Source organism: Novosphingobium sp. (genome assembly GCF_027489515.1).
Lineage (GTDB): Bacteria > Pseudomonadota > Alphaproteobacteria > Sphingomonadales > Sphingomonadaceae > Novosphingobium.
Map to the genome: position 1 here is coordinate 1 of NZ_JAIXZS010000041.1, position 57671 is coordinate 57671.

The 57671-nt window shown below is 66.3% G+C and carries 43 protein-coding genes (1 of these 43 running past the window's edge); 17 read left to right on the forward strand and 26 right to left on the reverse strand.

The window, feature by feature from the left end; all coding sequences use genetic code 11:
* Positions 1-12 precede the first annotated feature (12 nt).
* The 4 genes from Q0082_RS07090 (at position 13) to Q0082_RS07105 (ending at position 4794) form a co-directional block, all read left to right on the forward strand.
* Positions 13-1146, forward strand: a complete 1134-nt coding sequence (locus Q0082_RS07090) for a fumarylacetoacetate hydrolase family protein (protein ID WP_298191282.1) — start codon at positions 13-15, stop codon at positions 1144-1146.
* A gap of 95 nt (positions 1147-1241) precedes the next feature.
* Entirely contained in the window at positions 1242-2000 is a 759-nt protein-coding gene (locus tag Q0082_RS07095; RefSeq protein ID WP_298191283.1) for an SDR family oxidoreductase, read from the forward strand.
* Positions 2001-2008: 8 nt separating this feature from the next.
* On the forward strand, positions 2009-2887 hold the full coding sequence (locus Q0082_RS07100; protein ID WP_298191201.1) for an SMP-30/gluconolactonase/LRE family protein: 879 nt from the start codon (positions 2009-2011) through the stop codon (positions 2885-2887).
* Complete coding sequence (locus Q0082_RS07105; RefSeq protein WP_298191202.1) at positions 2884-4794, forward strand: sialate O-acetylesterase; 1911 nt, start codon at positions 2884-2886, stop codon at positions 4792-4794. The genes Q0082_RS07100 and Q0082_RS07105 overlap by 4 nt, the downstream gene beginning before the upstream one ends.
* A gap of 1 nt (position 4795) precedes the next feature.
* Here the strand turns inward: Q0082_RS07105 and Q0082_RS07110 are convergent, their stop codons facing one another.
* Positions 4796-5848, reverse strand: coding sequence for a LacI family DNA-binding transcriptional regulator (locus tag Q0082_RS07110; RefSeq protein WP_298191203.1), 1053 nt, complete (start codon positions 5846-5848; stop codon positions 4796-4798).
* Positions 5849-6077: 229 nt separating this feature from the next.
* Between Q0082_RS07110 and Q0082_RS07115 the strand changes: the two genes are divergently transcribed.
* Positions 6078-7493 (forward strand): sugar porter family MFS transporter, encoded by a 1416-nt coding sequence (locus Q0082_RS07115; RefSeq protein WP_298191204.1) that lies wholly within the window; start codon positions 6078-6080, stop codon positions 7491-7493.
* Between the two features lie 23 nt (positions 7494-7516).
* Positions 7517-9091 (forward strand): alpha-L-arabinofuranosidase C-terminal domain-containing protein, encoded by a 1575-nt coding sequence (locus tag Q0082_RS07120; RefSeq protein ID WP_298191205.1) that lies wholly within the window; start codon positions 7517-7519, stop codon positions 9089-9091.
* 107 nt (positions 9092-9198) lie between these two features.
* On the opposite strand, the gene Q0082_RS07125 is transcribed toward Q0082_RS07120, so the two are convergent.
* From Q0082_RS07125 to Q0082_RS07140, 4 genes are all read right to left on the reverse strand, one after another.
* Positions 9199-11091: an NPCBM/NEW2 domain-containing protein gene (locus Q0082_RS07125; RefSeq protein WP_298191206.1), complete on the reverse strand. Its 1893-nt coding sequence runs from the start codon at positions 11089-11091 to the stop codon at positions 9199-9201.
* Positions 11088-12167, reverse strand: coding sequence for an alpha/beta fold hydrolase (locus Q0082_RS07130; protein ID WP_298191207.1), 1080 nt, complete (start codon positions 12165-12167; stop codon positions 11088-11090). Before Q0082_RS07130 ends, Q0082_RS07125 begins: the two co-directional genes overlap by 4 nt.
* Before the next feature lie 164 nt (positions 12168-12331).
* Positions 12332-13342, reverse strand: coding sequence for a cupin-like domain-containing protein (locus Q0082_RS07135; RefSeq protein WP_298191208.1), 1011 nt, complete (start codon positions 13340-13342; stop codon positions 12332-12334).
* A 3-nt stretch (positions 13343-13345) separates the two neighbouring features.
* Entirely contained in the window at positions 13346-14050 is a 705-nt protein-coding gene (locus Q0082_RS07140; RefSeq protein ID WP_298191209.1) for a SapC family protein, read from the reverse strand.
* A gap of 352 nt (positions 14051-14402) precedes the next feature.
* On the opposite strand from Q0082_RS07140, the gene Q0082_RS07145 reads away from it, so the two are divergent.
* The 3 genes from Q0082_RS07145 to Q0082_RS07155 all read left to right on the forward strand — a co-directional run bounded on the left by Q0082_RS07145 (position 14403) and on the right by Q0082_RS07155 (position 21619).
* Complete coding sequence (locus tag Q0082_RS07145) at positions 14403-17303, forward strand: TonB-dependent receptor (RefSeq protein WP_298191210.1); 2901 nt, start codon at positions 14403-14405, stop codon at positions 17301-17303.
* Between the two features lie 63 nt (positions 17304-17366).
* Positions 17367-18929, forward strand: coding sequence for a tryptophan halogenase family protein (locus tag Q0082_RS07150; RefSeq protein WP_298191211.1), 1563 nt, complete (start codon positions 17367-17369; stop codon positions 18927-18929).
* Between the two features lie 20 nt (positions 18930-18949).
* Positions 18950-21619 carry a glycoside hydrolase family 3 C-terminal domain-containing protein gene (locus Q0082_RS07155; RefSeq protein ID WP_298191212.1) on the forward strand — a complete coding sequence of 890 codons (2670 nt, stop codon included), beginning with the start codon at positions 18950-18952 and terminating at the stop codon, positions 21617-21619.
* Between the two features lie 3 nt (positions 21620-21622).
* Here the strand turns inward: Q0082_RS07155 and Q0082_RS07160 are convergent, their stop codons facing one another.
* From Q0082_RS07160 to Q0082_RS07210, 11 genes are all read right to left on the reverse strand, one after another.
* A complete protein-coding gene (locus Q0082_RS07160) occupies positions 21623-23950 on the reverse strand; it encodes a glycoside hydrolase family 95 protein (RefSeq protein WP_298191213.1) in 2328 nt (775 codons plus the stop codon).
* A gap of 84 nt (positions 23951-24034) precedes the next feature.
* A complete protein-coding gene (locus Q0082_RS07165; RefSeq protein WP_298191214.1) occupies positions 24035-24775 on the reverse strand; it encodes a FadR/GntR family transcriptional regulator in 741 nt (246 codons plus the stop codon).
* Between the two features lie 63 nt (positions 24776-24838).
* Positions 24839-26287, reverse strand: coding sequence for a family 43 glycosylhydrolase (locus tag Q0082_RS07170; protein ID WP_298191215.1), 1449 nt, complete (start codon positions 26285-26287; stop codon positions 24839-24841).
* Between the two features lie 11 nt (positions 26288-26298).
* Positions 26299-26970, reverse strand: a complete 672-nt coding sequence (locus Q0082_RS07175; RefSeq protein WP_298191216.1) for an acetylxylan esterase — start codon at positions 26968-26970, stop codon at positions 26299-26301.
* Between the two features lie 93 nt (positions 26971-27063).
* Positions 27064-28371: a xylose isomerase gene (gene xylA / locus Q0082_RS07180; protein WP_298191217.1), complete on the reverse strand. Its 1308-nt coding sequence runs from the start codon at positions 28369-28371 to the stop codon at positions 27064-27066.
* Between the two features lie 7 nt (positions 28372-28378).
* The gene (gene xylB / locus Q0082_RS07185; protein WP_298191218.1) at positions 28379-29827 is read right to left on the reverse strand and encodes a xylulokinase; all 1449 of its coding nucleotides are present in this window, start codon (positions 29825-29827) and stop codon (positions 28379-28381) included.
* A gap of 9 nt (positions 29828-29836) precedes the next feature.
* Entirely contained in the window at positions 29837-30940 is a 1104-nt protein-coding gene (locus tag Q0082_RS07190; protein WP_298191219.1) for a glycoside hydrolase family 43 protein, read from the reverse strand.
* 112 nt (positions 30941-31052) lie between these two features.
* The gene (locus Q0082_RS07195) at positions 31053-31973 is read right to left on the reverse strand and encodes a Gfo/Idh/MocA family oxidoreductase (RefSeq protein WP_298191220.1); all 921 of its coding nucleotides are present in this window, start codon (positions 31971-31973) and stop codon (positions 31053-31055) included.
* A gap of 4 nt (positions 31974-31977) precedes the next feature.
* Positions 31978-32979, reverse strand: coding sequence for an AraD1 family protein (gene araD1 / locus Q0082_RS07200; protein WP_298191221.1), 1002 nt, complete (start codon positions 32977-32979; stop codon positions 31978-31980).
* A 13-nt stretch (positions 32980-32992) separates the two neighbouring features.
* Positions 32993-34519, reverse strand: a complete 1527-nt coding sequence (locus Q0082_RS07205) for an aldehyde dehydrogenase (NADP(+)) (RefSeq protein ID WP_298191222.1) — start codon at positions 34517-34519, stop codon at positions 32993-32995.
* Positions 34520-34548: 29 nt separating this feature from the next.
* Positions 34549-35838, reverse strand: coding sequence for a sugar MFS transporter (locus Q0082_RS07210; protein ID WP_298191223.1), 1290 nt, complete (start codon positions 35836-35838; stop codon positions 34549-34551).
* A 235-nt stretch (positions 35839-36073) separates the two neighbouring features.
* Between Q0082_RS07210 and Q0082_RS07215 the strand changes: the two genes are divergently transcribed.
* On the forward strand, positions 36074-37159 hold the full coding sequence (locus Q0082_RS07215; protein WP_298191284.1) for an aldose epimerase family protein: 1086 nt from the start codon (positions 36074-36076) through the stop codon (positions 37157-37159).
* A 33-nt stretch (positions 37160-37192) separates the two neighbouring features.
* On the forward strand, positions 37193-39001 hold the full coding sequence (locus Q0082_RS07220) for an IlvD/Edd family dehydratase (RefSeq protein ID WP_298191224.1): 1809 nt from the start codon (positions 37193-37195) through the stop codon (positions 38999-39001).
* Here Q0082_RS07220 and Q0082_RS07225 read toward each other — a convergent pair.
* From Q0082_RS07225 to Q0082_RS07240, 4 genes are read right to left on the reverse strand one after another with little or no spacing between them, the layout of a single operon-like run.
* A complete protein-coding gene (locus Q0082_RS07225; protein ID WP_298191225.1) occupies positions 38995-40518 on the reverse strand; it encodes a tryptophan halogenase family protein in 1524 nt (507 codons plus the stop codon). The two genes, Q0082_RS07220 and Q0082_RS07225, sit on opposite strands and share 7 nt — an antisense overlap.
* Complete coding sequence (locus tag Q0082_RS07230; protein WP_366522526.1) at positions 40515-42026, reverse strand: tryptophan halogenase family protein; 1512 nt, start codon at positions 42024-42026, stop codon at positions 40515-40517. The genes Q0082_RS07225 and Q0082_RS07230 overlap by 4 nt, the downstream gene beginning before the upstream one ends.
* Positions 42023-43459: a tryptophan 7-halogenase gene (locus Q0082_RS07235; RefSeq protein WP_298191226.1), complete on the reverse strand. Its 1437-nt coding sequence runs from the start codon at positions 43457-43459 to the stop codon at positions 42023-42025. Before Q0082_RS07235 ends, Q0082_RS07230 begins: the two co-directional genes overlap by 4 nt.
* Positions 43449-44957 carry a tryptophan halogenase family protein gene (locus Q0082_RS07240; RefSeq protein ID WP_298191227.1) on the reverse strand — a complete coding sequence of 503 codons (1509 nt, stop codon included), beginning with the start codon at positions 44955-44957 and terminating at the stop codon, positions 43449-43451. The genes Q0082_RS07235 and Q0082_RS07240 overlap by 11 nt, the downstream gene beginning before the upstream one ends.
* A gap of 219 nt (positions 44958-45176) precedes the next feature.
* On the opposite strand from Q0082_RS07240, the gene Q0082_RS07245 reads away from it, so the two are divergent.
* Positions 45177-48416, forward strand: a complete 3240-nt coding sequence (locus Q0082_RS07245; RefSeq protein WP_298191228.1) for a TonB-dependent receptor — start codon at positions 45177-45179, stop codon at positions 48414-48416.
* A 139-nt stretch (positions 48417-48555) separates the two neighbouring features.
* On the opposite strand, the gene Q0082_RS07250 is transcribed toward Q0082_RS07245, so the two are convergent.
* Genes Q0082_RS07250 through Q0082_RS07260 form a run of 3 tightly spaced genes read right to left on the reverse strand, consistent with a single transcriptional unit; the run spans position 48556 to position 51816 of the window.
* Positions 48556-49677, reverse strand: a complete 1122-nt coding sequence (locus Q0082_RS07250) for an endo-1,4-beta-xylanase (RefSeq protein ID WP_298191229.1) — start codon at positions 49675-49677, stop codon at positions 48556-48558.
* Between the two features lie 43 nt (positions 49678-49720).
* A complete protein-coding gene (locus Q0082_RS07255; RefSeq protein WP_298191230.1) occupies positions 49721-50815 on the reverse strand; it encodes a hypothetical protein in 1095 nt (364 codons plus the stop codon).
* On the reverse strand, positions 50815-51816 hold the full coding sequence (locus tag Q0082_RS07260) for a glycoside hydrolase family 5 protein (protein WP_298191231.1): 1002 nt from the start codon (positions 51814-51816) through the stop codon (positions 50815-50817). The genes Q0082_RS07255 and Q0082_RS07260 overlap by 1 nt, the downstream gene beginning before the upstream one ends.
* Before the next feature lie 248 nt (positions 51817-52064).
* Here Q0082_RS07260 and Q0082_RS07265 point away from each other — a divergent pair, with 248 nt between their 5' ends.
* Both Q0082_RS07265 and Q0082_RS07270 read left to right on the forward strand, forming a co-directional pair.
* On the forward strand, positions 52065-52970 hold the full coding sequence (locus tag Q0082_RS07265; protein WP_298191232.1) for a TIM barrel protein: 906 nt from the start codon (positions 52065-52067) through the stop codon (positions 52968-52970).
* Positions 52971-53010: 40 nt separating this feature from the next.
* On the forward strand, positions 53011-53415 hold the full coding sequence (locus Q0082_RS07270; protein ID WP_298191233.1) for a DUF6379 domain-containing protein: 405 nt from the start codon (positions 53011-53013) through the stop codon (positions 53413-53415).
* Here the strand turns inward: Q0082_RS07270 and Q0082_RS07275 are convergent.
* The 3 genes from Q0082_RS07275 to Q0082_RS07285 are packed head-to-tail and all read right to left on the reverse strand — an operon-like array spanning position 53412 to position 56099.
* Positions 53412-54272, reverse strand: a complete 861-nt coding sequence (locus tag Q0082_RS07275) for an aldose 1-epimerase (protein ID WP_298191234.1) — start codon at positions 54270-54272, stop codon at positions 53412-53414. The genes Q0082_RS07270 and Q0082_RS07275 overlap by 4 nt on opposite strands.
* A 10-nt stretch (positions 54273-54282) precedes the next feature.
* Positions 54283-55110 (reverse strand): phytanoyl-CoA dioxygenase family protein, encoded by an 828-nt coding sequence (locus tag Q0082_RS07280; protein ID WP_298191235.1) that lies wholly within the window; start codon positions 55108-55110, stop codon positions 54283-54285.
* Positions 55107-56099 carry a DUF1080 domain-containing protein gene (locus Q0082_RS07285; RefSeq protein WP_298191236.1) on the reverse strand — a complete coding sequence of 331 codons (993 nt, stop codon included), beginning with the start codon at positions 56097-56099 and terminating at the stop codon, positions 55107-55109. Before Q0082_RS07285 ends, Q0082_RS07280 begins: the two co-directional genes overlap by 4 nt.
* Positions 56100-56225: 126 nt before the next feature.
* Between Q0082_RS07285 and Q0082_RS07290 the strand changes: the two genes are divergently transcribed.
* The 3 genes from Q0082_RS07290 to Q0082_RS07300 form a co-directional block, all read left to right on the forward strand.
* Positions 56226-56828, forward strand: coding sequence for a TetR/AcrR family transcriptional regulator (locus Q0082_RS07290; protein ID WP_298191237.1), 603 nt, complete (start codon positions 56226-56228; stop codon positions 56826-56828).
* Between the two features lie 10 nt (positions 56829-56838).
* Positions 56839-57306 carry an Lrp/AsnC family transcriptional regulator gene (locus tag Q0082_RS07295; RefSeq protein WP_298191238.1) on the forward strand — a complete coding sequence of 156 codons (468 nt, stop codon included), beginning with the start codon at positions 56839-56841 and terminating at the stop codon, positions 57304-57306.
* Positions 57307-57375: 69 nt separating this feature from the next.
* On the forward strand, positions 57376-57671 hold the start of the coding sequence (locus Q0082_RS07300) for an NADH:flavin oxidoreductase/NADH oxidase family protein (protein WP_298191239.1). The gene runs 991 nt beyond the window's last position; only the first 296 of its 1287 coding nucleotides appear in the window; its start codon is at positions 57376-57378; its stop codon lies beyond the right edge, outside the window.

A 57671-nucleotide genomic window follows, 5' to 3' on the forward strand; every position in this document is an offset into this window, starting at 1 on the left:
AGAGAGCCGGGGATGCTTGGAATGGAATTGGGTCTCGCGGCTTGCCTGCCGCACGACTATGCGGACGGCGTGTTCATCGGGCGCGCCGAAGCCGCCGATGGGCCGCATGTGATCGTGCTTGGCGAAGGTCGCATCCGCGATATCACGCGTATTGCGAGCACAGTGTCCGGCGCGATTGCGCGACGCGGCTTCTCTGGCGGCATCAATCTCGGCCCGATCGAAGATGGTTTGCCAAAAGGCTGGCAGCTCCTGTCTCCGATCGATTTGCAATGCGTGAAGGCGAGCGGCGTGACGTTTGCAGTCAGCGCGATCGAGCGCGTGATCGAGGAGCGCGCGCGCGGCGATGCCGCAGCGGCCGCCGCGATCCGCAGCGAGCTCGAGGCGACCATTGGCGCCGGCATCCGCGCCGTCGTCCCGGGCAGCGCGGAAGCGATGGCGCTCAAGGCCGCGTTGATCGAAGCCGGCATGTGGTCGCAGTACCTGGAAGTGGCGATCGGGCCGGACGCGGAGATCTTTTCCAAATCGCCGGTGCTCTCGACCGTTGGTCACGGCGCGCTGATCGGGGTGCGCTCGGATTCGAGCTGGAACAACCCCGAGCCTGAAGTCGTTCTCGTGGTCGATCCGGCGGGAGAGGTGGTCGGCGCTGCGCTCGGCAACGACGTGAACCTGCGTGACTTCGAGGGGCGCTCGGCGCTGCTCCTCTCCAAGGCCAAGGATAACACCGCTTCCTGCGCGATCGGGCCGTTCATCCGTTTGTTCGACGCGGGCTTCGGGATTGAAGACGTGCGCAGCGCCGAAGTCGAGCTTGTCGTCGAAGGGCAGGACAACTTCCGCATGGAAGGGACCAACCGCATGACCGAGATCAGCCGCGATCCGCTCGAGCTTGTTGCCCAGACCCTCAGCGAACACAGCTACCCCGATGGCTTCGTCCTGTTCTGCGGTACGCTCTTCGCGCCGACACAGGACCGCGATGAGCCGGGCGGTGGCTTTACCCACAAGGTGGGCGACCGCGTCACGATCCGCAGCACGCGGCTTGGGAGCCTCACGAACACAGTGACGACTTCGCGCGATGCGCCCAAATGGTCCATTGGTCTGGGTGCCTTCATGCGCAATCTGGCCGCCCGCGGTCTGGTGGAGATGGCCTGAGCATGACCCCGCCCCATACGCTTCATCACGTTCCGGAACCGGTGCCGGCGGATCAGCTGCACGATGCGCCCACCCGCGAGTCCAGCGAGGCTCCCGTGATGTCTGCCCGCTATCCCAGCCTGCGCGACAAGCGCGTGATCGTCACCGGCGGCGCCACCGGGATCGGTGAGGCGATTGTCGAGGGCTTTGCGCTGCAGGGCGCTCAGGTCGGCTTTGTCGATATCCTCGGCGGCCCCGCACAAGACCTCATCCGCCGTCTCGCAGAAGCGCACCATGTGCCGGTGTTTCTTGAGCAGGACGTGGCCGATGCCGCCGCGCTCGGCGACACCCTGGCCGGGCTGGTCGAGGCGCTCGGCGGCTGCGATGTCCTCATCAACAATGCGGCGAGCGACGATCGCCATGCGCTCGACGTGGTGACACCCGCCTATTGGGATCAGCGCCTCGCGGTGAACCTCAAGCACGCCTTCTTCGCCTCGCAGGGGGTATGGCCGGAGATGAAAGCAAACGGCGGCGGCGTGATCCTCAATCTCGGATCGATCTCGTGGCACCTCGGGCTCGATGATCTCGCGCTCTATCAGATCGCCAAGGCTGGGATCGAGGGGCTGACCCGAAGCCTTGCCCGCGAACTCGGCCCCTTCAACATCCGCGTGAACACGATCATTCCGGGCAATGTCCAGACCGAGCGCCAGATGCGCTGGTATACGCCCGAAGGCGAGGCCGAGATCATCGCCGCGCAGTGTCTCAAGGGCCGGTTGCAGCCTACCGATGTCGCGGCCATGGCGCTCTTCCTCGCCTCGGACGACGCCCGCTTCTGCACCGCGCACGAATACTGGGTCGACGGGGGCTGGCGTTGAGCGCGGCGATGGCGGCTGAACCTGTGCTTGCGGCGGGCTGCACGCTGGGCGAGGGGCCGGTCTGGGATGCCGCGCGCGAATGCCTGTGGTTCACCGATATCAAGCAGCACCGCATCCATAATTTCGACCCCGCCACGGGCAAGCACGAGAGCTTTGCAGTGCCCGCACAGGTCGGCTGGGTCCTTCCCGCCAAGGGCGGCGATCTCCTCGCGGGTCTGCAGGACGGGCTCCATTTCTTCAATGCCGTCACCGGCCGCTGCCGCTACATCACGCCGGTCCCTGGCGAACCTCTGGGTAACCGGCTCAACGATGCCTGCGTCGATAGCCGCGGGCGGGTCTATTTCGGCTCGATGGACGATGGCGAGACGGCTGACAGCGGCCAGTTCTTTCGCGCCTATCAGGGTGAGATCGCGCAGGCCGGTCCTGCCGCCATCTGCATCACCAATGGCCCGGCGATCGCACCCGGCGATACCCGCATCTACTTCACCGACACGCTGGCAAAGACCATCCATGTCGCCAGCCTCGAGCCGGACGGCACCATTGGCGAGGCGCAGCTCTTCGCCGATATTGCGCGCGATTTCCCTGATGCCTATCCCGATGGACCAATCTGCGATGCCGAGGGCTGCGTGTGGACCGGCCTCTGGAACGGCTGGGGTGTCGCCCGCTACTCGCCCGATGGAGCGCTTATCGGCAAGGTGGAGCTGCCTGTCGCCAATGTCACCAAGCTTGCGTTCGGCGGGCCGGATCTGACGCGCGCTTTCGTGACGACGGCGCGCAAGGGCCTCGACGCCTCAGCACTCGCCGCGCAGCCGATGGCGGGCGATCTGTTCGCCTTCGATGTCGACGTGCCAGGCGTTGCCCCCGCGCTGGCCGAGGTGTGGGGATGAACGCCCGGCGTACCGCTTTGCTCGTCGCCGCCGCGGCGTTTTCCAGCCCTGCCTTCGCCGCGGCCGCCACGCTCCAGCTTGGTGCGGTATGGAGCGACCATGCCGTGATCCAGCGCGGCCAGCCTGTCGTGGTTGAAGGCACTGCCAGCCCCGCAGCGCGCGTGGCCGGAACGCTTGGCACCGAGCAGGCCGCAGCTGTCGCAGATGCACAAGGCCGCTTTGCCCTGCGCTTTGCCCCGCGTGGTGCCTCTGCCGTGCCGGCCACTCTCGTGGTGTCCGCTGGAGAGGAAACCGTGCGCGTGGCCGATCTGCTGGTCGGCGATGTCTGGCTTTGCTCGGGCCAGTCGAACATGGAGTTCCCGCTCTCCCGCGCGCTGAATGGCGAAATGGAGGCGGGGCTCGCAAGCGATCCGCAACTGCGCCTGCTGCAGGTGCCCAAGTCGATTGCCTACGTGCCCGGTCGCGCCTTCGGCGAAGACACCCGCTGGGCGCTCTCTGCGCCTGACACGGCCGCACCATTCTCCGCCGCCTGCTATTTCATGGCGCGCGAACTGCGCCGTGCGCGGGGTGTGCCAGTCGGGGCGGTCCATGCCAGTTGGGGCGGCTCGAAAGTCACGCCCTGGCTCGATCCCGAAGCAGGCGCTGCACTTGCAGGCGCGTCCGACATGGCGCTTCTTGCGCTATTCGCGAAGGACCGGCTCGCCGCCGTTACGCAGTTCGCCCCGCGCTGGCAGGCCTGGTATTCCGGCGCCGCCGCCGGTTCGCAGCCCTGGGCCAAGCCAGATACGCTCATTTGGCAAAGCGTGCCCGCAGTGACCGGTTGGCTCGGCTGGAAGGATACGCCGCTTGCGCTGAAGTCTATCGGCACCGTCTGGCTGCGCCGGCAAGTCACGCTCACGGCGGCCGAGGCCAAGTCCGGCGCCACGCTGGCGCTGGGCGTTATGGATGACATGGACACGACCTTCGTCAACGGCCACGCGGTGGGCAACACCTTCGGCTGGGACGAGGAGCGCGCGTACCGCGTGCCTGGCGCCTTCCTGCGCGCAGGGGTGAACGAGATCCTCGTCGCGGTGACCAACACCTACGGGAACGGCGGCTTTGGCAGCCCGGCGGACCGGTTGGCGCTCAACCTGCAAGGGGGGAAGACGATCCCGCTTGCCGACGGCTGGCGCTTTGCCATTGCGCCCACCACCGCCGAGCCACCGCGCGCACCGTGGGATGCCAACGCCGGTGTTGGGCTGATGCACAACCGGATGATCGCGCCATTGGGTCATTTCGCGATGGAAGGCGCGGCCTGGTATCAGGGCGAAAGCGATATCGGCACGGCAGACTATGCCGCGCGCATGAAAGCGCTGATCGCCGGCTGGCGCGCGCGGTTCGGTTCGGCTCTCAAGATCGCACTTGTCCAGCTTGCCAATTATGGTTCGCCCGCGAGCGCGCCGGTCGAATCCGGCTGGGGCCATATGCGCGATGTGCAGCGGCGCATCGTGGCAGAAGACCCCGCTGCCTGGCTCGCCACCGCGATCGATCTTGGCGAGCGAACCGATATTCACCCCGCCAACAAATTGCTGCTCGGCCAACGCCTCGCCATGGGCGCGCTGGGGCAGGCGCTCCCGATGCCGGTGGCGGCAAGGCAGGTCGCTGGCGGGGTGCGGGTGACGTTCAGCGGCATTGAAGGTGGTCTGCACAGCTGGAGCAGCGCCGGTGCCATCGGCTTCGAACTGTGCGATGCAGGTGGCACGTGCCGGTTCAGCCCCGCGACGGTGGACGGCGATGCCGTGGTGATCCGCAGCGAGGGCGCAAGCCCTGTCCGTATCCGCTACGCCTGGGCGGATAGCCCGGTGGTCAATCTGTTCGACGGGCGCTCGCTGCCGGTTCCGGGCTTCGAGCTGCCTGTCGAGCCCTGAATCAACCTCGCGGCGGCGCGTCGGAATCGCGGCGCACGAGCTGGTAATCAAGCGTCGCGAGGCGCGGCTTGGCCGCATCGGCGGCGCGGTCGCTGCGGATTTCCTGCGCGAGCAGATCGAGCGCGGTTTCGGCCATCTGGCGGATCGGCTGGCGGATCGTGGTGAGTTCGGGCCAGATCGTCGATGCGAGCGCGGTATCGTCGAACCCGCAGATGGTGAGATCGCGCGGCACGTCGAGCCCGCGCCGGTGCGCGGCAGCGATGCAGCCTGCGGCCATGTCGTCGTTCGACGCGAAGATTGCGCTTGGCGGCACCGGCAGCGCCAGCATGTCCATCGCGGCATCGAGGCCGGAGCGATACGTGAACTGCCCCTGCCGCACGAGCGCCTCGTCCACCTCGGCCCCCGCTTCCGCCATCGCATCGCGGAACCCGGCAAGGCGCAGCGCGCTGGCGGATTGATGCGGGTTGCCGATGATGAAGCCGATGCGGCGGTGCCCGAGCCCGAGAATATGCCGCGTCATGTCATGCGCAGCCTGATAGTCGTCGATCATCACCACACCGTGATGCGCTTCGGCTTGCCCCGGGCCGATCAGCACCGCGTGGGTGCCGGCACGGCGCAGGCGCGTCAGCAGCGCGGTGTCGTCGCAAAGCGGCGGTGGCAGCAGGAAGCCGTCGACCGCGCTTTCGATCAGGCGCTGAATCATGCGCGATTGGTCGCGCTCGGGATCGCAGCGCTCGACCACCAAGTTTGCATCGAGCCGGGTCGCTGCGTCCATGCAGCCGATCAGCAGTTCGCTGAGATAAGCGGCGGACGGGTTCGAATAGAGCAGCACGATGCGCAGCTGCGAAGCACCCGCAAGGCTGCGCGCGGCGCGGTTGGGCGCGTAGCCCAGTTCCTTGATCGCAGCTTCCACGGCGAGGCGCGTCTCTTCGCGCACGCCCGCGCCGCCGTTGACGACGCGGCTCACCGTCATCTGCGAACACTTGGCGAGGCGCGCCACGTCGCTGACGGTGGGGCGGCCAGACTGGCGGCGGCGCGATCGAGGTTCGTTCATCTTGCAGGGGCTCCAGGTTGCAATTTCCTGACCGGGCGACCGCGCCTTGGCAAGCGCGATTGTGCAGGAGCGAGACTGATGCTTCTGGAACTTTGCGTAATTCACCCTTGCGCAGCACGGAACATGGGTTACAAAGGTAGCGCTATCATTAATGGCATGGTTGCGACCATCGACGGCCTGCACGGCTTGCAGGTATGTCGAGGCGACACAAAACGGGTGGGAGAAGGACATGGCTTCAAGGCCGCAGGAACAGGTCAACATGGCGCTTGTCAGCGCGATCGTGGCCGTGGCGACAATCGGCGGCTTGCTGTTCGGATACGACAGCGGTGCGGTCAACGGCACGCAGACGGGCCTCAAGGCGGCCTTTGCGCTCGATGACAATGGTCTCGGCTTCACCGTCGGCTCGCTCCTGATGGGCTGCGCGGCGGGGGCATTCCTTGCCGGGCGCCTCGCGGACCGCTTCGGTCGCAAACGCATCATGGTGCTCGCGGCGATCCTCTTCCTCACTGGTGCGCTGGTGCAGGGTCTCACCGCCGATCACACGCTCTTCGTCATCGCGCGCTTCTTCGGCGGCATGGCCGTGGGCGCGGCGAGCGTGCTTTCACCGGCCTATATCTCCGAAGTCGCGCCGGCTGCGGTGCGCGGTCGGCTGACCAGCGTGCAGCAGGTGATGATCATCACCGGCCTCACGCTCGCTTTCGTGGTCAACTATTTCCTCGCGCAGGCTGCCGGGGATTCGCTGGGCATGCTGGCAGGTTATCCCGCCTGGCGCTGGATGTACCTCGCGCAGGCCGTGCCTGCGGTCGTGTTCCTCGCCGCGCTGCAGTTCATTCCCGAAAGCCCGCGCTACCTCGTCAACAGCGGGCGCGAGGAAGAAGCCCGCGCCGTGCTCACCCGCCTGTTCGGCGCGGCGGAAGCTGGCCGCAAGGTGGACGAGATCCGCGGCTCCTTCGCGGCCGACCACCGCCCGAGCCTGAGCGACGTGCTCGCGCCGGGCACCGTGCTGCGCCCGATCGTCTGGGCTGGTCTCATCATCGCGGTGTTCCAGCAGTTCGTCGGCATCAACGTGATCTTCTACTACGGCGAGACGTTGTGGAGGCTTGCCGGCGTTTCCGAGAAGGCCGCGCTCGAGCGCAACATCGTTTCCGGCCTCGTTTCGATCGGCGCGATCTTCGTCACCATGGCGCTGGTCGACAAGATCGGCCGCAAGCCGCTGCTGCTGATCGGCTCGGCGGGGATGGCCGCCTCGCTCGGCGCGATGAGCTGGGCCTTCTCGCAAGGCACGCTCGATGCGGCGGGGGCGCTGCAGATGGACCAGCAGCTCGGCCTCGTCGCGGTGATCGCGGCCAATATTTACGTGGTGTTCTTCAACGCCAGCTGGGGCCCGATCATGTGGATCATGCTCGGCGAGATGTTCCCCAACCAGCTGCGCGGCTCGGCGCTTGCGGTGTGCGGTCTTGCGCAGTGGGGCGCCAACTACGCGGTGGTGCAGAGCTTCCCCGCCATGGCGAGCGGCCTCGGCCTTGCCGAGACGTATGCCCTCTACACGATCAGTGCCTTTGTCAGCTTCTGGCTGGTCAAGGCCTTCCTGCCTGAAACCGCGGGCAAGGAACTGGAGCAGATGGAAGGCTGGGGCGGGCATTGAGCGCGCACCGCGGAGACGTGACGATGAAGACTTTCAAGAACGCCCTGCTTGCCGCTGCCGCGACTTGCGCTGTCCTTGCCAGCCCTGTTCTGGCAAAGCAGGCGGCGACCACCGTGGCCATCGATGCCGCGCAGCCCGGCCCGGTGATCGACCGCAACGTGTTCGGCCAGTTCGCCGAACATCTCGGCACGGGCATCTACGGCGGCGTGTGGGTGGGCAAGGATTCGCCCATTCCCAACGTGCGCGGCATCCGGAGCGATGTTGTCGCCGCGCTGAAGGCGATCAAGGTTCCCAATGTGCGCTGGCCCGGCGGCTGCTTTGCCGATGAATACCACTGGCGCGACGGCATTGGCCCCGCCGAGAAGCGCCGCGTCCAGATCAACAGCAACTGGGGCGGCGTGCCCGAAAGCAACGCCTTCGGCACGCACGAATTCATGGACTTTGCCGAGCAGATCGGCGCGGACCCTTACGTCTCGGTCAACATCGGCTCGGGCACCGCGGCAGAGGCCGCGCAGTGGATCGAGTACATGACCGCCGAGAAGGATACGACCCTTGCGCAGGAGCGCGCCGCCAACGGCCATCCCGCGCCGTGGAAAGTGCCGCTCCTCGGCCTCGGCAACGAGAACTGGGGTTGTGGCGGCGCCATGTCGGCTGGCCACTATGTCGAGGAAATGAAGCGCTTCGCCAACTTCACGCGCAACTACAACCCCGCCCAGCGCGATGGCGAGGCGCGGATGAAGCGCCTCGCGGTAGGCTGGGACAGCGACAAGCTCGATTACACCGAGGAGGTCGCCAAGGCGTGGAAGGACCACGTCTACTCGTGGGATATCGATGGCATCTCGCTCCACAAGTACACCACCGGCGGCTGGCCGCCGCACCTTCCCGGTTCCGGCTTCGGCACCGAAGACTATGCCGCCTCGATCGCCGATACGCTGACGATGGACACGCTCATTACCAAGCAGAGCGCGGTGATGGACAAGTATGATCCGGCGAAGAAGCTGATGATCGCGGTCGATGAATGGGGCGCATGGCTGGCGCCCACGCCGGGCAGCAACCCCGGCTTCCTCCAGCAGCAAAACTCCTTGCGCGATGGCATTCTGGCGGCGCTCAACATCAACATCTTCGCGCGCCATGCCGACCGCGTGAAGGTGGCCAATATCGCGCAGATGATCAACGTGCTGCAGGCGATGATCCTGACCGACGGCGGCAAGATGGTGCTGACGCCCACTTACCACGTCTTCCGGATGTATGTGCCGTTCCAGGACGCGACGTTCCTGCCGGTGCGCTTCACAGCGGGCGAACTGATGCTGGCGGGCAAGACGCTGCCGCAAGTCGATGCCATGGCGGCGCGCGACAAGGCGGGGCAAGTCTGGGTCGCGCTCGTCAATGTCGATCCCGATGCAGGAACCAGCGTGACGCTGCCGGGTTATCGCAGCGCTGCTGGCGAAGTGCTCACCGCACCGCGTGTCGACAGCATCAACACGTTCGCGGCGCCCGATGCGGTGAAGCCCGCGCCCATTGCCGGCAAGGCGGGCGGGGCCGGCGTGACCATTGCGCTGCCACCTCGCGCAGTCGCCGTCGTCAAGGTTTCGAACTGATCCGAGGTGCCTGCAGCGGCCGCTCTCCTTCCTCCTGAGACCGCTGCAAAACTTCAAGGCCCGGCCCGCACTCTGCGTGCCGGGCCCTTTTTTTGTGTGCCGCGATCTCAGCGGTCGAGCGCGGCCTTGCCCCAGGTCACCGGCACGTCCTGCATTTCCGCACGGTTTCCTTCCGCGACCAGTTCGATGATCCGTGCGCCCTTCACCGGCACCGCGATCATCGCGGGCGCATCGCCGCGCTTCATCCAGTCGGTTTGCAGCAGACGTTTGCCATCGGCGTGAACCGAGAAACGAACCCGCGCGCTGGTATCGGCGGTTGCATCGTCGATCCCGGCTTCGGCGGTGAAGGTTGCCGCGCCGTTGCCACGCACTTCGATCCGCGAATTGGCAAGCACACCGATGGCGCTGGCATAAGCCTTGCCCGCGATCTTGGGTGTTTGCGCGAAGGGCGTCGCATCGGCCCGCGCGCCGCCCCAGCCGCCATAGACCGAATGCTCGCCGTCGCCTCGCGTCGAGCGCCAGGGCAGCAGGCCCCGGTGCACCAGCGGATCGGCCATGGGATGGACGACCCCGTCGACTGCCGGGTTCACGCTCCCGGGCATTTCCGAAAGGTAGAGCCCGCCCGGATGCTCGCGCGTGCCGCTGGCCTTGAACAGCAGGGTCTGGTGGCTTTCGAGATGCACCGGCACCTCGCCGGTGAACGCACGCTCGCCGCCGTCCCACAAGTCGGTAAGCGCCACAGGGCTATCGGCGCGGTACTTGAGGTGCGCCGCGGTCAGCGTCGCATCGACGGGGATGCCGCTGCGATTGAGAACTGCCACGGCCTTGGTGCCATCGGCCAGAGACTTCACTAAGATCTGCACTGTCTCGCCATCATAGGCGAGCACCGCCTGGTTCCCCGCCGCATCCTGATTGAGCGCTATGACCTTCGGATTGCCGAGCACGCTTAGCAAGGCAGAGGAGGCTTTGCGCATATCGTACCCGATGATCAGCGGCGCATTGAGCATGGCCCACAGCGTCATGTGCGAGCGCGCTTCGACGAGGTGGTCCATGTCGAACGCGCCGGTGCCGACAAAGAGCATGTCGGGATCGTTCCAGCTGTTCGGATGCGCATAGAGTTCACGCCGGGAAGCGGCATCGAGGTTGTGCAGCATGCGCTCCCAATTGGGCGAGATATCCTCGCTGGTGCGCGACATGTTGCCGACCTTGCCCGCCCATGCGCGCACGTCGGCCGAGCCCCACAGGCATAGCGAATAGACGAAATCGCCGCGCGGGCGGGTGCGGTCCATCGCCTCGCCGACTTCGGTGTAGAGGGCGCGCACCGCTGCGATGTCGGTGTTGGGCAGGGTCTCGTAATCGATCAGCGGCCCCAGCGCGCGATATTGGCCCGAGGCGACGAGCGGGTTGGCCGGGCTCATCGCGCGGATCCCGCAGCCATCGACCTTGAGCATGTCGAAGTTCCATTCGCCCATGAACAGCACGATATCCTGCTGGATATGGCCGTAGAGCCCGACCTCGCGCTCTTCGACCGTGCCTTCGGGCTGGCCGGCGAACTGCGCGGTATAGGCCTGCCCGCACGAATTGCGGCCAATATCCGAATAGATGCCCGCCTTGAGGCCCATGGCATGGAGCTTGTCTGTCCACGGGCGGAAGCTGCCGGCGGGGTCCTTGCCGCGCGCCGAGGGCCAGCGCGCGGTGCGGATCATCAGCCGGCCATCGCTGGTGCGCCGCCGCAGCCACCAGCCATCGTCGATATTGACGTAGACGTAGCCCTTCGCCGCCAGCCCGCTATCGACCAACGCCTTGGCGGCCGCCAGCACCTTCTCCTCGTCGACATCGCTGTTGAAGGCATTCCAGCTGTTCCAGCCCATCGGGGGCAGGGGGGCATGGCCCCTGCTGGTGACGCTCCACTGGCCGGTCGCATCGAGCGGGCCAGCCTCAGCCGTGTCGGCGAGCGCCGTGGCGGCGAGCAGCGCTGCTGCGACATAGCGCAGCTTCACTTCGCGCGCCCGAATGCGAGATGCGCGCTGAAGAACGGCACGACATGGTCCTGAAAGCGGAAGGCGACGCGGTTGGTGTGATTGCCTTCGTAAAGATCGAAGGCATTGGCGATGCCGTAATTGTCCAGCACCGCGTGCAGCTTCGCGGTGTCGGTCTTCAGCCCGTCCTTGTCGCCCACGTCCATCGCGATGGCGGCATAGCGCCTGAGCCCGCCGACATACTGGTCGACGAAGCCAAGCGGCGCATTGGCGGCCCAGCGCGCCAGCACGTCCTCGCGCGGCTTGCCGTCCTCGGTCATCGGCAGATCGAGATAGAGCGGCGGGTTCTTCGGATTGGGCGACCAGGCCGCTGCGGCCGCCAGCGTGCCGCGCTGCATCCATTCGAGCTTGGCCGAATCCGCCGGGCTCTTCATCGCGGCATACGCCTTCATTGCCTCCGGCGTCACGCCGAACAGGCTGCGCGAGGAAAGGCAGCACGGGCTCATCAGGTAGAGCGCGCCGAACACGTCGGAGTGCTTCATGCCGATGCGCGTGGCGCCATAGCCGCCCATCGAATGGCCCACGAGCCCGCGGCTCTCGCGCCGGGGGAGGGTGCGGTAGTGGCTGTCCATATAGGCCACGAGATCGCGCGAAATGAAGGTCTCGAAGTCTCCGGTTGTGACCGAGCTTGAATACATCGAGCCGTTGTGGACGGTCTTGCTGTCGGGGAAGACGAAGATCATCTCGCGCGCGCCCTTGGCCAGCGCGCCCTCGATCACTTGCGGTACGTGGATCTCGCCGGTCCACTGCTGTGCGCCGATCGAATAGCCGTGGAGCGCGTAGACCACTGGATAGCGGCGCTGCGGCGCCTTGGCATAGCTTGGCGGGAGGACCACGAAAACCTCGCGGTCGGCGCTGTCGCCTTCGAGCGCGCCTTCGAGCGCGCGGCTGTGCACCACGATGCGCTTCAGCGTGAGGTGCGGCGCGCCGGGGATGGGATCGGGCACGGCGGTCGAAACCTGTGCGGAGGCGGTCGGTACGCAAAGCGGCGCAAGGCCGAGTGCGGCTGCGTAGAGGAAGGCGCGAAAATGGCGCATGGCAGGATCTCTCCGGATCGTATTGTCAGGGCACGAAGGGGTTGCCAATGCCAAGGCATCCGGCCAACTTCGTTTGATTTTCAGGGATGGACCAGCCTTGCTACGCAGTGCCCCTGCTGGCTGATCTCGTATTAAGTCAGGCTAGATGGCGGCGGGCATGGCTGTCAAGCACCGCGCAGCGCGCGCAGCACCATCGCGCGGATCTGGCCGTAGTTGGCGCCGGTGAGATCGCCGAGGATGCCGCGCTGGTCCTCCGGCAGGTGCGCCAGCGGATGTCCGTCGGTGCGGAAGACGTAGTGGTCGAAGAAGGCGCGGAAGGCCATGCGCTCGGCCTCGGGCCGCTCCGCGAGCGCGATCATCGCGAGTAGCATCGAGAGGAGCGGCGCGTCGGGTCCCTTCGCGGTCGCGTCCCACCAGTGGTTGAGCATCAGGTTGATCGGGCTGGTTGCTTCGACGGCATGCCACCACAGCTTGGGCAGGAACAGCGCGTCGCCGGGTTCCAGTTCGACCGTGATTGCCCGCGCCGCCGCCCCGGCAAAGCGCGGGAAGCGGGCGGGATCGGCCGAGGCGAGGCTGGCGGGCTGGCCAGCCATCGTGTGATCGATCGGGCCGACATAGAGGTCGCCGATGGTGTCCGGCGGATAGAGCGTGAAGCGGCGCTGCCCCGCGATAACGCAAGCGAGATTCTCGTAGGCGTCGTAGTGGCAGGCAACGTGGCTGGCATTGCCGATCCACAGCCGCGTCTCGACCTCGCCCGGCACCACGCGCAGCCGGTTCGCCTCGGCAAAACCGGGGAGATAGGCCGAGGCGACCAGCGAACCGAGATAGGCGGTCGGGGCTGCCGGATCGTCGGCATGGCGGCGGATATGCGCGAAGGCTTCCGCCAGCGGGAGCTGTGCGCGGCGGAAATTGAAGCCGGCCATGTCCTCGCTGTAGAAGTAGCGCCCGGCTACCTCTGGATCGGCAAGGAACACTTCAGGCCGCCCGCCGCCATCATAGCCCAGCACGTGGCGGAGCCCCGCATCCGGAGCGCTGCGCGCGGCTTCCACGGCTGGCAAACCGGTGCCGAGCCCGCGGATCACGACCGGCTGTGCGGCACGGATGATCTGCGCCTGGAAGGTGCCGCTATCGGCCAGCGCCGGATCATCGCCAGTCAGTTCGGCGATCGGCGGCATGGTTCACGACCAGCCTTTGCCGAGCCCGGACGCCAGCCGCTCGTTGCGGCGCCGGGCGAGCAGGCCGACCTGCTGCAGCGATCCGCGCAGGGCGAGGGCCGCCTGCAGCCAGCCGCTGCGGAAAAGCCTGACAATATCCGCATCGTCCAACGCGGCGAGCGCTTCGCCGCTGACGGTATAGAGCCCGTTCAGCGCAATCGTCCGCCCGTCGTCGAAGGAGAGCGAGACGTCCACTGGCTCGACCAGCCGCTGCTCGACCAGCGCCGCGATGAACGCCTCGGTCGGCGCGGCCTGGCCCATCAGCACACCGATCGCGCGCTGCACCAGCCGCATCTCGTCGGTCGGGCTGCCCATTGCATCGAACAGCGGAATCGTGCCCCCGGCAGCGAAGCGGGGATGGGCAAGATCGACAGCGATGGAATCCTCCGCTGCAAAGAAGCCCTGCCGCTGCAGATCGAGCGGGATAAACGCCGCGTTTCCAGTCTCCGCGCCTTCGACCAGCACTTCACCGGGCTCAAAACCGAACACGGCCACGATCGCGAATCGCCCCGTCTCGGGCGACTTGGCGAGGAACACCGGGCAGCACGCCGCAGCGCTTTCGATCTCCGGCATGACGATCTGCACCATGTGCGGATGCGGCCGTGCGAAGGGGTGCATGGCCAACTGACGATGCGTTTCGGTGCTCAGAATCTCGAGCTGTTCGGCCATGGGTATCCTCGCCTGGATCGTGTCATTTGCGCGGTTTATCGCAGTTTATGTGCGCGCTACCATGAAAAGTCCAATGCCAACAGCCACTGCATCGCGGTGGCCCAGTGATCCCGGTCAATTGCGCAGACAATTTGATATTGATAGCGCTACCGTGATGCGATACACAATGTCCGCAAGGTGACGTCGAGAGCGCCTGCGGGTGAGAGGTTGAGGGGGTGGCGATGCCGTCCCGTCGCACCTTTTTCAGCGCAGCGTTTCCGTGTCCGGCAGGCCCAGCAAGCGGGAAGGGCTGCCGGTGCATACGCCACCCACCCGGGCGGGGGGGGCCGCCAGAAGAAGCAGTGGAGAGGATATGAGGACTTCATTCAACGCGCGGTTCCTGCTCGGAAGCGCCGGCAGCGTCATGGCGATAGCTCTGGCCATGCCCGCAGCGGCACAGCAGACGCCCGCCGCAGGGGCTTCGAGCGAAACGACCGCGGAGATCGTCGTCACCGGCATCCGCGGCTCGCTCCAGCGCAACCTCGACATCAAGCGCAATGCGTCGGGCGTGGTCGACGCGATCTCGGCGGAAGACATCGGCAAGTTTCCCGATGCCAACGTGGCAGATGCGATCCAGCGCCTTCCCGGCATCTCGATCCAGCGTTCCGGTTCGCGCGGTGAAGCCACCGGCGTGACCGTGCGCGGCTTCGGCGGCGACTTCAACGACACGCAGTTTGACGGCCGCCACCTCTCCACCGCCTCGGGCAACCGCGCGGTCGATTTCACCACGATCGGCTCGGACTTCGTCCAGACCATCTCGGTCTACAAGACGCCCGATGTCGAGTACGGCGCCAGCGCCATCGGCGCGACGATCAACGTCGCGCTGCCCAAGCCGTTCGACAAGAGCGGTACGCGGATCGCGCTCAAGGCCTCGGGCTCGGTGCAGGATCGCAGCGGCAAGGTCACGCCTTCGGGCGCGGGCCTGTTCAGCACGACCTTTGCCGACGATACGATGGGCCTGCTCGCCTATGCCGCCTACCGCCGGGTCGATACCGATGCCAACCAGGTGTTCATCCCGGGCTGGATCGGCAACTACTTCTATGCCTGCCAGGCCCAGCCGGCCTGCCAGACCAGCGACTTCACTCCGGCCAACAAGAACAAGCTCGGTTGGTTCCCTCAGCAGGTGGGTGCCAACCAGGTGACCACCAAGGACGAGCGCATCGACGGCCGCATCGCCTACCAGTGGCGGCCGAGCGATCGCCTGCTGCTGACGATCGACGGCACCTTCACCCGCCAGACGCTCAACACCGCGACTTATGGCTACGGCGCCTGGTTCAATGGTGACGACCTGCGCAACGTGAAGCAGGACAGCAACGGCACCGTCATCGATTTCAACCAGTTCGGCACGCCGATGGATTTCAACGCGAGCCTCGCGCGGACCATCAACCAGACGCATGTGATCGGCGGCAACCTCAAGTGGGAGGCCACTGACAGGCTCAGCTTCGATGTCGATGTCGCGGTTTCGCGCTCGGTCCTGAACCCGGGCAACAACGGTTTCGACAACGCCATGGACATTGGCTACGGCGGCACCAACGGCGATCCGAACGGGCCGTTCCTTTCGACCGCGTGCACATATCCGGCCGGGGCCGGGCCGACCACGGCGCCGACCTCGTGCTCGCGCTACTCGACCGTTCTGGGTGCCAACACCGGCGTCAAGATCCTCGGGCCTAGCAAGGATTTCCTGCCCAGCATTCACGATGTGGGTCCGGCGGGCAACGTCTCGAAGTTTACCGACCGTTCGGTCATCGGCAGCCACGTGATCGCCGGCTTCCCGAACTACTTCACTGACGTGGTTCGGCAGGCCAAGATCGGCGGCAAGTATGATGGCGGCGACGTAAAAGTTCGTTTCGGTGCCAGCTATCAGGAGAACAAGTTCCATCAGGAAGGGCAGAACCCCTTCGTGAACGGCACGTTCTTCCGTTATGGCGGCTATGGCGCACCTTCAGGTCGCACCGGCGCGGTCGCCCCGCTGCCCGACAGCGTCTATCAGGGCACAATCGATACCAACGGGTTCATCCCGGGCTATCAGGGCAACCTTGCCCCCGCGATCATCGTCTACGATCCGGTCGCGGTCTACAAGGTGCTCGAGGCCACCGGCCGCGGCACCACCGCCCCGGCGTTCGACCCTTCGAGTGTGCTCAACGTGCGCGAGCGGACTTTTGCGGGTTACCTCAATGTCAGCTTCGATACCCAGCTTGGCGACATGCCGTTCCATGTGAGCGCGGGTGTGCGCAATGAGTACACCAAGCTCACCTCGGGGGCGATCGGGCGCAACCCGGTCACGCTGGAAACGGTGGTTACCGATCCGACGCTGATCAACGTCAAGACTTACACGCCGCAGCAGGACATCACGCGCGATTCCAACTACAACTATGTCCTGCCCTCGATCGACGTGAAGCTTGAAGTCACCCCCAAGCTGACCTTGCGCTTCGATGCCTCGCGCACGTTGACCCGGCCTGCGCTGGGTGACCTGCGCCCCACGATTAACCTCGGCACGCTGCGCAGGGGCAGCCTCGCCGCCTCAGGCGGCAACGCGAACCTCAAACCGTACCTTGCGGACAACCTCGATCTCGGGGCCGAGTTCTACTACGGGCGCAACTCGTACTTCGCGGTCAACGGCTTCATGAAGTTCATCTCGAACTTCATCGTCGGCGGTGTCAGCACCCAGACGATCAACGGCGTGATCGATCCGTTCACCAACCAGCCCGCCCAGTTCCAGGTCAACGGCAAGGTCAACGGGCCGGATGGCGTGGTGCGCGGCGTGGAAATCGCCTGGCAGCATGTGTTCGGCGAAAGCGGCTTCGGCTTCAGCGCCAACGGCACACTGGTGAGCACCAATCGCAACTTCGATCCCAAGGACATCTCGGGTTCGGCCTTCGCGATCACGGGCCTTGCCAATTCGGCCAACTTCGTGGGCTTCTACGACAAGAACGGTCTGGAAGTTCGTGTCGCCGCCAACTGGCGCGATGCGTATCTCCTCCAGCTCGGCCAGCGCCAGGGCGGCACCTTCGGCGCTGAACCGGTCAACGTGAACCAGCAGTTCCAGGTCGATGCCAGCGCAAGCTACCGGATCACCAAGCAGTTCTCGGTGTTCGGCGAAGCGACCAACCTCAACAACTCGACCTTCAGCACCTATGGCCGCTGGTCGGACATGCCGCTCGATACGTTCTCCTACGGCCGCCGCTTTGTCTTCGGCGTCCGCTTCAAATACTGATTGCGCTACCGGCGGTGTCGTCCCTCGCGGCGGCACCGCCACCCACTTGTTTCAGGATACCCGATGAACCGTGCGATCCGTGATGTCGTGATTGTCGGTGGCGGAACTGCCGGCTGGCTTACCGCTGCCATCATCGCTGCAAGGCACAAGGCCCGGATCGGGCACGATTTTTCGGTCACGCTGGTCGAAAGCCCCAATGTCCCGATCATCGGGGTAGGCGAGGGCACCTGGCCGACCTTGCGCTCGACGCTGAAAAGCGTGGGCATTTCCGAAACCGATTTCTTCCGCGAATGCGATGCCGCCTTCAAGCAGGGCGCGCTTTTCGCCAAGTGGACGACCGGCGCCGCTGACGACGCCTATTACCACCCGCTCGTCCTCCCGCAGCGCTTCGGCGAACTCAATCTTGCGCCGCACTGGCTGGCGGGGACGATGGCCGAGGCGGGCACCAACGGCGATACCTTCTGCGATGCGGTCTGCCCGCAAGGCCGCCTGTGCGATGCGGGCCTCGCCCCCAAGGCAATGACGAACGCCGAGTTCGAGGGGCAGGCGAACTATGCCTACCACCTCGACGCCGGCAAGTTCGCGCCCTTCATGCAGCGCCACTGCACCGAGAAGCTCGGCGTGCGCCACGTGCTGGCGGACATGCGCCGGGTGATCCAGGACGAGCGCGGCGATATCCGCGCGATCGAGACCGAGCAGGCAGGCGAAATAGCAGGCGACCTCTTCGTCGATTGCACCGGCATGCGCAGCCTGCTGCTGGGTGAGACGCTGGGCGTGCCCTTCACGGACTGCAACGACGTCCTGTTCTGCGATACCGCGCTGGCGGTGCAGGTGCCCTATCCCGATCCCGAGGCGCCGATTGCGACGCATACCATCTCGACCGCGCAGTCGGCCGGCTGGATCTGGGACATTGGCCTCCCCACCCGGCGCGGCGTCGGCCATGTCTATTCGAGCCGCTACATCAGCCGCGATCAGGCAGAAGCGGAACTGCGCGCCTATATCGGCCCTGCGGCCGATAGCCTTGCCGTGCGCAAGATCGACATCCGGTCGGGCCACCGCGAACTGTTCTGGAAGAACAACTGCGTCGCCGTGGGCCTTGCCGCCGGCTTCCTCGAACCGCTTGAAGCCTCGGCCATCGTGCTGATCGAGCTTTCCGCGAAAATGATCGCCGAGCAGATGCCGCCCGCGCGCGAGGTGATGGACATCGTGGCGCGGCGCTACAACGAGAAGACGCTCTACCGCTGGGGCCGGATCATCGATTTCCTCAAGCTCCACTATGTGCTGAGCCAGCGCCGCGACACCGCCTTCTGGCGCGACAACATGGACCCGGGGAGCATCCCCGAACGCTTGCAGGAACTGCTCGCGCTGTGGCGCTACCAGCCGCCCTATTTGCACGAGGAGTTTGACCGGGTGGACGAGGTGTTCCCCTCCGCCTCCTACCAGTATGTGCTCTATGGCATGGGCTTCCGCTCCGAAGTCTCGCAGCGTGCGCTCGAACCAGAAGTCGCCGCTGCCCGCCGCGCCCGGCGCGAGAATGCCGAGCGCACCGAACGGATGCTGGCGGGGCTGCCGCGTCACCGCGATCTCATCAACCGCATCAAGGCCTACGGGCTCCAGCCCGTCTGAACCGGAAGGATTCCCCCCGCGTGAACCAGCGTTCCCTGTCCCCGCAGCGTCTGTGCGGGCGCCTTCTTGCATCCGCGGCGCTTGGCGTCCTCGCCTTTGCGACCCCTGCCGCTGCGCAAGGCTCGCCTGAGGCCGTGGCAGAAGCCGAACAGCTGGCCTCGACGCTGGTTGCGAAGATGACGACCGATGAAAAGGTCGAGCAGCTTCTCAACGTCGCGCCTGCCATCCCGCGGCTTGGCGTGCTCGCCTACAACTGGTGGACCGAAAGCCTGCACGGCGCGGGCGGTGCGGTGCCGACAACCAATTTTCCGCAGTCGATCGGGCTTGCCGCCACGTTCGATCCGGCGCTGGTCCATGATGTTGCGCGGGTGATCAGCACCGAACTGCAGGGCTTACACACTCTTGCGCGCCAGACCGGGCACCTTGGCAAGATCGGCACCGGGCTCGATACCTGGGCGCCCAATATCAATATCTTCCGCGATCCGCGCTGGGGGCGGGGGCAGGAAACGTATGGCGAGGACCCTTTCCTCACCGCGCGGCTGGGTGTCGCCTATGTGACCGGCATACAGGGTCCGAACCCGGACCTGCCCGACATCATCGCCAGCCCGAAGCACTTCGCGGTGCATTCCGGCCCGGAACCTTCGCGCCACACCGACAACATCATGGTCTTGCCGCATGATCTGGAGGACACCTATCTGCCCGCCTTCCGCGCCGCGATTGTCGAGGGCAAGGCGGGCTCGATCATGTGCGCCTACAACCGCCTCAACGGCGAGCCGGCCTGTGCCAGCAATCTCCTGCTCAAGGACCGGCTGCGCGGTGCGTGGGGCTTCAAGGGCTATGTCGTCTCGGACTGCGACGCGGTCGTCGATATCTACGATCGCCACAAGTTCGCGCCCGATGCGGCCTCGGGCGTCGCGGTCAGCCTGCGCATGGGCATGGACAACGAATGCAACACCGGCACCATCGGCGAGGCGAAGGGGCTGGCGGATCGCTACAAGGCGGCGCTCAAGGGCGGCTACATGGCGACCAGCGATCTGGACCGCGTGCTCGTGCGCCTGTTTTCCGCGCGCTACCGCAATGGCGATCTGGCCGGGATGCGCGCGCGCCAGCCCAATGCGACGCCCGTCAGCGCAGTGGGCGCGCAGAGCGGCTGGGACCTTTCGCTGAAGAGCGCCGAGAAGAGCCTCGTCCTCCTCAAGAACAGTGGCATCCTTCCGCTGAGGTCCGATGTCCGCGTCGCGGTGATCGGCCCGCTCGGCGATGCGACGCGGGTGCTGCGCGGCAACTATTCCTCGCCCAATTCCGCCCCGCCGATTTCGGTGGTCGATGGCCTGCGCCGCGCGATGCCGGGCGCCAAGGTCACGCTGGTGCCCTTCGCGCCCTCGATCACCGATGGCGATCTGGTGACCGAGGGCAATTTCCTCACGCCTGACGGCAAGCCGGGTCTGCGCGCGGCCTATTACAACGCGCTGGATGCTGCGAAGCCACGCGGTGAGCGGACCTACGCCGCCAAGCCCGTCGTCACGCGCATCGAAACCACGCTTGGCAGCAGCGCGATGCAGCTGAAAGAGGTGAGTGACGCGCACAAGGTGGTGTGGGACGGCTTCTTCGTCGCGCCGACAAGCGGTCTCTACAAGATGGGCGTCACCGGCGTGAAAGGCGCGATCGACATCGGCGGCAAGCCGACAATCATCTCCGATCACTATTCGCTCTGGGGCGAGGCGCCCAAGTACGTCGAGGTCACGCTGACCAAGGGTGAACGCTATCCGCTGCACTTCGATATCGAAGGCGGCGGCGCGGCTGGACCGGGGCTGTTCTGGAAGCGCATCACTCACGATCCCTGGGGCGATCTCGCGCGCGCGGCGGCCGATGCCGATGTGCTGGTTGCCGTCGTCGGCCTTACCGCCGATCTCGAAGGCGAGGAAATGCCGCTCAAGATCGAAGGCTTCGATGGCGGCGACCGCACCAGCCTCGAACTGCCGATGGACCAGCGCGAACTCCTCATCCGCGCGCGCACCTTGGGCAAGCCGCTGGTCGTCGTCACCATGAACGGCAGCCCGCTCAATCTCTCATGGGCCAAGGCCAATGCCGATGCGCTGGTCGAGGCGTGGTATCCGGGGCAGGCGGGCGGGCTTGCCATAGGCAACGTGCTTTCCGGCAAGGCCAACCCCTCGGGCCGCCTGCCGCTGACCTTCTACAAGGACACCGCTGAACTGCCGCCGTTCCATGACTACAGCATGGCCGGCCGCACCTATCGCTACTTCACCGGCACCCCCGTCTACGGTTTCGGCTACGGCCTCAGCTACACCAGCTTCGGCTATGCCGCGGCCACGGTCGAAGGCCTCGGCGGAAACACCGCGAATGGCATCCGGGTGATGGGCGAAGTGACCAACACCGGCAGCCGCGCGGGCGAGGAAGTGGTGCAGGCCTATCTGAGCTTCCCCGATCAGCCCGGCGCTCCGCGTATTGCGCTGCGCGGCCTGACCCGCGTTGCGCTTCAGCCCGGCGAGCGCAAGACGGTCACGCTGGAGCTATCCCCGCGCGATATTTCCGCCGTGCGTCCCGATGGCACTCGGCAGGTCTTTGCGGGCAGCTACCGCCTGTTCCTCGGCGGTGGCCAGCCGGACAGCGGGCTGCCGGGCAGCGAGGCCACGTTCAGGGTGGACCGCGTGGTCGATCTGCCGAAATAAGCCTCAGCCGGGCAGAAGCTGCGGCCCCACCAGCCGTACGCTCTGCCCGGCCTTGAGCACCAGCGGACGGCGCACCGCGCCCAGCCAGACGGTGCATTCGTGCGTGCTCATCGCGCGCAGGACGACTTCGGTGAGCTCGCTGCCGGCCCAGGCAAGATCAACGACCACACCCCCGCGCGCGACCAGCCCGCGCACGCGCCCTTGCGGCCAGGCGCGGGGCAGGGCGGGCAGCAGATGCAGCTGCCCGCGCGCGCTTTGCAGCAGCATCCCGGCCATTGCCGCCGCTCCGCCGAAGTTCCCGTCGATCTGGAACGGCGGATGCGCATCGAACATGTTGGGGTAGGTCCGGGCCGGCGCCAGCAAGCCGCGCAGGATCGAATGCGCGCGCTCCCCATCGCGCAGCCGCGCCCAGAGCGCGATGCGCCATGCCGTCGCCCAGCCGGTCGATTGATCGCCGCGCCGATTGAGCGAGACCTTTGCTGCGGCGGCCAGTTCGGGCGTCCGGTCCGGATCGATCTGCTGGCCGGGGTATAGCGCATAGAGGTGCGAGACGTGGCGGTGGTCCTGCTCGGGCGCGGCCTCGTCCCAGTCCTCCAGCCATTCCTGCAGTTGCCCCGCCTTGCCCACGCGGTCGGGCGCGAGCCTGCTGCGCACCGTCCGCAGCTCATCCGCAAACGTGGCATCACGCCCCAGCACATCGGCGGCCTCTGCCGTGTGCGCAAAGAGATCGCGCAGGATCTGCCGGTCCATCGCCGGCCCTGCGCAGACCGAAGCGCCAAAGGGATGCCGGTTCTCGGGCGAGATCGATGGGGAAGTCACGAGCCCCTCGGGCACGTTCTGCAAGGTATCGAGGAAGAACTCCGCCGCCCCGCGCATCAGCGGATAGATCGCCGCGAGCCATGCACGGTCGCGGCCATGATCCCATCGGTCCCACATTGCGTTGCACAGCCATGCCCCGCCCAGCGGCCACATCCCCCACGCCGCGCCGTCGATCGGACCCGACGCGCGCCAGAGATCGGTGTTGTGATGTGCCACCCAGCCGCGCGCGCCATAAATTCCGCGCGCTGTCTTCGCTCCGCTCACCGCCAGTTCGCGCACCATCCGCAACAGCGGCTCGGTGCATTCGCCAAGATTCGCCGGATCGGCGATCCAGTAGTTCATCTCGGTATTAATGTTGATCGTGTACTTGGACCCCCACGGCGGATCTGTGCTCTCGCACCAGATGCCCTGCAGGTTCGCCGGCTGCGTGCCGGGCCGCGTGCCGGGCCGCGAGGAAGAGATCATCAGATAGCGGGCATAGGCGAAATAGAGGGCCGCCAGTGCCGGCTCGTCTGACGCGACATTGGCGGCAATGCGCGCATTGGTCGGCAGCGGACTGCCTGGGCCGAGATCCAGCGCCGCGCGTCGATAGAGCCGCCGGTGCTCGGCCAGATGCGCGCGCCGCAGGGCAGACCACGTCTTGCCGCGCGCAGCGGCGATCCGTGCGGCAACTTCGGCCACGGGATCGCCCGAGACGTCGCCCGGCCCGCGATAGCTTGTCGCCAGCGCAACCAGCACCGTTGCCGCCCGAGCGCCTTCCACCACCAGCCTTGCGCCGTCCGCTCGCATGCGCCCGCCTTCCGGCAACACGGCAATCTGCGCCGCTAGCCGGAGCGCGCCGGGCACACTTTCCGATCCGCGATTGCGCCCCTTGGCCCGGATCGCACCGGCCGCGGTGCTGATCGTGGCTTCATGTGGTGTCTCGAAACGCACTGCGAGATTCAGCGCTGCGCCCTTGCTCGCCGTCAGCCGCACCGCAATCACCTGATCGGGAAAGCTTGCCAGCACTTCGCGGGTCACGGTTCCTTGCGGCACGGCCAAGCGGGTGAGGGCGATTGCCCGGTCAAGATCAAGCTCGCGCCGGTAGCCAGTTCGCGCCTCTGCCCCGTCCATGTCGATCAGCAGGTCGCCAAAGGTCTGGTAGGCCATCTGGTGCGACGGCCGCGCCAGCAGGTGCTCGTTCGCCATGGCCTCCGCCTCGGCAAAGCGTCGCTCGGCAATGAGGCGGCGCACATCGGCCACTGCCTGCGGGCCAGCCGCAGGGTTCAGCGGATCATAGGGACCACCGCTCCACAGCGTGTCCTCGTTGAGCTGGATGCGCTCGTGCGCGGTCCCGCCGAATACCATTGCCCCCAGCCGCCCGTTGCCCACTGGCAGCGCTTCGGTCCAGATCGCAGCAGGGCGCGTGTACCATAGGCGGTCCGCACTGCTGGTGGCAGGGGCAGTGCCGCGTGCCGGGCTGCCGACCAGCGCTGCGCCTGCGCCAAGCACCTGTCGCCGCGAAACTGCCATCCTTCAACTCCGCAAGTCCGCGCCGCGCGCCCTTGCAGAATAAGTACGATTAATTGACTGAAAGTCCAGGCTGACTGGCGGGTTTCACTGCCGCTCGGGCAAGTCGATATCGGCCAGCGCCAGTTCGATCAGCGTGTGCATCGCCGTGCGCGCGGCAGGGCCATCGCCATTGGCCACGGCATCGAACAGAACGCGGTGATCGGGCAGCGGATCGCGCGGCAGCTTGCGTTTGCGCTGCTTGTAGATCGTCGTCCAGCGCACGGCGGCCGAGATCGTGCTGGCCAGCGCGATGAGCGCGGCATTGCCTGTCGCCTTCAGCAGCGTGGTGTGGAACGCCTGGTCCGCGGCCTGCCCCAGCGGGGAGGCCAGCGTGTGCTTCGCCATCTCTTCCAGCGCGTGGCCCATCTGCGCCAGCTGAGCGCCATTGCGCCGCTTTGCTGCGATTTCAGCCGCCGCCGGCTCGATGATCAGGCGCAGCTCGAACAGGTCGTGGATCGCCGTCACGCTTGGCTCGCCCTCGAACGTCCAGGCGAGCACATCGGGATCGAGGATATGCCAGCGCGCGGGATCCGTGATGCGGGTGCCCGCCTTGGGCCGGCTTTCGACCAGCCCCTTGGCGGCGAGGATGCGGATCGCCTCGCGGTAGGCGGTGCGCGAGATCTGGTTGCGCTCGGCGAAATCGAGCTCGCTGCTCAGCACATGGCCGGGCGGGTACTTGCCGGTGACGATGGCAATGCCGAGATCGCGTGCGATGCTGCCGTGCAGACGCAGCGATTTGTCAGACCGGTCGATTCCGTCTCCACCTTGTTCCTTGCTTCGCGACACCCTGTGCTCCTTGCCCCCTTTCCCTATTTGGGCGCAATTTCACCAAAGTCCAGCGCCTCGCACTCACGGGCGGCGGAAGCTCCATTTGCCGGCATCCGAGGCCGGATCAAATCGGACAAGTCTCGGCGTGCTGGCGCCGACCGCCGCGAGCGCCAGCGGGTGGAATGGATCGGGCGTGCTGCGCGGCACGATCCGCCACAGGCCATCGGGCAGCTGGTCTAGCCGCCATAGCTGTTCGGGCGCACCGGTGAACGTGGGGACAGCCACCACATCGCCGGATGGCGTTGCCGCCAGAGCGCGGCTCGTTCCGGCAATCACGATGCGCACATAGGGCGCACCGAACCAGCCGCCGGCGCCCGGCACCGGCTCCACTGTCCAGTGCTGGTTCGGCCGCACCATGTAGTCGCCCATGTCGACCGGGATCGGTCCCGTCGGCCAGGTCGTGCGGTTCTGCTCGAGCGTCTGGTCCGGCACCGGCGCCAGCGGCTCTTTGGGGGCGCCGAAGCCAGTCCATTTGAAGGGAAGCCGCACTTCGTCCACCGCCAGCTGCAAGGCCCCGCCGCGCTCGGACTGGATCTCGTAGGTGCCCGGGCGCAGGTTCTCTTGTCCCACCGGCCAGCCATTCTTCCAGGTGAGCGGCAGGATCGCGAGCACGCTGCGGCCTGAGCGGTCCATGTCTGCCTCGTAGTGGAACGAGAACTTCTCCACCCCGTCGCCCAGATCGACGAGCCCGAAATGCCCCGCACCCATGCCGCGCCCGTTGGAGCCCCATACCAGCTTGCCGCCGCCCTTGAGCAGCGGCACGCCAAAGTTGTCGACATACGGCCCGAGCGGACTGCGCGAACGGCCGACACGGATGTTGTAACTCGAATTGGGCCCGTCGCAGCAGGTGCCATGTGTGCCGAGCAGGTAGTACCAACCGTCGCGGTACATCAGAGCGGTCGCTTCCATGTCGATCGCCACATCGACGGGCTGGTTCCCCGGCAGCCGCTCGGCGGTCTTGGGATCGAGCTCGATCATGCGGATCGACCCGAAATAGGTGCCATAGCTCAGCCAGAGCCGCCCTTCGGCTAGCAGGAACGCCGGGTCGATCGCATCGTGCAGTTCCACGCCATCGCTCGAAGCGACCGTGCCGACTTCGTGGAAGCCGAAGTCCTTCGAGGCCGGATCAAGCGACTTCGTCCACATGATCTTGATGTCGCTCTTGTGCCCGCCGTTCATCCCGCCGCCACCTACGGCCCAGGCTAAATAGTAGCGGTCGCCCAGCTTGATCACATCGGGCGCGACGCCGCCGCCGGGGCGCACCGGGCCGCTGTTCCAGGTCCAGCCGTCAGACGAAACCAGTCCGCCGCCGAAGGTGCCGAAGGTGTAGAACTTGCCGTCCGATTCCACGATGGTCGAGGGATCGTGGATATAGGGTTCGCCCTCCAGCTGGGCGACGGGATTGCTCTCGGCCAGCAGCGCAGCGGGCATCAGCGCAAGCGCGGCAGCGGCAAGCAGGCGGCGCTTCATCGGCAAGTCCCTCATGGCACGCGCACCAAAAGATCGCGGATCGGCTGACCCTTGGCGCCAACAAAGCGGACGCAGAAATCGCTGAGGCCGGGGCCATTGATCACAGCGCCGACCAGCACGTTGCGGCCTTTCCTGAGGCCCACCGCGGGCGAGATCACGTCATCCATCACCATGCGCCGGTCGCCGAACAGCGCCGCTGTCTCCTGCCCGTTCAGCCACCACTGCGAAGCGGAATTGGAGCCCACCGCGAGATGCGCCTCGGGCATGTCGCGCGGAGCATCGATGACCGTCACTGCCCAGAAGATCACGCCATAGGTCGGCTTGCCGGTGCCTTGCGCGAAGCCGAACAGCTTCACGTCCCAGAGCGCGGAATCGAGCGCATGCCAGCGGAGCGGCGTGCCCTTGTGGCGGATCATCTGCCCCGCGCGCGCTTGCTCCAGCGCCGCCGGTCGGTCCGCTGCAAAGGCCTCCCGCACATAGGCGCTGGTGAAGAGCTGGTTGGTCCGGTTGGGCTTGGCAATCGGCTCGAGCAAGAGCCAGCGCCGGATGAATCCGTCCTCGTCAGGTGCGGCGCTGGCGCCCGCAGCGGGTGCAAACCAAGGCGCGAGCGCCGGACTTGCAGCGGGCGGGGAGGCTGCGCCAAGCAGGGCGGCGGCGGCGATCAGCGCGGGCAGTTTCCGCATCGTGGCATCCCTTGTTGTTCGTGCCGTTCAAGCCGCCCGCACCGCACGAGGCAAAGCCGGTGCGGGCGGCAGGTCCGGCCGCAGCCGAAATCGTCAGAACCGATTGAGCAGGTTCTCCAGCCATTCCTGCCGGCCCGAGACCGGCTTGGGGGAGAGATCGCGCGCCACGGCAAGGTCGGCTATCTCGGCAAGGCTGGCGCTCTTGATCGTCTGGCCCAGCTCGCCCTGCCAGCCGGCATAGCGCTCGGCGCGGAAGGCATCGAGCTGGCCGTCCGCGATCACCGCCTCGGCGCGCAGCAGCGCCTTCGCGATTACGTCCACGCCGCCGATGTGGCCGTGGAACAAGTCTTCGGCATCAACCGATTGGCGGCGGACCTTGGCATCGAAGTTGAACCCGCCGGTGGTGAACCCGCCCGCGCGCTCGATCTCGATGCAGGCGAGTGTCAGTTCCTCGACCGAATTGGGGAACTGGTCGGTATCCCAGCCGTTCTGCGGATCGCCGCGGTTGGCGTCGATCGAGCCGAAAATGCCGAGCGCGCCGGCCATCGCGATCTCGTGCTCGAAGGTGTGGCCCGAAAGCGTGGCGTGGTTCGCCTCGATATTGACGCGGACTTCGTCTTCCAGCCCATAGCGCTTGAGGAAGCCGTAGACCGTCTGCGTGTCGAAGTCATACTGGTGCTTGGTCGGCTCATGCGGCTTTGGCTCGATCAGGATCGTGCCGGTAAAGCCGATCTTGTGCTTGTGCTCGACCAAGAGGCTGAGGAAGCGACCGAAGTTATTCTGCTCGGTCTTCAGATCAGTGTTGAGAATCGTGTCGTAACCCTCACGGCCGCCCCACAAAACATAGTTTGCGCCGCCCAGCCGGTGCGTCGCTTCCAGCGCATCGCGAACCTGGCTCGCGCCCCAGGCATAGACTTCGGGACGCGGGCTGGTGGCTGCGCCTGCCAGATAGCGCGGATGGCCGAAGAGGTTCGCCGTGCCCCACAGCAGCTTGCGGCCGTGCGCGGCCTGCAGTTCTTCCAGATGATCCACCGCGCGGGCAAAGCTGGCGCGGAACTCGCCGATGCTTTCGGCGGGGGCCATCACGTCCACATCGTGGAAGCAGTAGAAGGGCAGGTCGAGCTTCTCGACGAACGCGAGTGCGGCCTCACGCTTGGCACGGGCGGCGGCCTCGTCCTGCGGGCCGTTCAGCCAGGGGCGGTCGAAGGTGCCCGCGCCGAACACGTCGCTGCCCGGCCAGCAGAAGGTGTGCCACATGCACACGGCAAAGCGGAGGTAATCCTCCATGCGCTTGCCGAAGACCACGCGGTCCTTGTCGTACCAACGGTATGCAAGATCACTTTTAGAATCAGGGCCTTCATAGCGAATAGTGGGAAAGGCATCGAAGTAGGCAGCAGACATGGCGGAGTTACTCCTGGATGGCGCGGAGCGCCTGATAGGCAGCGCGGAAGCGGTCGCGCTTTGGCGCGAGACGGGCGGCGAGATCGGGATCGGGATCGATTACGGCGCGAACGGGGGGGCGGGTGCAGATGTCGGCAGCGCTCGCGCCGGTCACCGCCATCTGCGCCAGCCGCGCGCCGCCAAGCGCGGGGCCGACTTCGCCGCCGTGAAGGTAGACCAGCCGCACGCCGAGCACGCTCGCGAGGATGCGGCCCCAATGTGCCGAGCGCGAGCCGCCGCCGATGACGCAAAGCTCCTCGATCGCCGTACCCGCACTGCGCAGCGCGTCGATCCCGTCGGCATGGGCGAAGGCGACCCCTTCGAGCACGGCGGCAGCCATGCGTGGCGTGGTGCTCTCGTTGCCAAGGGCGAGGAACGCCGCACGGATGTGCGGATCGTTGTGCGGGGTGCGTTCACCCGACAAGTAGGGGAGGAACAGCTCCGGGCCGCAGGCGGCGCCGGCCTGCTCGGCCAGCGCAAAGAACTCTGCCGGCCCCGGCACGTTGCAGGCGCGCGCCGCCCAATCGATGCACGAGGCGGCCGAGAGGTGGACGCTCATCTGGTGCCAAACCCCGGGCAGGGCATGGCAGAAGGCGTGGACCGCCTGCGCCGGATTGGGCCGGAAAGCAGCGTTCGCGACAAAGATCACGCCTGAGGTGCCAAGCGAGAGCATGCCCTGGCCTTCGCCGAGCACGCCGACGCCCAGTGCGCCGGCGGCATTGTCTCCCGCGCCAGCCACCACCGGCACTCGCCCCATACCCCAGCCGCGCGCCACATCCTCGCGCAGCATGCCGGTGACCTCCGGCCCTTCGTGGAGGCGGGGCATGTGCGTCTCATCCAGACCCGTCGCTGCCAGCATCTCGGCAGACCAGGCCCGCGCCGCCACATCGAGCCACAGCGTGCCCGCCGCGTCCGACATGTCGCTCGCCTTCTCGCCGGTGAGGGCGAGACGAACGTAATCCTTGGGCAGCAGCACCGTGCGTGTCGCGGCGAAGACGTCGGGCTCATGCGCGCGCACCCATGCCAGTTTAGGCGCCGTGAAGCCGGGCATCGCGATGTTGCCGGTGATTGTCCGGCTACGCGGCTCGGCGGCCTCCAGCGCCGCGCACTCGGCAAAGCTGCGGCCGTCATTCCACAGGATCGCCGGGCGCAGCGGCTTGTCGTCCGATCCGAGCAAGGTCGCACCATGCATCTGCCCGGCAAGCCCGATGCCGCGCACGCCTGCGCGCAGCGCGGCATCGAGGCCCAGCACGGCCTTGTGCGTCGCTGCGATCCAGTCCGCCGGGGCCTGCTCTGACCACAGCGGATGCGGGCGCGAGACGGTGAGGTCCGCGCTCGACTGCGCGAGGACTTCGCCGCTCTCGGCCGTCACCACCGCCTTGACGCAGCTCGTGCCGACATCGATGCCAAGGTACATGGGCTGAGCCTACTTCGCTTTCAGCGGATCGATCGTCTGGATCGTGCCGTCGGGGTTGAAGGTAAGCTCGGTCACCTTGGCGTTGCGGAGGTGGTTCTTCCCCGAAAGCTGGGTATCGGCGTAGAACAGCCACCACTTGCCGCCCTGCTCGATCACCGAATGGTGCGTCGTCCAGCCTTGCACCGGCTTCAGGATATGGCCGGTGTAGGTGAACGGGCCATAGGGCGAGGTGCCGATGGCGTAGTTCAGGAAGTGCGTGTCGCCGGTCGAGTAGGTGTAGTAATACTTGCCGTCCTTCTTGAACATCCACGAGGCTTCGAAGAACCGCCGCTCGTGATCGCCGCCGAGCACGGGCTTGCCTTTCTCGTCGAGAATTACGGCATCCCGCGGGGCTTCGGCGAGGGTCTTCATGTCGGCGCCCAGTTTGGCGACCTTGCCGGAAAGTGCCGGCTTGTCGTCCTGCAGCAGATCGGTGTCCGAACCGTTGGGATCGTACTTGCCGCTCACCCAGCGCTGCAACTGGCCACCCCAGATGCCGCCAAAGTACAGGTACGCGCTGCCATCCGCGTCGATGAAAACCGCCGGGTCCATCGAATAGGCACCGGCAATCGGTTCCTTCTCTGCCACGAACGGCCCCATCGGGTTCTTCGAGGTGGCGACGCCGATGCGGAACGCGCCGAGGCCGTTCTTGTCCTTCGATTTGTCGCGCGCGGGGAAATAGAGGTAGTAGGTGCCGTCCTTGAAGGCGGCATCGGGCGCCCACATCTGCTGCGAGGCCCAGGGCACATCCTTCACATCGAGCGAGACCGGGCCGACCGTCACCTTGCCGCCGATGCTGTCCAGAGCGAGCACGCGGTAATCGCGCATGGCATACTGGTTGCCGAGGTCATCGTCGGGCGTCGGTGTCTCGATATCGTGCGAGGGATAGACGTAGATCTTGCCGCCGAAGACATGCGCCGAAGGGTCGGCTGTGTAGATCTCGCTCGTCAGCGGCTGATCACGGAAGGTGGCGCCCGTTGCGTTGCCGGGGGCAGGGGCGGCGGCCTGCGTACAGGCGGCTGCGGCCAGAGCGCCGGAAAGGCAAAGCGCGGCCATGGTGAGTCTTGCCTTCATTATCCCACTTCCCTTCTTGCACCGGGCACTTGTCCTTTCGGTGTGCCGCCTGATTACCTGATATTGATAGCGCTAACTATTGCGCTCGGCAAGCGTGATCCGGCACCCCGCTTCACTCGATGAACGGTTCGACCACCACGTGCCGCCCGCAGAGGAAGGCATCGGCGACAATACGCAGCGGACCCATATCGACGTCGCTCTGCCGCGCCGCGATCAGGCCGGCGAAATGCGCATACAGCAGGGCATATTCGCGGTCTTTGCCGCGCAGCGCGCCATCGGGGAGAGTCAGTTCCGCGCCGCCTTTCGCCAGCGAGAGCGGCCCGCCATCGGTCTCCACCACGATGTCCCAGCTTTGCGGCCCGGTCTGCAGGAAATCGAGGTCCATGTGGACCGGCGCGCCGCCCGCCGTGCGCAGACGCAGATCGGCCGCAATGGGCGCCGCGCAATTGGCCGGCACGTCCAGTATCGCCTCTGTCAGATAGACCGGTTGCGGCAGGATATGGGTGAGGATCGAGAGCGCGTTGATCCCCGGATCGAACACGCCAAGCCCGCCCGGCTGCCAGATCCAGCGCTGCCCAGGATGCCAGACGCGCACGTCCTCGCGCCAGACCACGCGGACGGCGGTGATCTGCCGCCCTGCAAGCCAATCGCGCGCGGCCGCCACGCCGTGTGCAAAACGCGAATGCCACGCGGCAAACAGGCTCGCGCCTGCTGCCTCGGCCGCGCGTTCCAGCACGGCCACTTCGCCCAGCGTAACACCCGGCGGCTTTTCCAGCAGAACATGCACGCCGCGCGCCAGCAGCGCCTCCGCGAGATTGCGGCGGACTTGCGGCGGTGTGCAGAGCGCGGCGGCATCGAAGGCGAGGCCGCTTTCCAGCAAGGCCTCGATACTGGCGAAATGCGCCGCGCCGACCACCCCGTCGCCGGCCGGATCGACCGTTGCGGCCAGCTCGAACGCGGCGCTGCCGGCAATCGCCGGCAGGTGCTGGTCCCGCGCGATCTTCCCCAGCCCGACAACGGCAATGCGTACCATGGCCTCAGAGCACCGTGACGCCCTGGACCACTGCCGGATCACCCGCCTCTCGGGTCAGCGGATTGCGGCAGGGAAGCGCGAACGGCGCGGCGGCGATCTCGAACAAATCGCCCGGTTCGGTGCGCACCCCGTCGCTGTAGGAGAGTGTGGCGGTGCCGAAGAAGTGCACGTGGACCTGCCCGGGTCGGCGGAACAGGCCATACTTGAAGTGATGGTGCTCCAGGTTGGCGAGGCTGTGGCTCATGTTCGCCTCGCCGGTGAGGAAGGGCTTTTCCCAGATCACCTCGCCGCCGCGCACGATCCGGCTGGTGCCGTGAATATCGGCGGGCGCATCGCCGATCAGCAATTCCGGGCCAAGTGCGGCGCGGCGCAGCTTGGAATGGGCGAGCCACAGGTAGTTGTGCCGCTCGGTGACGTGGTCGGAAAACTCGTTGGCGAGCGCGAAGCCGAGGCGGAAGGGGGTGCCGTCCGGGCCGATCAGATAGATGCCCGCCAGCTCCGGCTCCTCGCCGCCGTCCTGCGCGAAGGGGGGCATGTCCAGCGCTGCGTCAGGCCCGACCAGCTGGCCGCCATCGCCCTTGTAGAACCATTCGGGCTGCTGGCCGACGCCGCCATCGGCAGGCTTTCCGCCCGCCAGCCCTTCAAGGAACATGCGCATCGAATCGGTCTGATGCGCGGCCGCGGCCGCCTCGCGGTGCATCTTGTCGCGCCCTTCGGCCGAGCCGAGATGGGTGAGGCCGGTGCCGCTGAGCACCAAATGCGCCGGGTCTTCGTGGTCGATCGGCGCGAGGAAGCGCCCGGCGGCAAACTCCGCCGCCAGATCGACTGCCTCGCCGGTGCCGCAGGCCTGCGCCGCTGCGGCGAGGCTGGTGCCCGCCGCGATGGCGCGCAGCGCGAGTTCGCGCACCGAGGCGACACCGGGGAGGATATGCGCCGCCGAACCCTCGGCAAGAACGACCGACCGGGTGCCGTCCTCGGCGCGGTGCTGGAGAAGACGAGTGGCCATCGTATGCAATCCTTCAGAGCGTGAGCGTGCCGTCGATCAGGCGCGGTGCGCCATCACCGCGCGCCTCGTCGCGCAGTTCGGGCGGCAGCAATCCTGCGCTGATGTTCTGGTAGCTGACGGGCCGCAGAAAGCGGTCGATGGCGAGGCTGCCGACCGACGTCGTGCGCGGATCGGAGGTGGCGGGGAAGGGGCCGCCGTGCACCATCGCGTGGCACACCTCGACGCCTGTCGGCCAACCGTTGGCGAGGATGCGCCCGGCCTTCATTTCGAGCAGCGGGAGCAGCCGCGCGGCGAGCGCCTCGTCGGAGGAGTCCATCTGCAGCGTGGCCGTCAGCTGGCCTTCGAGCGCGCCGATCACCGCGGCCAGCTCCGCTTCGTCATTGCAGACCACGACGAGCGAGGAGGCGCCGAACACTTCGTGCCCCATCGCTGCTTCGGCGAGGAATGCCTGTGCGCTGGTGCGGAACAGCGCCGCCTGGCCTTGTCCCGCTTCACCCGTGAGGCCCGAGGCCACGCGCTCGACCCCCGGCAGACCCGCCAGCGTGGCGACGCCGCCCGCATAGGCCTTGCAGATGCCGTTCGTTAGCATGGTCTGCGCGGCGGCTGCGCTGATCGCTTCGGCGGCAGCGGTCATGAACGCGTCCAGTCCCTCGCCTGCGATGGCCAGCACCAGGCCCGGATTGGTGCAGAACTGCCCCGCGCCCATCGTCAGCGATCCGGCAAATGCGGCCCCCAGCGCCGCCCCGCGCGCCTTGAGCGCCTCGGGCAGCAGCAGCACCGGGTTGATGCTCGACATTTCGGCATAGACCGGGATCGGAACGCTGCGCGCCTGCGCCAGCCGCACGAGCGCGAGGCCTCCGGCGCGCGATCCGGTAAAGCCGACGGCGGCGATACGCGGGTCCTGCACCAGCGCCGCGCCGAGTTCGTTGGAGGGACCGGTCAGATGCCGGAACACGCCTTCCGGCAAGCCACAGGCGGCAACCGCCCGCGCGATCGCACCCGCCACCAGCGCGCCGGTTTCGGGATGCGCGGGGTGGCCCTTGACCACGACCGGGCAGCCCGCCGCCAGCGCCGAGGCGGTATCGCCCCCGGCGGTCGAGAAGGCGAGCGGGAAGTTCGAGGCGCCGAACACCGCGACCGGGCCGACCGGAATCATCCTCAGGCGCAGGTCCGGGCGGGGAAGGGGCTGGCGATCAGGGAGCGCCGGATCGATGCGCAGCTGCTGCCACGCGCCCGCGCGCACCACGCCCGCAAACATCCGGAGCTGGCCGACAGTGCGCCCGCGCTCACCCTCCAGCCGCGCGCGCGGAAGGCCGCTCTCGCGCATCGCCGCCTCGATCAGCAAATCCCCGATGGCGAGAATTTCCTCTGCGATTGTTTCCAGAAATGCCGCGCGTTCCTCGCGGCCCGTGGCGCGATAGGCAGCAAAGGCTTCGGCTGCAGCCGCGCAGGCGGCATCGACTTCGGCAGGCCCATGGACGGGGAAGGCCGGACCGACCGGCTCGCCGGTGGCAGCCGAAAGCGCGCGAAACTCGGGCATTGCTATCTCCAGATGCAGGAAAGGTGGGATCAATCAGCCGCACCGGTGGGGCGCGAACCCCACAGTGCGTAGAACAGGATGTAGAGCTCGCAGGCGGCGGTCAGCAGGAACGAGGCCTGCAGGCCGTAGCTGTCTGCCAGCCAGCCCTGCACGACTACCAGCGCGCCGCCGGCAATCGCCATGATGAGGAGGCCTGAGCCTTCCTCTGTCAGCGGACCCAGCCCGCGGATGCCAAGGGTGAAGATCGTCGGGAACATGATCGAATGGAACAGACCGACAAGGATGAGCGACCACATCGCGGCGGGGCCGGTGCTGAACACCGTCACCAGCATGACCACGAACGCACCGACCGAGAACGCGGCGAGCACCAGCGCGGCGTCCACCTTCTGCATGATGGCGGAGCCTGCAAAGCGCCCGACCATCATCCCGCCCCACAGGAACGTGAGGTATTGCCCAGCCTTTTCGTGCGTGAGGTTGGCGATATCGGGCTGGCTGACGAAGTTGACGAAGAGATTGGCGACGCCGATTTCCGCGATCAGGTAGATGAAGATCGCGGGCACGCCAAAGACGAGGTTGCGGTGGTTCCACAAGGAGAGCGCCTTTCGCTCCTCGGTGTTGGCGCGCTGCGTTGCCTGGCCCATGGCGGGCAGAGGAAACCGGGCGATCACCACCGCGAGGACCACCAGAACGCCCGCCACCAGCGCATAGGGCAGGATCACCGACTGCGCGTCGGCCAGTCGCTCGGCCGGGGTGAGCACCACGTCCGCCGCGGCCGTGCCGCCCTTGGAGCGGCCGAGGATGAGGTAGGCCCCGAACAGCGGCGCGAGCATCGTGCCGGCCGAATTCATCGCCTGCACAAGATTGAGCCGCGAGGACGCCGTCTCGGGCTTTCCCACTACGGCGACATAGGGATTGGCCGCGACCTGTAGCAGTGTGATCCCGCTCGCGATCACGAAGAGCATGGCGAGCGTAACGCCGTAAGACGGGATCGAGGCCGCCAGCATCATGCCCAGCGCGCCCGCGGCCATGATCACAAGGCCGATGACCAGCGCCTTCTGATAGCCCACCCGCTCGATCAGCCGTGCCGAGGGGATCGAGGCGACGAAGTAGGCGATGAACCACACGAATTCGATCAAAGTTGTCTGCGTATAGTTAAGGTCGAACACACTGCGCAGATGCGGCAGCAGCGTGTTGTTGATCACCGTGATGAAGCCCCACATGAAGAACAGGCTGGCGAGCAGGGTCAGCGCCGGGCCGTAGTTCTGGCTGGATTCCTTGGTGCTATGGGCGTTTGTCTGGGCTGGGGCCACAGGCGGCATGGTCTTGGGCATCCTCTCGCTCGGTCCCCGTGCGGGGCAGATCACATCGGTCTTGCGCGCATTCTATTTGTCGGACTATATCCGGGATGTGCAAGCGTCAATGGCACTTTGCAAGGGTGGCGCCACGTGGCGCGGGTTGAAAAGGACATGTGGGATGGGATCCAGCGGCCGACCGCGCAGCAGCGCATGGCTCGTCGTATCTGCCGCCGTGCTGGCGTGCGCGGGGCAGAACGCCATGGCCGCCGAAGCGCGGCAGGAAAGCGCCGGCACGCTAGCTGACGGCAGCGAGGCGCAGGCGATCACGCTCAAGGCCGCGAACGGCGTTTCGGCGCGCGTGCTGAGCTATGGCGCCACGCTACAATCGCTGATGGTGCCGGGCCGCACCGGCAAGGCCGCGGACATCCTCCTCGGCTATGACGACGTGCAGAGTTACGAAAAGCGCCCCAACTACTTCGGCGTCACTGTCGGCCGCTATGCCAACCGGATCGCCGGCGGCACCTTCACGTTCGATGGCAAAGCCTATCAGCTGCCACTCAACGACAAGACGAACAGCCTTCATGGCGGCTTCAAGGGCTTCGACAAGCAGAACTGGAAGGTCGACTCGGTCAAGAGCGGCCCGGTGGCGAGCGTCACGTTCTCCCACGTCAGCCCAGATGGCGATCAGGGCTACCCCGGCACACTGACCACGCGCGTCACCTATTCGCTCGATGAGAAGGGCAACCTCGGCATCACGTTCGAGGCGGAGACCGACAAGCCGACCGTGGTCAACATGACCAACCACGCGCTGTTCAACATGGCCGGCGAAGGCTCGCCGCTGGGCGCAATGGGCCAGCGCCTAACCATACCCGCCAGCACTTACACGCCGGTTGATGCAAGGCTGATCCCCACCGGCGAGCTGCGCAAGGTGGCGGGGACCGTGTTCGATTTCCGCAAGGGCCGCCGCATCGCCGATGGCCTGCGCGATGGCACCGACGAGCAAATCCGCTTCGGCCGCGGCTATGATCACAACTTCGCGCTCGACAAGGGGCTGACCGCCGCGCCGCAGCTTGCCGCGCGGCTGGTCGATCCCGCCTCGGGCCGGATGCTGGAGGTGCTGACCACCGAACCCGGCGTGCAGTTCTACACGGGCAACTTCCTTGATGGGACGCTGGCGGGGAAGGGCGGACACCTCTACCGCATGGGCGATGGCATCGCGCTGGAACCGCAGAAATTTCCCGATGCGCCCAACCAGCCGGGCTTCCTCTCCGCGCGTGTCGATCCCGGCAAGCCCTATCGTCACGTGATGATCTTCCGCGTCGGCATGGCGCCCAAGGCCCGCTGAACCCTGCCGCACCAAGACTTCAAGAGAGCTGCAATGACCGATACGCCTGAAACCTCGCCCGCCCGCAAGCTGCGCTCGCAGGCCTGGTTCAACAATCCGCACAACATCGACATGACGGCGCTCTATCTTGAGCGCTATCTCAATTTCGGCCTGAGCCTTGAGGAGCTGCGCTCGGGCAAGCCGATCATCGGCATCGCGCAGACCGGTAGCGATCTTTCGCCCTGCAACCGCCATCATATCGTGCTGGCGGAGCGTGTGCGCGACGGCATCCGCGAGGCGGGCGGCATCGCGCTCGAAATCCCGGTCCATCCAATTCAGGAGACCGGCAAGCGACCGACCGCTGCGCTCGACCGCAATCTGGCCTACCTCGGCCTTGTCGAGGCGCTCTACGGCTATCCCATCGACGGCGTGGTGCTGACGACGGGTTGCGACAAGACCACGCCCGCGCTGCTGATGGCCGCCGCGACCGTCAACATCCCGGCCATAGCACTCTCGGTCGGCCCGATGCTCAATGGCTGGCACAAGGGCGAGCGTACCGGTTCGGGCACCATCGTCTGGAAGGCACGCGAGCTCCTCGCCAAGGGTGAGCTTGACGAGATGGGCTTCATCAAGCTCGTCGCCAGTTCCGCGCCCTCGACCGGTTATTGCAACACGATGGGCACGGCGACGACGATGAACAGCCTGGCCGAAGCGCTGGGCATGATGCTCCCCGGTTCCGCCGCGATCCCCGCGCCCTATCGCGACCGGCAGGAATGCGCCTGGCGCACCGGCAAGCGCGCGGTCGAGATGGTGCGGGAAGATCTGAAGCCGTCCGACGTCATGACGCTGGAGGCGTTCCACAACGCCATCGTCGTCAATTCGGCCATCGGCGGTTCGACCAACGCGCCGATCCATCTGGCCGCCATCGCGCGCCATGTCGGCGTCGATCTGCCCCTGAAGGACTGGCAGCGCCTCGGCCACAAGGTGCCGCTGCTGGTCAATCTCCAGCCGGCGGGCGAATACCTTGGCGAGGACTACTATCATGCGGGCGGTGTGCCGGCGGTGGTCGCGCAGCTGATCGGGCAGGGGCTGATCGCTGAGAACGCGATGACCGTGAACGGGCGCACCATCGGCGAAAACTGCCGCGATGCCGCGATCGAGGACGAGAAGGTGATCCGCCCGTTCGATCAGCCGCTGGTGCCGGATGCGGGCTTCCTCGTGCTTTCGGGCAATCTGTTCGATGCCGCGATCATGAAGACCTGCGTGATCAGCCCTGAATTCCGCGCGCGCTATCTTTCCAACCCCGATGACCCGGAGGCCTTTGAAGGCCCCGCTGTGGTGTTCGACGGGCCGGAGGACTACCACGCGCGGATCGACGATCCCGCGACCGGGATCACCCCGGAAACGGTGCTGTTCATGCGCGGCACCGGCCCAATCGGCTATCCGGGTTCGGCAGAAGTGGTGAACATGCGCCCGCCGGCCTATCTGCTTCAGGAGGGGATCGACGCGCTCCCGTGCATCGGGGATGGGCGCCAATCGGGCACCTCGGGCAGCCCCTCGATCCTCAACGCCAGCCCGGAAGCCGCCGCGATGGGCGGCCTCGCGCTGCTCCGGACGGGCGACCTGGTGCGCATCGACCTCAGGAAGGGCACGGCCGACATGCTGCTGCCGGAGGACGAACTCTCCGCACGCCGCGCGGCGCTCGAAGCTGCCGGCGGCTTTCCCTATCCGCCCTCGCAGACGCCGTGGCAGGAAATCTACCGCGAACGCGTGGGCCAGCTTTCGACCGGCGGCATTCTCGAAGGTGCGGAAAAGTACCAGCGCATTGCGCAGACCATGGGGCTACCGCGCGACAATCACTGAGCGGCGCAATTCTGCGCAATGAATGCGCGGTGCTCAGGCATGTGGCCGATCGAGGCGTCGACCACGCGCCGGATCTCGTCGAGCCGTGCGCGCGTCGTGTCGAAATCGAGGAGGTTCGCCACCGGATCGTAGGTGCGGGGCTTCAGGCCCTGTCCTGACATGACCGCGAACCAACTGGTGTCGTTGAACAGTTCCTCGTTCTCGCGGAAGGTGCGGCCCGAGTTCTCGAACACGCGGATCTTTTCCGCCAGCCGGTCCGGCACTGCCATGGTGCGGCAATGGTTCCAGAAGGGCGAATCGTCCCGTTCGGTCGCCTTGTAGTGGAGCACGAGGAAGTCGCGGATGTCCTCGCTTTCCTGCCGGATCACGCGGTTGTAGCGCGCCGCGTCGACGGGATCGAACGACATGTCCGGGAAGTTCGCGAGCAGGTTCGCTATGCCGCTCTGGATCATGTGGATGCTGGTCGATTCCAGCGGCTCCATGAAGCCGGAGGAGAGCCCGATGGCGACGACGTTCTTGTCCCAGTACTTGTTGCGGTGGCCAGTGGTGAAGCGGATGAAGCGCGGCTCGGCCAGCGGTTCGCCGTCAAGGTTGGCCAGCAGCGTTGCTGCCGCTTCGTCGTCCGAGATGAACTCGCTGCAATAGACGTGGCCGTTGCCCACCCGGTGCTGCAGCGGAATGCGCCATTGCCAGCCTGCCTTGCGCGCTGTCGAGCGGGTGAACGGCGGTATGGCCGCGCCGCCGCTGCAGGGCACCGCCACCGCGCGGTTGCAGGGCAGCCAGTTCGACCAATCCGTATAGCCTGCGTGCAGCGTCTCCTCGATCAGCAGCCCGCGAAAGCCGGTGCAGTCGATAAAGAGGTCCGCTTCCACCGTGCTGCCGTCTTCCAGCCGCACACCGGTCACAAATCCATCCTCGCCGCGCTGGTCCACCTTCACGATGCGGCCCTCATGCCGCTTCACGCCGCGCTGCTCGGCATGATCGCGCAGGAAGAGCGCGTAGAGCCCGGCATCGAAATGGAAGGCATACGCAATCGAGGAGAGCGGCGAATTGCCCGCATTGACGGGGCGCATGAACTTGCCCGTCGCCGCGGCCTTGGCCATCAGCGAGTAGTCCTCGATCGGACCCGCCAGCCCCAGCGCATGGAGCCGGAGCCAGAAGGCGTGGAACGAGACGCCTTCCATATCGAGCCCGAACTTGCCGAACGGGTGGAAATAGCTGTGCCCCAGCCGCCGCCAGTCGACGAACTCGATGCCCAGCTTGAAGCTGCCTTTGGTGCGGCGGACGAAGTCGTTCTCGTCGATGCCGAGCATCCGGTTGAAGATGTTGATCTGCGGGATCGTGGCCTCGCCGACACCAACGGTGCCGATGGCATCGGATTCGACCAGCGTGATTGCGGCATATTGCGGCCCCAGCACCTTGGCGAGCGCGGCGGCAGTCATCCAGCCTGCGGTGCCGCCGCCGATGATGGCGATGCGGCGAATTCTGTTGTCTCCCGTCGAGGCCTCGGCGGTCACATCGGTCTCCCTGCGCAGTGGCGTGCGATATAGTCGGCGTGGGTGGGCATGGCGCGGGCGGTGCGGCGGAAGGCATCCGCCATCCGCGCCGCCAGATTGCGCACCTCGGCTGGATCGAGCGTATCGGCGATCGGGTCATGCCGTTCGGGCATGAGGCCCTGGCCGATCATCACCGCGGCCCAGCTCGCATCGGTGAAGAGCTCGTCCTCATAACGAAACAGCCGGCCCGCGGCGCGGAACAGCGCCATCTTGCGCGCCAGCGTCTCGGGCACCTGCATCGCGGCGCATTCCTCCCAGAACGGCTGCCCTGCGCGCTGGTTCTGCTTGTAGTGCAGGATCAGGAAATCGCGGATCTGCGCCCATTGCAGCGCGGTCAGCCGGTTGTACTCGTCGCGCTCGTGCGCAGGGAAGCTGGCATCCGGAAACAGCGCCAGCAGCTTGGATATGCCGATCTGAATGAGATGGATGCTGGTCGATTCCAGCGGCTCCATGAACCCGCTCGCGAGCCCCAGCGCCACGCAGTTCTTGCGCCAGGGTTCCTTGCGGATGCCGGTGGTGAAGCGCAGCGGACGCGGATCGGCGGTCGCTTCGCCATCGAGGTTCGCCAGCAAGGTCGCCGCCGCCTCGTCGTCCGAGATATGCCGGCTGCAATAGACCATACCATTGCCGGTGCGGTGCTGCAGCGGGATGCGCCATTGCCATCCGGCCTTGCGGGCCGTGGAGCGGGTATAAGGCAGCAGCGGCGCGGTGCGCGTGCTCGGCACGGCCACCGCACGGTCGCATGGCAGCCAGTGGCTCCAGTCCTCGTAAGCCGAACCCAGCGCCTCGCCGATCAGCAAGGCGCGAAAGCCGGTACAATCGATGAACAGATCGCCCTCGATCACCCGGCCATCGTCGAGCGCGAGCGCGGTGATGAACCCGGTCTCGCCATCGAGCCGGACCTGCCCAATCTTGCCTTCATGCCGCACCACCCCGCGCGCCTCGGCGTGGCGGCGCAGGAACGCAGCATAGAGCCCGGCATCGAAGTGGAAGGCATAGGCGATCTGCGAGAGCGGCGATGCGGGATTGCCGTCGGGCCGCTGGAACCGATTGAGCCGTGCTGCCGTCGTGCAGAGGCTGAAATCGTCGAGCGGGAGGGGGAGGCCCGCAGCGCGCAGCGCAAGCCAGACCTGGTGGAACTTCACCCCGTCGATATCCGCGCCATAGGCCCCGAACGGGTGGATGTAGGATTGGCCCTCGCGGCTCCAGCCTGCAAACTCGATGCCCAGCTTGAAGCTGCCCTGCGTGGCGACGACGAAGGCGTTCTCGTCGATGCCGAGCATGGCGTTGAAGGTGCGGATCGGCGGGATTGTCGCCTCGCCCACGCCGACGGTGCCGATTTCCTCGGATTCGACGAGCACCACTTCGGTCACGCCATTGCCGGTCAGGCGGGAAAGCGCTGCCGCTGCCATCCAGCCCGCGGTCCCGCCGCCGGCGATCACCACCTTGCGGATCGGACCCGCCATCATGCCGCTACCTGGGCCATCAGCGCCTGATAGGGCGGCATCCGGCCGACCGCCGCGATCATTGCCTGCCGGATCGCGGCAAAGTGTGCGGTGATCTTGGCCGATGGCAGGGCATCGGACAGCGCATCCCCCTTGCGCGGCTGCACGCAGAGCGCATCGAACAGTGCGGTCCAGCCCGCTTCTTCAAGCACTTCGCCATCGTGCAACACAACGCGCCCGTTCGCGGCATAAAGATCGCGGCGATAGGCTGCGCGATCCGGCAGCGCGCGCGCCCGCAGCCGGTCCCAAACTGCGCCCAGCGCACCGCTGCAAGCCAGCCGCAGCAGCGCGGTATCGAACGCGCATTCGGTCTTCTCGCGCCATTGCCGGTTGTATTCTGCCGCTTCTGCCGGGTGTTCGCACGCCGCTGGGAACAGCGCGATCAGCCGCAGCACATCGGCCAGCGCGAGATGGAGCTGCAGGCCAGCTACCGGATCATGCTGCGCGGCCGCCCCGCCGATCCGCACGACGTTTCCGGTCCAGGCCGCCTGCTGGCAGCCAGGCGCGAAGGGCTCAGCAGCGGGCGCGCCCGGGGCATCGGCCGAGGAAAAAACGAACAGCTCGCCCACCCCATCCGCCAGCGGCGCAAAGCTCTGCCAGCCAGCATGATGCGCATCACAGTGTACATAGGGCGGGGCAGGGGCTTCGCTCGTCCGCCGTGCCGAGGCCACGCGGTCAAAGGGAAACCACGGGCTCCAGTCGTCTCGTGCTCCTGAAAGCGGGCTCGCCGGACCTGAAGCATCGATCACGAGATCGGCCGCAAGGCTGGTTCCGTCGGCCAGCACAAGACGCTGCACTCCGCCGTCCCCGCGCTGCACGGCCTCCCCGTGCCAGGTTCCGGCCAGCCGCACACCGCGCTCCAGCGCATCGCCGCGCAGCATTTCGGCAAGCCGCGCCGTATCGATCGAAAGCCCGAAGGTGAGCGCGGCGTGGACAGTTTCGTCCCCCGGCGGGGGCGGGGCAAACCGTCCGGCCTGCGCCGCCAGCGCGCCGAGCGCATAGTTCGCCATGTTCACCGGCTGCCCGCGCCGCCGCATCGTGCTGACAAGCTGATGGAACGGGATGGGCCCCAGCGGCGCACCGATCTCGCCATAAGGCATGAAGGCGGTCGCGCCGTCCGCGCGCCAGCCGCTCAGCGCGGTGCCCAGCACGAAGCCCGCACGGCCGCCGCGCAGCAAATCGGGCCCGTTCCAGCCTGCCTCGCCAAGCAGTGGCAGGTCATCGGGCAACAGCACGTCCGCGGCGGCCGCAACGCCGAGGCTGCGATCCGGCCCGGGCACTTCGACGAGGCTGATGGCAAGGTCAGGCAGCGCGCGGGCAAGCAGGCTTGCGGCCAGCCATCCGGCGAACCCGCCGCCCGCAATCGTGATAGTGGCGAGCGGCGCGTCAGCTGGCATTGGCACCGATCCGAGCAAGGAACGCCGCCTGCGTCGGAAGCTGCGCGGCCATTCGCGCATAGTCGTCGCGCATGGCCGCAAGCCGCAGCATCAGGCCCGCATCGCTCAGCGCCTCGCTGCGCGGATCGCCAGCCTCGGGGATCACCCGCTGGCCGAGATAGACCGCGATCCAGCTCGCATCGAGGAACATGCCGTCGCGGTAGTTTACCACCACGCCGCGCTTGCGGAACGTCTCCAGCCGATGCGCCAGACTTTCGGGCACAGCCATGGTGCGGACCTGGCGCCAGAACGGCGTGTCGTCACGCTCGGTGGCGTGATAGTGCAGGATCAGGAAATCGCGTACCCGCTCGTATTCCAGATCCATCAGCCGGTTGTACTCGCGCGCGCAGAACGGGTCCCAGTCGCGGTCCGGCCAGTGATCGAGCAGCCGCCCGATGGCGAGCTGGATCAGGTGGATGCTGGTCGATTCGAGTGGTTCGAGGAACCCCGCCGCCAGCCCGATCGCCACCACGTTTCGGTCCCACTGCTTGCGCCGCCGCCCGGTGGTGAAGCGCAGCAAGCGCGGCTCTGCAATCGGTTCGCCTTCGATCTGGCCGAGCAAGGCATCGCGCGCCGCCTCGTCCGAAATGTGGCTGCTGCAATAGACATGGCCGTTGCCGACACGGTGCTGCAGCGGAATGCGCCAGGCCCAGCCGGCATCGAGCGCAGTGGCGCGGGTATAAGGCGAAAGCGCCGCCTCGCTGCGGCAGGGGACGGCCACTGCGCGGTCGCAGGGCAGCCAGTGGCTCCAGTCCTCGTAGCCTGCGTGCAGCGCCTGCTCGATCAGGAGCCCGCGAAAGCCCGAGCAATCGACGAAAAGCTCGCCCGCGACCCGCTCGCCGCTTTCGAGCACCACGCTATCGACAAATCCCGTCTCGGCGTGCTGCAGCGCGGCCGTGATCCGGCCTTCCACCCGCCGCACCCCGCGCGCTTCAGCATAGGCACGCAGGTAGGCAGCATAGAGCCCGGCATCGAACTGGTAGGCATAGGAATAGGTCGAAAGCAGGCTCTCCGGATCGGAATCGGGATGGGCAAAACGGTCCATCCGCGCTGCAAGAACGGGCAGCGAGAAAGCCTCGACCGCATCGCGCCCGCCTGCCCGGGCAAAGCGCGCCCAGAGGTGATGGAACGCGACGCCCTCGATTTCCTCTCCGAACACGCCGAAGGGGTGGATGTAGCTGTCGCCCTTGCGGCCCCAGTTGCGGAATTCGATGCCGAGCTTGAACGTGGCGCTGGTGCGCCGCATGAAATCGGCTTCATCGATACCCAGCCGGGCGTTGAAGAAGCGGATATGCGGGACGGTGGCCTCGCCAACGCCGACGGTGCCGATCTCTTCTGATTCAACAAGCGTGATCGAGACGGGCAGGCCCTGCAACCGATGGGCAAGTGCGGCCGCCGTCATCCATCCAGCCGTGCCGCCGCCGACAATAACGATGCGCTCGATGGCGCTGCCGTTCATGAGCTTGCCCCTCTTGTTCGCTTTGTTTCGTTCTATTGCTTCACTGCAGCCAACTTGCACTATTGTGCAGGAATTTGTGCAGCATAGCTATTGCGCTTGTGATCGCGTTGACGTAGCCACTGTTAGATGTTAGCGCAATCAGAAGCGTAAGCCGTTTCAGTTTGGTAGCGCTAACTAGAAGAGGCGGAACCGCCTCTCGGGGTGAACAGGGAGAGAGGGATGACTTCGACCACAGCAGATTTGCGTCTGGCGGCCAGGGCTCGCCGGCGCGGTGCCCAGATCGCCGGGGCTTCGCTGCTCGCGATCGCGATGATGGGCGTGGCCGGCCCGGCCTTCGCGCAAGAGGCGGCGCAGGCGGGTGACGGCAATTCTGCGGCTGCGGCTGACAACGCTGACAAGGTGATCATCGTCACCGGGTATCGCGGCAGCCTCGAGACCGCGCAGAAGAAAAAGAAGAACTCCGACACGATCGTCGATTCGATCTCGGCCAACGATATTGGGCAGCTGCCCGATCGCTCGGTGACGGAAACGCTCCAGCGCATCCCCGGCATTTCGATCAACCGTTTCGCTGCGGGTGTCGACCCCGATCACTTCAGTGCGGAAGGCTCGGGCGTGGTCGTGCGCGGCCTCACCTACGTCCGCTCCGAGTTCAACGGGCGCGATGCCTTCACTGCCAACAACGGCCGCGGCCTCGGCTTTGCCGATGTGCCGGCCGAACTGCTCGGCGGCGTCGATGTCTATAAGTCGCTGCCCGCCGATCACATCGAAGGCGGCATTGCCGGCACGGTCGATCTGCGCACACGAAAGCCCTTTGATCGCGCGAAGAACTTCTTCGCGGCCTCGATCGAGAACAACTACGGCGATTTCGTGAAGAAGAGCGCGCCGACCGTTGCGGCGGTCGGCTCGGTCCGGTTCGAGACGCCGATGGGCGATATCGGTATTCTCGGCAGCTTCAACTATTCGCAGCTCTTCACCCGTGCCGACCGCGTCGCAATTTCGCGCTTCCGTCCGATCGGGCTCGATGCGAACGGCAAGGCGATCACCTCGGCCAACCCGGGCGCGATCGCCAGCTACGGCCTGTTCCCGGCCGGCGCCGTCGCCGGTTCGCAGGATTTCAACCGCGAACGCATCGGCGGCTCGGGCGTGCTGCAGTGGCGCAGCACCGATGGCGGGCTTGAGGCTACGTTTGAATTCCTGCGCTCCGAGGCCAAGCAGAACTGGGGCGAATACACCGTCGAAGTCGCGACCGACAACGTTGATGGCAACGGCGGCCCGTTTGCCGCGCCGGGCACGGAGTACTCGTTCGACCAGAGCGGGATGTTCACCAACGGCGTGATCACCGGCAACACCGGCTGGCGCGCGGATACCGATTTCTCGCAGAACCCGGCGAGCTCACGCACGCCGGCCTATGGCCTGCAGAGCAACAACATCCGCCGCGGCCATGTCGAGAAGAACGTCGTCACTGACTATTCGGCCAATCTCAAGTGGAAGGTCACCGACCGCCTGACCGCGGTGTTCGATTACCAGCACGTCGATTCGACCGTGGACGTGGTCGACAACGGCATCTGGGCGAGCACCTACCAGAACGCCAAGATCACCAACAACGGCTTCAACCTGCCCAACATCGAGCTGCTGGCGCCGCAGAACTGCAGCCCCAACTGCATCAACGGCGGCGGGGTGCAGACCTACTTCACCGGCACGCACCAGAGCTACCTCGATCCCTACAACAGCTTCTGGCGCTCTTCGATGGATCACATCGAAAAGAGCGATGGCAAGTCCGACGCCGCCAAGCTCGATCTCAAGTACGATTTCGATGACGGCAGCTTCCTCAATTCGATCAAGGCCGGCTACCGCTACGCCAAGCGTGATCAGACCGCCCGCTTCTCGACCTACAACTGGGGCGTGCTTTCGGAGCAGTGGGGCAATGGTGGCCCGCGCTGGCTCGACAATCCCGTCGCGGCGCAGGCTCCGGGCTTCCGCGCCTATACCTTCCCCGATTTCTTCGGCGGCAAGATCGCCAGCCCGCTCGGCGAAGGGCGCCTGTTCTACAACGGCAACCCCGCGCAGGATGTGCAGGCCTACGAGAACTACGCCATCGCCATCAACAACGCTTGGAACGGGCAGGGCTGGCGTCCGCTCGCCCAGCGCCAGGGCGTTGTGGCCGGAACGCCGTTCCTGCCGGGTGAGATCAACTCGGCGCGCGAGGAGGTCCAGTCCGGCTACCTCATGGCGATCTTCGGCAAGGACCTCAGCGGCGGCAAGCGCTTCTCGGGCAACATCGGCCTGCGCTACACGCGCACCGATCGCACCTCGTTCGGCGGCGCCTTCATCGGCAATGCGAACAACACCTTTGGCCAGCAGCTCGCTGCCTGCCAGGTGGTCCAGCCCGGCGCGCAGCCGGCGCCGTTCTGCCGTCTGCCTTCGGACGTGCAGCAGGCGCTCGTCGCCTCCGACACCGGCGGCGCGGCGGCCTATGTGCCTTCGGTCGCGAAGCTGCGCTACGAATACTGGCTCCCCAGCGTGAACCTCAAGTTCGAGGCGGGCGGCGGGCTCCAGTTCCGCGCGGCCTATTTCAAGGGCATCGCGCCGCCTGATTTCGGCCTCACGCGCAACTATCAGCGCATCGATGCCATCGCAGTGCGCGCGGATGCGGCGGTCAATGGCGGAGCGCCCTACCTCGCGGGCTCGATCACCGCGGGTAACCCGTACCTCAAGCCGATCGAGGCGGACAACTTCGACATCACCGCCGAATACTACTTCGGCAATGGCGGCCAGTTCACCGTTTCGGCCTTCTACAAGGAGCTGAAGGGCGTCCTTACCAACGACAACGTCTCGATCACGATCCCGGTCGCCTCGGCCACTGCGTTCGTGAACGCGACGCAGCCGGTGAACTCCAAGCAGAAGGGCAAGATCAAGGGCTTCGAGGTTTCGTACCAGCAGAACTACTCGTTCCTGCCCGGCTTCCTCAGCGGGCTTGGCCTGCAGGCCAACTACACCTTCGTCGACTCGTCCGGTGTTCCGCAGTCCACGTTGTCATCCACCGATCCAGACGTGGCGGCCGGCCGCGTCTCGACCGTGCCGGGCGACAACTTCCCGCTGCAGGGCCTCTCGCGGCACACGTTCAACATCGTGCCCTATTACGAGAAGGGCAAGCTGACGCTGCGCGCAGCCTATAGCTGGCGGTCGCAGTATCTGCTCACCCTGCGCGATGTGATCACCCCGTTCGATCCGATTTTCCAGAAGCCCTATGGCCAGCTCGACGCGTCGATCTTCCTCAAGGCGAACGAGAATTTCACGATCGGTATCCAGGGTGTCAACCTGCTGGATTCGCTGGTGAAGACAGCTGCGGCTGTCTACAACAAGCCAGCAGCTGAGACGGACAAGCAGGTCGTCCTCGTGCCCCGCCAGTGGTACAAGACCGACCGCCGCTTCACGATATCCGCAAGGGTCAACTTCTAACTCCCCCTTGCGTGTGGCAACTGGGCGTCGGAGCAATCCGGCGCCCATTTTTTGTGCGCTTTTGCTGCGCACGCCGCACAAAAGAAGCCGCGCCGGTCAGTAAGAGACCGGCGCGGCGGCAGTGGTGGAGCGGGTCTGTCTAGGTGCGGGCAGGGGCCTGCGCGAAGGCGGCGGCAAGCGCCTCGCGCAGCAGCTTGGGCCGGTAGTCCGATCCGTAGGGGCAGCCGCGCGCCTCGATGCCGTCGCTGCGCGGCTCGAAGCCCTGCAGCCACGAATAGGCATCGACCATGCCCCAGGCGAGCACCTCTTTCAGCTGCGGATAGCCGAACATCATCTCGCAATAGGCCTTGGCCGTATCGGCCACCACGCGGTCGCGCCCCGCCACATCGGCCGGCAAGTCCTTGTCCCGCACATCGAATTCGGTGATCAGCAGGCCATAGCCCATCGCGACCACTTCATCGATGAAGCGCTGCCAATCGCGGCGCTCGGCCGCACCCGGCACTGGCGCCACGAGGTGCGACTGGATCCCCAGCGCATCGACAGGCGTGCCGCGCTTGCGAAAGCCCTCGAGCAGCTGCAGCACGCCCTTGCGGTGCGCCGCATTGCCCGGCTCCCAGCTCATGTAGTCGTTGTAGACAAGCTCCGCGCCGGGCGCTGCCGCGCGCGCGGTGTGGAAGGCAAGATCGACCAGCGCCACGGTCCCGCCCATCGCCTTGGAAAGCGCGGTCTGCGCCAGCGTACCATCCTCGGGGAGCACCGTCTCGTTGACCACGTCGTAGGAGAGGATGCGCCCCTTGTAGCGCGCGCAGACAGTCTCGACGTGGTTTGTCATCATAGCCGCCGCCGCAGTCGCTGGCCTTGCCCCGAAATCGTGCGCTTCGAGCCAGCGAGGCATCCACTTGGGCCGGTGCCACAGGAGGTTGTGCCCGCGCATCGCAAGGCCTTGCTGCGCGGCATAATCGATCATCGCATCGAAGGCGGTGAAGTCGAACGTCGTAGCTGTCGGCCGGATCGCCTGCCACTTCATCTCGTTCTCCGCGACGAGCACGGCGCATTCGCGCTCGATCAGCGCCGCGTAGCGCGGATTGCGCCACGAGCCGCCGCCGCCGCCCGATACTGCGCTGCCAAACCGCATGCCCTTGGCCCGCGCCAGGGCCGCCAGTGAGGGCACAGCCTCCTCGGCCAGCGCGCGCACCGGCGCAGCCAGCAGTGCGCCGCCGGCGGCCAGCAGGCCCAGCCCCTCGCGTCGGGTCAGCTTCATCGCATCAATCTCCGTTGGGAAGAGGGCAGGGGAGGCCGCGCATTCAGGGCGCCGGTTCCTCCTTGAGGACATAGACGTTCTCGATCTCGAGCACCTGCTTCGCGTGCCCCAGATGCAGCGCCACCGTGCCAAGGCCCTTGGGAATGTCGAGCCGGGCCTGCGTGCGCAGCTGGATCAGCTTCCACGTCGGCCCCACGGTCACGACGTTCTCGCCAAAGCCGGGATAGCCATCGGCGTTCTTCTGCACGCGCAGGGTGATCCGCCCCAGCCCATCGGGGCTCTCGGTGCTGACCGTGCGTGCAAGCACAGCGACACTGAGAATATCGCCTTCCTCCAGCGCTTCGCCGATCGGCACGTTGATGCCAAGGTCATAGGGATGCGCGGCCTTGCCCGGCACGCTCACCTGCAGCGCGGCAAGGCCCGGCGTCCCGCGCGCCTCGACCGGCTTGCTGGCAAGGCCCGGCCCATAAAGCGCCCAGCTTTCGGGCGCGTTGACCGTATTGATCAGCCGCCCCTTGCCCCCCAGCAATGGCGGTAGTTCGGGCGCCTTGGCGCTCGGCACGATGCTCGCCGCGCCTTCGACCACGATCGTCTGGCCGATCTCGATGGTCTGCTTTGCGCCCGCCAGCTGGAAACCGACCACCGCCTGCCCCGCGGGAATGTCGCGCTCGGCAAGCCCGGTGGCTTCATAGAGCTTCCACTGCGGCCCGATGCTGAGCTTGGTATCGGCGAACCCGGCATAGGGCGCCACGTTCTGCTGCACGCGCACCGCGATCACGCCGTTGCCGTCGGCCGTTTCGGCCTTGAGCGTGCGCGCATAGAACGCGACCGTCACGCGCTGCCCGGCACTGATCGGCGCAAGGATGGGGGCATTCACGCCGACATCGTAGATATTGCTCCCCGCGCGCGGCACGTTGACCTGCAACGCCCCGCCGCCCGGCGCATCGGCAGACTTGACTGCCTTCGCCGCCCCGCCGCCGAACACGGGCCAATCGAGCTTGGTGGGATCGTTGATCAGCGTGCCGGGCAGGGCATCATCGAGCGCCTGCAGCGCGGGCGAACGCGGCGCCGGAGCCGCGAGCAGCGGCGTGGCCGAGCAGAGCAGCGCGGCGGCAAAGATCGCAAGCTTGCCGCGCATCACTGGCCCGCCCCCACAGCCTCGAGCATGCCCGGCAGCCACTGCTTCGCCTTGCTGTCATAAAGTGGGAAGGTGTTGGTATAGGCCCACGAACAGGTGGCGACGCCCACCGCATCGAATGCGGTCCGCACCGCTTTGGCATAGGCCACGCGCTGCGCCAGCGGCGCGAGGTCGATCGCGCCGAATTCGCCCAGCAGCGGCGTCTTGCCCGTCCGCGCGATGAAGGCGCGCACCTTGGCAACGTCCGCTTCGAGCATCGCCTTGTCAGCTTCGCTGCCATAGACGCGGCCCAGCGGCCGCACCGGTTCGACCCATGTCGCGCCCTGGTGGGTGAAATCGAACGGCTCGTAATAGTGGAACGTCGGCACCAGATGCGGATCTTCCGGCAGCTGCAAGGTCGCAAGCGAGCTGACCCCGCTCCAGAATTCCCCGCCCACGATCACCGGCCGGTCCGGATTGCTCTCGCGGATCGCTGCAAGCGCCGGGCTCAGCGTCGCGACAAGGTTGGCATTGGTCAGTTTGTCATGCGGCTCGTTGGCGATCTCGAACCATACGTGATCGCGGGGGCTATCGGCGAAGGCCTTGGCCACCTGTCGCCAAATGGCCGCCAGCTTGTCGCGGTTGGCTTCGGGCGCACTCATCAGCGCGTCGAAGTTGTGGTCGTTAAGGATCACGTTGAGGCCCGCCGCGCGGGCAAGGCCGACCACGCGCTGCACCCGCTGCAGAAACGCGGGATCGATCCGTCCCGCCGCATCGAGATGGCCGGACCAGCGCACCGGCAGGCGAATGGTCGCAAAGCCTGCTTTGGCGATGATGGCAAAGTCATCGTCAGCAATTGCGCGGCCCCAGGCGCCTTCCTGCGGCGGTTCGAGATGATTGCCCATGTTGACGCAGCGCCCCACGGGCAGGGCATTGGTTGCGCCCGGCGTGGCCGCGCTTGCGGCTGCCGAGGCCAGCAGGGTGGCGGCGGCCAGCGCCATCACCCGGATCTTGCGGTTCATCAACTTGATTTCCTTCCCCGAACTCCGGCGCTTGATGGCCGGATGTTGCATCGAACTCTGCTTCGATCGATGAAGATAGCGCTATCATTATGTCCTGCAAGCGCCTTTTGCGATGTCCACCCTGTCGGGCAATCAGGTGGCGCCATCGGGGGGGCTTGCGCATTATTTAATCAGCGATTAGATAATCCTTCGAGGCGGCGCCGGGCCGTCCGCACATCGCGCCGGCGCGCGCAGGGGTTTTGCAGGCAATGGGTTCTCTTCAGTACGGCGTCTCGGTCTACAGCTACGTCAACGACTACGGTTCGGTGATGACGCTGGAGGATGCGTTCGATCACATCGCTGATACCGGTGCGACCGGCATCGAAATCCTCGGCGAGGGGCAAGTCGAAGGCTATCCCGAGCCGTCCTCGGCATGGCTCGATCGCTGGTTCGGACTTGTCGATCGCTATAAACTTCAGCCCACCAACTTCTGCGCCTGGGTCGATACGCGCGTAACCCTCACGCGCAACCTCACGGTCGAGGAGGGCGCGGCCGAGCTTGCGCGCGATCTGAGGCTTGCGCACCGGCTCGGGTTCAAGTTCCTCCGCCCCAAGTTCGGCGTCACCTCGCACGAGCTTGATCCCGATCCGCAGTGGCAGGCTTATGTCGAGCGCAATCTCGATCTTGCGCACCAGCTTGGCATCGTGATCTGCCCGGAGATCCATGCGCCGACGCCGATCAGGCACCGCGTCACGCAGGGCTACATCGATTTCATCGAACGAACGGGGACCACCAACTTCGGCCTGATGATTGATACCGGCATTTTCCAGGACCGCCCGCTCACGCACTGGGGTTCGCACCAGATCAACGATGAGGCGCGCAAGCACATGGCCTTCCTCAACGGCATCAAGGTCCCGCCCGAGCAGTTCCTCGATATCGCGCAGTACGTCGTGTTCATCCAGGCCAAGTTCCACGATATCGACGACAGCCTCGAAGACCTCAACATCCCGTGGCGCCCGGTGATGAGCGCCATAAAGCGCTCTGGCTATTCAGGCTGGCTTTCCAGCGAGTACGAAGGCTTGCGCAGCCCGTGGCGCGCGATCGATCAGGTCCGCCGCCAGCAGGTCCTGCTGCGCAAGCTCGAGGCCGAATTCGATGCGGGCGTGCTCGCCTGACTGCCCCTATCGGCCTGACTGCCCTTCCGGAGTGACCACTATGCTCGAACACCAGCTCATCCAAAGCACCGGCTTCCGCAACATTGGCCCGGTCGGCGCGCGCACCGGTTTTGCGGTCCGGGTCCGCATCCCCAACTACCACGGCACTCGCCTCTCGCAGCTCGATGGCTTCACCGTGACCGTTGACGGCGAAGTCTTTCCCTTCGAGCAGAACCGCCTCGGCATCCGCGATGAGGTCTACACGCTCGCCGAACTGCGCGAGGAGACCACCGCGCGCTGGGGCCTCCTCGAGTGGGGCGAAATCCTCGTCGACAAGCCCGGCGGGCTCGTACCGGGGGTCCACCATGTCGAGGTTCTCGCGCGCATCCGCTATTCCTACTTCCCGCCCGATGTGCACGTGTTCCCGATGCACGAGGCGCGCATGGCGACGATCTGCGTGGCCTAGAGCGGCCGGACGCCGAGGTGCATCTCCACCACGGCGGTTTCGCCCGGCTCCAGCGCAGGCATTGCCGCCGCGGGATCGCGTCCGTTCACCGCGTCGGTCAGGTGGTTCATCGGTTCGGCGCAGAACCAGCCGGTGCCTGCAGGCGCATAGACCGCGGTGAGGGCCAGCGCGGGCGATGGCGTGATGGTCAGTGCCATTGCCCGCTCCGGCCACAGGATTTCAAGCGGCCCCTCGCGCCCTGAATACACGGTATCCACCTCCCGCGTGCCTACCGGGCTGCCTTCCCACCAGTCGATTGCCGTCGTGCGGCGCTCCAGCGCCACAGGTAGCGGATCCCTTCCGGTCTGCCACTCGCCCCGGTGCAGCCCGATGTAGCGCGTCGTTGCGCTACGCGGAAAATAGGGATGGAAGCCAAGGCCCGCCGGCATCGCCTCGTCACCCGTGTTGGTCAGCGTCAGCCGTGCGGTGAGGCCTCCGGTATCTAGCGCATAGGCGAGGTCCGCGCGATAGGGCCACGGCCATCCTTCGCCCGCATGGCGGTGGCCGAACCGCAGCCGCTCGGGCGCGGTTTCCACCACTGCCCATTCTGCCTGCCAGCCATAGCCGTGGATCGGGTTCAGTCGGTCCCTGCCTTCGAGATTGGGCGGGATGATCATCGGCCGTCCGCGCCACACGAAGCGCCCGTCCTTGATCCTGTTGGCGAACGGCACCATCACGAAACAGCCGACATCGAGAATGTCCGGTCCTTCCGCTTCGCGCATCACCGGCTCGCCGCGCCACGTGAACGAGAGGATCGAACCGCCGCGCGCCGGTGCCGCAACCAGCCGATAATCGCCAGCCGCAATCGCCAGTTGCATCTCGGCGCCGTCAGTTCGCTGCGGTGAGGGCGCCGAGGTGTGTTTCCCAATTGATGGTGTCATTGTGCGAGTGGGTAAAGCCGATTGCCCGCTCGAAGTCGACGCAGGCCTTGGTCCGGAACGCGGCGATATAGGTGCGCCGCCAGCGGTCCGGAGAGGAATTGCCGCCGGAGCCGTGGATGATCATCTCGTCGTGCACGGTAATGTCGCCGCGCTGCAGCGGCAGTTCGACCACCGCATCAGCATCGGTCAGTTCCACACTGAGAATATGCGACTTATCCCTGTCCTGCCCCAGCAGCGGCCGATGCGGACGGAGTCCCTTGCGGTGCGAGCCGGGCACCACCCGCAGGCACCCGTTCTCGCTGTCCGCATCGTCGAGCGCAAGGCTGCACGTGGCAGTGAGGGGCTCGGGCGTCCCGGTCGGCCAATAGCCGAGATCCTGATGCCAGGTGAACACGGCGTCGGGTTTGGCCGGGCGCTTGGCAAGGAACTGGTCGTAGTCGAGCGTCGCTGTCTCGCCGATAAGCTGCCGCGAAATCGAAGCCGCGCGCTTCTCGTAGATGTTGCCCTCGATCTCCGGCCGATAGCGGCGCGGCAAGACTGCGTTGACGAGTGCAAAGTCTTCGAACTTGCGGCCATAGGGGCCTGACATGTCGCAGAAATCGCGGCCCATGCCCGGCACTTCGCCGCGGATGAATCGCTCGAATTCGGGCTCGATTGCGGCCAGTTCCTCCTCGCTCAGCACCCCGCGCTGGGTGACATACCCGTCGCGGTGAAACTGCTCGATCTCGCCCGGCAAGAGCACATAGTCGTCGCCTTGCCGTCCGTAAGCGGTCATTTCGCATCTCCTGTTGCAACAATTCGCGGCAGGCGCGTGATCGGGGTGATTGTGATATCCCGGAACCACGTTTCCGCGCCCTCGGACTGAAGCTGGATGCGCCCACGCACCAGTCGCCGTTTCGCGCCCCTGGCATCGGTGGTGGTGAAGCCGCTCGCGGCCATCACCGGCACGCCGTTCACCACATGGATCGAACGGTCCCCCAGCGTGAAGATATCGAGCGTGTTCCATTCGCCCAGCGGCTTCTCGGCATTGCGGTTGGCGTCGACATTGAAAGCCGGCATCTGGATCGGAAGCCGGGGTCCGCCCGGCATGTAACGGCGGAAAGGATAGGGGATCGCGGGATCGCGTCCCACTTCCACTTTGGCACCAACGCGCCAGTCCACCGTGCTGAACGAATGGGTACCGCGCGAGTCGCCAACCGCCAGCAACATGCCTACCGATCCCGGTACCACCTCGAACTCCAGCGCCGACATCCATGTCCCGAAGAACGCGCCATGGCGGCCATGCGAGTGATAAAGCACGCCATTGTTGCGCGGCACCGGAAACCAGGTGTGCTCGCCCCACTTGAACTGAAGGTGCAGGTGGTAGTTGCCATAGCTGCGCTTGGTCAGCAGCCCGCCCCAGATCTTGCCGCTGACATGGATCGACGGGTGTCCATCGGTCTTTTCGACGCGGAACACCCCGGTTGTATCGTGATTGAGCCCGATCGGTCCGGCGGCTGGCTGGCCGTAGGTATCGCGCGGATCGGAATAGCCCAGCCAACTGTCCCATCCCGCAAGATCCCGCCCGTTGAACAGGGCTCTGGTCTTGCCTGCCGGTCTCGCCGCGCCCGCAAGCGTTAATGTCTGCGCGTGAAACGGCGGGTCACCGGCAATGACGGCCTGCTCCTCCGGGGTCGAACCATCGGGTGGTCCGCCCTGGGCAGTCGCAAGGGCAGGTGCGGCCAGCAGCGCTGCGCCGAGCAGGATTGAAGGCAAGCGGGGCATGGCACTCTCCGGATTATCTAAGCAGTGATTAAATAGTCGCAGAAGCGGAGTCAACCGCTGTCGTTCCGCGCGGGCTGGCATGATCGCGCAATGATGATAGGACAGGGCGAGGCACCGGGAAGGCGCATGTCGACGAAGAAGCCGTACCATAAGGAAGATCTGCGGGGCGATCTGCTCAGAGCTGGCCGCGCGTGGATCGAAGCGAACGGGCACGTCGGCCTCTCCATGCGCACGCTCGCACAGCAGGTCGGTGTCTCGCCCGGCGCGCCCTATCATCACTTCCCTGATCGCCGCGCGTTCCTTCTCGCCCTCGCGCTCGATGGATTCCGCGAGATGCTTGCCCAGTCGCAGGACATTGCCGCCTCCCGCGCCGATCCAGCGGCCAAGCTGCGCGCGATGGGCACCGAATTCGTCCGCTTTGCCGACACGAACCCCCGGCTGGTCGATCTGATGTACGAGAGCGAGCTGACCACTCCAGCGCTCGACGAGGAACTGCTTGCCTTCCAGAAGCAGGGCCACAGCGCCCTGCGCAGCGCCATCGACGCGGCCGTGCCGGGCCTTGATGAAGCGGCAGCGGACCTGCGCACGCTTGCCTTCTGGTCCGCGATCTACGGCTTTGCTTCAATGCGCCGGAAGGGCGTGATCCGTCCCGTCCCGGGCGCACTGACGCTCAATGCTCTGGCCGAAGCAATCATCGAGCGCGCCATCGTCGCGGCGCTCGCGGCATAGGGGCCCACGCATGGACAAGCTCGATCGCCAGCTTCTCGCCCTGCTTCAGGTCGATGCCTCGCGCGCGCATGCCGATCTCGCGAAGCTGGTCCATCTGTCCTCCAGCCAGGTCTCGCGGCGCATCGCCCGGCTTGAGGCCGATGGCTATATCCGGGGTACCGTCGCGCTGCTGAGCGAAGCCGCGCTCGGGCTTCAGGTCGAAGCCTATGTTGCCGTTGCGATGGCAAGCTACGCACCCGAAGTCGTTCGCAGTTTCCATGCCCGCATCTCCGCGCTCGACGAAGTGCTCGATTGCCGCGCCACCACGGGCGATTCCGACTATCTCCTGCGCATCGTCGCGCGCGATCTGGCGTCCTATTCGAGGCTCATGAACGAACAGCTCCTCGGCCACGGCGATGTCGCCAGCGTGCGTTCGAGCGTGGTGCTCGACCGGATCAAGCATACCACCAGCCTCCCGCTGCCGCCGCCTGCAGGGTGAACCGCTTGCCCGCATGCCGAACTCGAGCAATACATCGGTGCATAACGATACCGGGGGAGACCGCACCGCATGCCGACCATTGCCGATAGCCTAGTCCTGCCCTGCGGCGCCGTCCTGCCCAATCGCCTCGCCAAGGCAGCGATGACCGAGGGCCTCGCCGATCCGCAAGGCCGCGCCACGCCCGAGCTGGAGCGGCTCTACGGCCTTTGGGCGGATGGAGGCTCGGGCCTCCTCATCAGCGGTAATGTCCAGATCGACCGCGACCATCTAGAGCGCCCCGGCAACGTCATCATTCAAGGCCCGCAGGATGAAGCCGCGCTGGCTGGGCTGCGTGCCATGGCGAGCGCTGGCACGCGCGCTTGCGG

What these genes read in the sequence shown, in the direction of transcription:
- Q0082_RS07090 (WP_298191282.1), top strand. Translation starts at nt 13, where the DNA reads ATGCTTGGAATGGAATTGGGTCTCGCGGCTTGCCTGCCGCACGACTAT.
- Q0082_RS07100 (WP_298191201.1), top strand. Translation starts at nt 2,009, where the DNA reads ATGGCGGCTGAACCTGTGCTTGCGGCGGGCTGCACGCTGGGCGAGGGG.
- Q0082_RS07105 (WP_298191202.1), top strand. Translation starts at nt 2,884, where the DNA reads ATGAACGCCCGGCGTACCGCTTTGCTCGTCGCCGCCGCGGCGTTTTCC.
- Q0082_RS07110 (WP_298191203.1), bottom strand. Translation starts at nt 5,848, where the DNA reads ATGAACGAACCTCGATCGCGCCGCCGCCAGTCTGGCCGCCCCACCGTC.
- Q0082_RS07115 (WP_298191204.1), top strand. Translation starts at nt 6,078, where the DNA reads ATGGCTTCAAGGCCGCAGGAACAGGTCAACATGGCGCTTGTCAGCGCG.
- Q0082_RS07120 (WP_298191205.1), top strand. Translation starts at nt 7,517, where the DNA reads ATGAAGACTTTCAAGAACGCCCTGCTTGCCGCTGCCGCGACTTGCGCT.
- Q0082_RS07130 (WP_298191207.1), bottom strand. Translation starts at nt 12,167, where the DNA reads ATGCGCCATTTTCGCGCCTTCCTCTACGCAGCCGCACTCGGCCTTGCG.
- Q0082_RS07135 (WP_298191208.1), bottom strand. Translation starts at nt 13,342, where the DNA reads ATGCCGCCGATCGCCGAACTGACTGGCGATGATCCGGCGCTGGCCGAT.
- Q0082_RS07140 (WP_298191209.1), bottom strand. Translation starts at nt 14,050, where the DNA reads ATGGCCGAACAGCTCGAGATTCTGAGCACCGAAACGCATCGTCAGTTG.
- Q0082_RS07145 (WP_298191210.1), top strand. Translation starts at nt 14,403, where the DNA reads ATGAGGACTTCATTCAACGCGCGGTTCCTGCTCGGAAGCGCCGGCAGC.
- Q0082_RS07150 (WP_298191211.1), top strand. Translation starts at nt 17,367, where the DNA reads ATGAACCGTGCGATCCGTGATGTCGTGATTGTCGGTGGCGGAACTGCC.
- Q0082_RS07160 (WP_298191213.1), bottom strand. Translation starts at nt 23,950, where the DNA reads ATGGCAGTTTCGCGGCGACAGGTGCTTGGCGCAGGCGCAGCGCTGGTC.
- Q0082_RS07170 (WP_298191215.1), bottom strand. Translation starts at nt 26,287, where the DNA reads ATGAAGCGCCGCCTGCTTGCCGCTGCCGCGCTTGCGCTGATGCCCGCT.
- Q0082_RS07175 (WP_298191216.1), bottom strand. Translation starts at nt 26,970, where the DNA reads ATGCGGAAACTGCCCGCGCTGATCGCCGCCGCCGCCCTGCTTGGCGCA.
- xylA (WP_298191217.1), bottom strand. Translation starts at nt 28,371, where the DNA reads ATGTCTGCTGCCTACTTCGATGCCTTTCCCACTATTCGCTATGAAGGC.
- xylB (WP_298191218.1), bottom strand. Translation starts at nt 29,827, where the DNA reads ATGTACCTTGGCATCGATGTCGGCACGAGCTGCGTCAAGGCGGTGGTG.
- Q0082_RS07190 (WP_298191219.1), bottom strand. Translation starts at nt 30,940, where the DNA reads ATGAAGGCAAGACTCACCATGGCCGCGCTTTGCCTTTCCGGCGCTCTG.
- Q0082_RS07195 (WP_298191220.1), bottom strand. Translation starts at nt 31,973, where the DNA reads ATGGTACGCATTGCCGTTGTCGGGCTGGGGAAGATCGCGCGGGACCAG.
- araD1 (WP_298191221.1), bottom strand. Translation starts at nt 32,979, where the DNA reads ATGGCCACTCGTCTTCTCCAGCACCGCGCCGAGGACGGCACCCGGTCG.
- Q0082_RS07205 (WP_298191222.1), bottom strand. Translation starts at nt 34,519, where the DNA reads ATGCCCGAGTTTCGCGCGCTTTCGGCTGCCACCGGCGAGCCGGTCGGT.
- Q0082_RS07210 (WP_298191223.1), bottom strand. Translation starts at nt 35,838, where the DNA reads ATGCCGCCTGTGGCCCCAGCCCAGACAAACGCCCATAGCACCAAGGAA.
- Q0082_RS07215 (WP_298191284.1), top strand. Translation starts at nt 36,074, where the DNA reads ATGGCCGCCGAAGCGCGGCAGGAAAGCGCCGGCACGCTAGCTGACGGC.
- Q0082_RS07220 (WP_298191224.1), top strand. Translation starts at nt 37,193, where the DNA reads ATGACCGATACGCCTGAAACCTCGCCCGCCCGCAAGCTGCGCTCGCAG.
- Q0082_RS07230 (WP_366522526.1), bottom strand. Translation starts at nt 42,026, where the DNA reads ATGATGGCGGGTCCGATCCGCAAGGTGGTGATCGCCGGCGGCGGGACC.
- Q0082_RS07235 (WP_298191226.1), bottom strand. Translation starts at nt 43,459, where the DNA reads ATGCCAGCTGACGCGCCGCTCGCCACTATCACGATTGCGGGCGGCGGG.
- Q0082_RS07240 (WP_298191227.1), bottom strand. Translation starts at nt 44,957, where the DNA reads ATGAACGGCAGCGCCATCGAGCGCATCGTTATTGTCGGCGGCGGCACG.
- Q0082_RS07245 (WP_298191228.1), top strand. Translation starts at nt 45,177, where the DNA reads ATGACTTCGACCACAGCAGATTTGCGTCTGGCGGCCAGGGCTCGCCGG.
- Q0082_RS07250 (WP_298191229.1), bottom strand. Translation starts at nt 49,677, where the DNA reads ATGAAGCTGACCCGACGCGAGGGGCTGGGCCTGCTGGCCGCCGGCGGC.
- Q0082_RS07255 (WP_298191230.1), bottom strand. Translation starts at nt 50,815, where the DNA reads ATGCGCGGCAAGCTTGCGATCTTTGCCGCCGCGCTGCTCTGCTCGGCC.
- Q0082_RS07260 (WP_298191231.1), bottom strand. Translation starts at nt 51,816, where the DNA reads ATGAACCGCAAGATCCGGGTGATGGCGCTGGCCGCCGCCACCCTGCTG.
- Q0082_RS07265 (WP_298191232.1), top strand. Translation starts at nt 52,065, where the DNA reads ATGGGTTCTCTTCAGTACGGCGTCTCGGTCTACAGCTACGTCAACGAC.
- Q0082_RS07270 (WP_298191233.1), top strand. Translation starts at nt 53,011, where the DNA reads ATGCTCGAACACCAGCTCATCCAAAGCACCGGCTTCCGCAACATTGGC.
- Q0082_RS07275 (WP_298191234.1), bottom strand. Translation starts at nt 54,272, where the DNA reads ATGCAACTGGCGATTGCGGCTGGCGATTATCGGCTGGTTGCGGCACCG.
- Q0082_RS07280 (WP_298191235.1), bottom strand. Translation starts at nt 55,110, where the DNA reads ATGACCGCTTACGGACGGCAAGGCGACGACTATGTGCTCTTGCCGGGC.
- Q0082_RS07285 (WP_298191236.1), bottom strand. Translation starts at nt 56,099, where the DNA reads ATGCCCCGCTTGCCTTCAATCCTGCTCGGCGCAGCGCTGCTGGCCGCA.
- Q0082_RS07290 (WP_298191237.1), top strand. Translation starts at nt 56,226, where the DNA reads ATGTCGACGAAGAAGCCGTACCATAAGGAAGATCTGCGGGGCGATCTG.
- Q0082_RS07295 (WP_298191238.1), top strand. Translation starts at nt 56,839, where the DNA reads ATGGACAAGCTCGATCGCCAGCTTCTCGCCCTGCTTCAGGTCGATGCC.